The sequence below is a fragment of the Acidobacteriota bacterium genome (genome assembly GCA_016196065.1).
Classification (GTDB): Bacteria; Acidobacteriota; Terriglobia; order Terriglobales; family Acidobacteriaceae; genus Acidiflorens.
Genome location: JACPYL010000018.1, coordinates 230,685 through 288,355, shown reverse-complemented (window position 1 = coordinate 288,355; position 57,671 = coordinate 230,685). Strand labels below are relative to the sequence as shown.

40 protein-coding genes, 1 tRNA gene and 1 pseudogene (1 of these 42 only partly in view) are annotated in these 57,671 nt (G+C 56.5%); 22 read left to right on the top strand and 20 right to left on the bottom strand.

Annotated elements, in window-relative coordinates; translation table 11 throughout:
- Positions 1-97: 97 nt before the first annotated feature.
- Genes HY010_17745 through HY010_17730 form a run of 4 tightly spaced genes read right to left on the bottom strand, consistent with a single transcriptional unit; the run spans position 98 to position 4,568 of the window.
- Positions 98-796, bottom strand: a complete 699-nt coding sequence (locus tag HY010_17745; GenBank protein ID MBI3477578.1) for an ABC transporter ATP-binding protein — start codon at positions 794-796, stop codon at positions 98-100.
- Positions 793-2,160, bottom strand: coding sequence for an efflux RND transporter periplasmic adaptor subunit (locus HY010_17740; GenBank protein MBI3477577.1), 1,368 nt, complete (start codon positions 2,158-2,160; stop codon positions 793-795). Before HY010_17740 ends, HY010_17745 begins: the two co-directional genes overlap by 4 nt.
- Positions 2,161-2,213: 53 nt before the next feature.
- Positions 2,214-3,404: an ABC transporter permease gene (locus tag HY010_17735; protein MBI3477576.1), complete on the bottom strand. Its 1,191-nt coding sequence runs from the start codon at positions 3,402-3,404 to the stop codon at positions 2,214-2,216.
- Positions 3,405-3,416: 12 nt separating this feature from the next.
- A complete protein-coding gene (locus tag HY010_17730; GenBank protein ID MBI3477575.1) occupies positions 3,417-4,568 on the bottom strand; it encodes an ABC transporter permease in 1,152 nt (383 codons plus the stop codon).
- Positions 4,569-4,807: 239 nt separating this feature from the next.
- Between HY010_17730 and HY010_17725 the strand changes: the two are divergent.
- The 4 genes and pseudogenes from HY010_17725 (at position 4,808) to HY010_17710 (ending at position 9,229) form a co-directional block, all read left to right on the top strand.
- Positions 4,808-5,381: pseudogene (locus HY010_17725) on the top strand (MarR family transcriptional regulator).
- 12 nt (positions 5,382-5,393) lie between these two features.
- On the top strand, positions 5,394-5,939 hold the full coding sequence (locus tag HY010_17720) for a hypothetical protein (protein MBI3477574.1): 546 nt from the start codon (positions 5,394-5,396) through the stop codon (positions 5,937-5,939).
- 153 nt (positions 5,940-6,092) lie between these two features.
- Entirely contained in the window at positions 6,093-8,513 is a 2,421-nt protein-coding gene (locus tag HY010_17715; GenBank protein MBI3477573.1) for a serine/threonine protein kinase, read from the top strand.
- A gap of 251 nt (positions 8,514-8,764) precedes the next feature.
- Entirely contained in the window at positions 8,765-9,229 is a 465-nt protein-coding gene (locus tag HY010_17710) for a cyclic nucleotide-binding domain-containing protein (protein ID MBI3477572.1), read from the top strand.
- On the opposite strand, the gene HY010_17705 is transcribed toward HY010_17710, so the two are convergent.
- The 8 genes from HY010_17705 to nagA form a co-directional block, all read right to left on the bottom strand.
- Positions 9,226-9,591 (bottom strand): energy transducer TonB, encoded by a 366-nt coding sequence (locus HY010_17705; protein ID MBI3477571.1) that lies wholly within the window; start codon positions 9,589-9,591, stop codon positions 9,226-9,228. The genes HY010_17710 and HY010_17705 overlap by 4 nt on opposite strands.
- Before the next feature lie 1,369 nt (positions 9,592-10,960).
- The gene (locus tag HY010_17700) at positions 10,961-12,469 is read right to left on the bottom strand and encodes a TonB family protein (protein ID MBI3477570.1); all 1,509 of its coding nucleotides are present in this window, start codon (positions 12,467-12,469) and stop codon (positions 10,961-10,963) included.
- 61 nt (positions 12,470-12,530) lie between these two features.
- Positions 12,531-14,282 (bottom strand): mechanosensitive ion channel family protein, encoded by a 1,752-nt coding sequence (locus tag HY010_17695; protein MBI3477569.1) that lies wholly within the window; start codon positions 14,280-14,282, stop codon positions 12,531-12,533.
- Between the two features lie 94 nt (positions 14,283-14,376).
- Positions 14,377-15,804 carry a dihydrolipoyl dehydrogenase gene (gene lpdA / locus HY010_17690; GenBank protein ID MBI3477568.1) on the bottom strand — a complete coding sequence of 476 codons (1,428 nt, stop codon included), beginning with the start codon at positions 15,802-15,804 and terminating at the stop codon, positions 14,377-14,379.
- 160 nt (positions 15,805-15,964) lie between these two features.
- A complete protein-coding gene (gene aceF / locus HY010_17685; protein ID MBI3477567.1) occupies positions 15,965-17,722 on the bottom strand; it encodes a dihydrolipoyllysine-residue acetyltransferase in 1,758 nt (585 codons plus the stop codon).
- Positions 17,723-17,750: 28 nt separating this feature from the next.
- The gene (aceE, locus tag HY010_17680; GenBank protein MBI3477566.1) at positions 17,751-20,441 is read right to left on the bottom strand and encodes a pyruvate dehydrogenase (acetyl-transferring), homodimeric type; all 2,691 of its coding nucleotides are present in this window, start codon (positions 20,439-20,441) and stop codon (positions 17,751-17,753) included.
- Positions 20,442-20,642: 201 nt separating this feature from the next.
- Positions 20,643-21,770: an isomerizing glutamine--fructose-6-phosphate transaminase gene (locus tag HY010_17675; GenBank protein ID MBI3477565.1), complete on the bottom strand. Its 1,128-nt coding sequence runs from the start codon at positions 21,768-21,770 to the stop codon at positions 20,643-20,645.
- 8 nt (positions 21,771-21,778) lie between these two features.
- On the bottom strand, positions 21,779-22,951 hold the full coding sequence (gene nagA / locus HY010_17670; protein MBI3477564.1) for an N-acetylglucosamine-6-phosphate deacetylase: 1,173 nt from the start codon (positions 22,949-22,951) through the stop codon (positions 21,779-21,781).
- A gap of 190 nt (positions 22,952-23,141) precedes the next feature.
- On the opposite strand from nagA, the gene HY010_17665 reads away from it, so the two are divergent.
- Positions 23,142-23,218 (top strand) — tRNA-Pro (locus tag HY010_17665).
- A 15-nt stretch (positions 23,219-23,233) separates the two neighbouring features.
- Here HY010_17665 and HY010_17660 read toward each other — a convergent pair.
- From HY010_17660 to HY010_17645, 4 genes are all read right to left on the bottom strand, one after another.
- On the bottom strand, positions 23,234-24,415 hold the full coding sequence (locus HY010_17660; protein ID MBI3477563.1) for a site-specific integrase: 1,182 nt from the start codon (positions 24,413-24,415) through the stop codon (positions 23,234-23,236).
- A 78-nt stretch (positions 24,416-24,493) separates the two neighbouring features.
- Positions 24,494-24,748: a helix-turn-helix domain-containing protein gene (locus tag HY010_17655; protein MBI3477562.1), complete on the bottom strand. Its 255-nt coding sequence runs from the start codon at positions 24,746-24,748 to the stop codon at positions 24,494-24,496.
- A gap of 13 nt (positions 24,749-24,761) precedes the next feature.
- Positions 24,762-24,980 carry a hypothetical protein gene (locus HY010_17650; GenBank protein ID MBI3477561.1) on the bottom strand — a complete coding sequence of 73 codons (219 nt, stop codon included), beginning with the start codon at positions 24,978-24,980 and terminating at the stop codon, positions 24,762-24,764.
- Between the two features lie 760 nt (positions 24,981-25,740).
- Positions 25,741-27,075 (bottom strand): hypothetical protein, encoded by a 1,335-nt coding sequence (locus HY010_17645; GenBank protein MBI3477560.1) that lies wholly within the window; start codon positions 27,073-27,075, stop codon positions 25,741-25,743.
- Between the two features lie 598 nt (positions 27,076-27,673).
- On the opposite strand from HY010_17645, the gene HY010_17640 reads away from it, so the two are divergent.
- On the top strand, positions 27,674-28,369 hold the full coding sequence (locus tag HY010_17640) for a hypothetical protein (protein MBI3477559.1): 696 nt from the start codon (positions 27,674-27,676) through the stop codon (positions 28,367-28,369).
- A 27-nt stretch (positions 28,370-28,396) separates the two neighbouring features.
- Here the strand turns inward: HY010_17640 and HY010_17635 are convergent, their stop codons facing one another.
- The 4 genes from HY010_17635 to HY010_17620 are packed head-to-tail and all read right to left on the bottom strand — an operon-like array spanning position 28,397 to position 35,949.
- Positions 28,397-29,125 (bottom strand): M48 family metallopeptidase, encoded by a 729-nt coding sequence (locus HY010_17635; protein MBI3477558.1) that lies wholly within the window; start codon positions 29,123-29,125, stop codon positions 28,397-28,399.
- On the bottom strand, positions 29,115-32,189 hold the full coding sequence (locus tag HY010_17630; protein MBI3477557.1) for a type I restriction endonuclease subunit R: 3,075 nt from the start codon (positions 32,187-32,189) through the stop codon (positions 29,115-29,117). Before HY010_17630 ends, HY010_17635 begins: the two co-directional genes overlap by 11 nt.
- Complete coding sequence (locus HY010_17625) at positions 32,186-33,508, bottom strand: restriction endonuclease subunit S (GenBank protein MBI3477556.1); 1,323 nt, start codon at positions 33,506-33,508, stop codon at positions 32,186-32,188. Before HY010_17625 ends, HY010_17630 begins: the two co-directional genes overlap by 4 nt.
- A complete protein-coding gene (locus tag HY010_17620; GenBank protein MBI3477555.1) occupies positions 33,505-35,949 on the bottom strand; it encodes a type I restriction-modification system subunit M in 2,445 nt (814 codons plus the stop codon). The genes HY010_17625 and HY010_17620 overlap by 4 nt, the downstream gene beginning before the upstream one ends.
- Positions 35,950-36,535: 586 nt before the next feature.
- On the opposite strand from HY010_17620, the gene HY010_17615 reads away from it, so the two are divergent.
- The 16 genes from HY010_17615 to HY010_17540 form a co-directional block, all read left to right on the top strand.
- Complete coding sequence (locus tag HY010_17615; protein MBI3477554.1) at positions 36,536-37,201, top strand: ATP-binding protein; 666 nt, start codon at positions 36,536-36,538, stop codon at positions 37,199-37,201.
- A gap of 168 nt (positions 37,202-37,369) precedes the next feature.
- On the top strand, positions 37,370-39,607 hold the full coding sequence (locus tag HY010_17610) for a S8 family peptidase (GenBank protein ID MBI3477553.1): 2,238 nt from the start codon (positions 37,370-37,372) through the stop codon (positions 39,605-39,607).
- Positions 39,608-40,291: 684 nt separating this feature from the next.
- On the top strand, positions 40,292-41,797 hold the full coding sequence (locus HY010_17605) for a hypothetical protein (protein ID MBI3477552.1): 1,506 nt from the start codon (positions 40,292-40,294) through the stop codon (positions 41,795-41,797).
- Positions 41,798-41,853: 56 nt separating this feature from the next.
- Positions 41,854-42,441, top strand: a complete 588-nt coding sequence (locus tag HY010_17600) for a carboxypeptidase regulatory-like domain-containing protein (protein ID MBI3477551.1) — start codon at positions 41,854-41,856, stop codon at positions 42,439-42,441.
- Positions 42,442-42,523: 82 nt separating this feature from the next.
- Positions 42,524-44,509 carry an FAD-dependent oxidoreductase gene (locus tag HY010_17595; protein ID MBI3477550.1) on the top strand — a complete coding sequence of 662 codons (1,986 nt, stop codon included), beginning with the start codon at positions 42,524-42,526 and terminating at the stop codon, positions 44,507-44,509.
- Between the two features lie 46 nt (positions 44,510-44,555).
- The gene (locus tag HY010_17590) at positions 44,556-45,056 is read left to right on the top strand and encodes a ubiquinol-cytochrome c reductase iron-sulfur subunit (protein MBI3477549.1); all 501 of its coding nucleotides are present in this window, start codon (positions 44,556-44,558) and stop codon (positions 45,054-45,056) included.
- 2 nt (positions 45,057-45,058) lie between these two features.
- On the top strand, positions 45,059-45,838 hold the full coding sequence (locus HY010_17585; GenBank protein ID MBI3477548.1) for a cytochrome b N-terminal domain-containing protein: 780 nt from the start codon (positions 45,059-45,061) through the stop codon (positions 45,836-45,838).
- On the top strand, positions 45,835-46,551 hold the full coding sequence (locus tag HY010_17580) for a hypothetical protein (protein ID MBI3477547.1): 717 nt from the start codon (positions 45,835-45,837) through the stop codon (positions 46,549-46,551). Before HY010_17585 ends, HY010_17580 begins: the two co-directional genes overlap by 4 nt.
- A complete protein-coding gene (locus HY010_17575) occupies positions 46,552-48,624 on the top strand; it encodes a c-type cytochrome (protein MBI3477546.1) in 2,073 nt (690 codons plus the stop codon).
- Positions 48,621-49,391 carry a c-type cytochrome gene (locus HY010_17570; GenBank protein MBI3477545.1) on the top strand — a complete coding sequence of 257 codons (771 nt, stop codon included), beginning with the start codon at positions 48,621-48,623 and terminating at the stop codon, positions 49,389-49,391. Before HY010_17575 ends, HY010_17570 begins: the two co-directional genes overlap by 4 nt.
- Positions 49,372-50,661, top strand: coding sequence for a hypothetical protein (locus HY010_17565; protein ID MBI3477544.1), 1,290 nt, complete (start codon positions 49,372-49,374; stop codon positions 50,659-50,661). Before HY010_17570 ends, HY010_17565 begins: the two co-directional genes overlap by 20 nt.
- Positions 50,662-51,041: 380 nt before the next feature.
- Positions 51,042-52,214 (top strand): efflux RND transporter periplasmic adaptor subunit, encoded by a 1,173-nt coding sequence (locus HY010_17560; protein ID MBI3477543.1) that lies wholly within the window; start codon positions 51,042-51,044, stop codon positions 52,212-52,214.
- On the top strand, positions 52,211-53,458 hold the full coding sequence (locus tag HY010_17555) for an efflux RND transporter periplasmic adaptor subunit (GenBank protein ID MBI3477542.1): 1,248 nt from the start codon (positions 52,211-52,213) through the stop codon (positions 53,456-53,458). The genes HY010_17560 and HY010_17555 overlap by 4 nt, the downstream gene beginning before the upstream one ends.
- A gap of 7 nt (positions 53,459-53,465) precedes the next feature.
- Positions 53,466-54,773: an HlyD family efflux transporter periplasmic adaptor subunit gene (locus HY010_17550; protein MBI3477541.1), complete on the top strand. Its 1,308-nt coding sequence runs from the start codon at positions 53,466-53,468 to the stop codon at positions 54,771-54,773.
- Complete coding sequence (locus tag HY010_17545) at positions 54,774-56,075, top strand: ABC transporter permease (GenBank protein ID MBI3477540.1); 1,302 nt, start codon at positions 54,774-54,776, stop codon at positions 56,073-56,075.
- Positions 56,076-56,129: 54 nt separating this feature from the next.
- Positions 56,130-57,671 carry the 5' portion of a TolC family protein gene (locus tag HY010_17540; GenBank protein MBI3477539.1) on the top strand. Its footprint extends 54 nt past the window's final position, so only the first 1,542 of its 1,596 coding nucleotides appear in the window; its start codon is at positions 56,130-56,132; its stop codon lies off the right edge, out of view.

Genomic DNA, 57,671 nt, shown 5'->3' with positions numbered 1-57,671 from the left:
GTAGAGACTCGGCTTGTTACGTCTCTTCCACGCGGTAAACTCGCCGCTGGCAGAGGAGCCGCGGCAAGCCGCGTCTCTACACCAGAGACTCCTCGTTCTAAACGGGCAGAAGTTTGCCTTTCTCCAAATGCCGCGTCACGTGTGCGTAGCTGGCCGCGTGTGGATCGTGGGTGACCATCACGATCGTCTTCTTGAATCCTTCATTAAGCCGCTTCAAAATCTCAAGAATTTCTGTTGCCGAGTTGCTGTCCAGGTCGCCGGTCGGTTCGTCCGCAAGAATTAACGTCGGATCGCTGACGATGGCACGGGCGATAGCAACGCGCTGTTCTTGTCCACCCGAAAGCTGCTTTGGCAAGTGATTGACGCGATCTTCAAGGCCGACGAGTTTCAGCGCGGTCAGCACGTGATCGCGGCGTTGCTGCGCGCTCATCTTCGTCAGCAGTAGCGGCAACTCGACGTTCTCAAACGCCGTCAAGACTGGAATCAGGTTGAAGGTCTGAAATACGTAGCCGACATGCGTATTCCGCCAGCGCGCAGATTGGGCATCATTCAAGTTGAAGATATTTTCGCCCAGCACTCTCAATTCGCCCGACGTGGGACGATCGATGGCGGCGATCATATTCAACAAAGTTGTTTTGCCGGAACCCGATGGCCCCATGAGCGCGACAAACTCTCCGGCCGCGATCTTGATGTTCACGTTGTCGAGCGCGGTAACCTGAAATGCGTCGCGCTTGAATATCTTGTTGACGCCACTGGCTTCGACTACGTTGCCGTTCTTCGCTGTATCTGCGCTCATGACTGTCCTTTGATGCGAATTGTCTGTCCATCTTTCAAGTCGGCGGGCGCGGCGGTGACAACGCTTTCACCTCCGACCAGTGAATCCACCAGGTAGCCTCCAGAACGCGGGCCAAGCACGTGGACGTCTCGGCGGATCACCTTGCCGTTCAGCACGAGAAACACAAACTTCGCTCCGTCCTTGTCACGCAGAGCCTGCGTCGGGACGAACGAGCCGACCTGCTTTTTGGTTACCGTCTTGTTGTCGCTTGCCAGAAACTGCACGGTGGCATTCATCTCTGGACGCAGGTACGCGTCTGGATTGAGAATCTGCACTTTGACCTGGACTGTGGCCTTCTGCCGATTTGCTTCCGGCGAAATTTCGGCGATCGCGCCCTTATAGCTCCGATCCTTGAAAGCATCCAGAGTGACCGCAGCTTCCTGCTTGGGCCCGAGCTTGGCGAAGTCGTCCTGGGCGATGTCGAGTTCCACCTGGATATCGTTTAGATCGGCAAGAGCGACTACCGAACCGCGAGGTCCGCCTTCAGCGCCACTGGCAAACTGGGCGGTGACCAGTTCGCCCTTTTCGGCCGTGCGCTCGAGAATGGTTCCGGTAACAGGCGCGCGAATCGTAGTGGCGTCAAGCTGAGCCTTGGCGTAGTCCATTTGGCCTTGCGCCTGGCTGAGATCTCCGCGAGCGCGTTGAATCTGCTCCGCACGCGGACCAATCTTCGACATCTGGAACATCTGCTCCAGAGAATGGACGCGCTGTTGCGATGCGTCATTGCGAGCCGTGGCATCGTCGAGCACCTGCCGGGAGACCACTCCTTGGGCCGCCAGATCGCGCATGCGGTCGAGATTGATCTTGTCATTCGCCGCGGTAGCCCGCGCTTCGGACAGATTGTGCTCCGCCTGCTGCACTTCTTCGGGACGAGAGCCGTTTTGCAGTTCTGCCAATCGTGCCTTCGAGCTTTCGTAGCCGCCGCGTGCCTGTTCATAGAGCGCGCGGAATTCCTGCTCTTCAAGTCGAACCACGACTTGGCCCTCTTTAACTTTGTCGCCCTTCTCAACGCCGATCCAGGCAACGCGGCCTGTGACCTTGGAATTCACGTTGATCTTGTGATGAGCGACCACGTATCCAGTGGCGGAAAGCACGGTGGCGCCGGCAACGTCACTGCCTTCGGCGGCAGCGCGGACGACTTCAACCTCAGGTGCATCCGTGGAGAGAAAACGATAGGCGAGCGTGACTAGCCCGAGAAGAACGACCAGCGCAATGCCGCCGAGGATGATTCGGCGAGACCATGCGGGCGGCTCACCGCCGCCATCGCGCAGGGAGTGGTCGATGCGCAGGTTTTGTAATTCGTCGTGTTTCGTGTCCGTAGGCATTGATAGTAGTCCGATGTCCGCGATGACGGGACGCTACAAAAAATCGGTTCTGCCTAGCCGCGCAGAGCCGCTAGAATCTCTTGCCGCGAAGCGCTCCAGGCCGGGAAAAATCCACCGATTAGTCCCATCGATAACGCGAAGATGATTGCGGTGATCACGACCGACCACGTCATCTGCAGGCTGAATACGGTTTCGCTGAACGTAACTTGATTGCCGATACCGGTGCTGAAGCCATTGAACGGCAACATCAAAACGATTCCGACAATCGCGCCTAGCAAGGAGAGCAACAGTGCTTCCAGCACGAACGACGTCAAAATACTGGGCCGCGAGAATCCAATCACTCGGAGCGTCGCGATCTCGCGAGAGCGATAGGCTACGGCGGCGTACATAGTATTCATGGCCGCGAAGCTGGAGCCGATCGCCATGATGATCGCGACCAGGAAGCCGATGTACTTGATGGCACCGCCGGAACTGGTTTGTTTTTCGTAGTAGGCGGTTTCAAGCTGGCCTTCGAGTTTCAGACGCTGGTCGTCGCTGACACGATTCTTGAGCGCGTCCGCCGAAACCGCGTCCGTAGCTCGAAGGTAAGCGGATCCGAAGCCGCCCTGGCGATCGAAGTCGGCTGCAACCTGGTTAAGGTCTCCCCAGATTTCGGAGTCATAGGCGGAACCGCCGGAATCGAAAACGCCGACGACTTTCCATTGCCCCTTGGCGAAGTCAAGGTTGTCTCCGACTTTTGTCCCGGAAAATCGGTTGCGAATCGATCTTCCCACGACTACTTCGCGTTGCCCTGTTGCGAACCAGCGGCCTTCGATGAGCTTCAATTTCGGTTGACCGTCTTTGCCTTTTTCGTCCAGACGAAGGGCGACGCCGGAGGGCATGATGCCACGAACCGAAACGTTGACCTCTCCTGTGCCATTCTCTCTCGGTAAAACCGCGACCACAACCCATTCGCCGGACGCCAGAGGCTGTCCTTGTTTATCGACGGCGATGCCGGGTAAGGTCTTCAATATCGGGAACAGGGACGCATCAAAGCCGCCAGTAAGTTCCGCGGTCGAACCTTTGCGCATCACGAGCACGTTGAGGGAGTCGCCACTGGCGACAAATGCTTTTTGCAGGCCGGCCAGCAGGGCCATCAGGAACACCGCCGTAGTCACGGTGAGCGCAATCCCGAGCGCGGTCATGATGGTGAGGCCTTTGCGAAGCTTCAGGTTTCGGATGTTGTAGCTGATGGGGATCGCCATGGTTTTCGTTCGCTACCCGACGTAGCGCAAGCCCTCCACAATGCCGATCTTGGCGGCGTGATACGCGGGCACAATCGCGCTCAGTAGTCCGACCATCGCGGAAACAAGAAGCGCGAGCACGTAGGTTGAAAACGTGACGTGGATCCCGAGGAAGAAGAAACCCAGTCCCGGAGCGTGCCGTAAACCGGTGACCATGCCAACCGCCAGGAGGCATCCGAGCACGCCGCCGATCATCGCCACGGTCACGGACTCACCGATATAGAGACCGAGAATCGTTTGCCGCGTAAAGCCCAGCGTCTTGAGCACGGCTACTTCGCGGGTGCGTTCGCGAATCGACATCGCCATCGTGTTCGCGGATACCAGCAGAGTCGCGAACACCACCGCCATACAAATACTCAGGATGAAAGCCTTCACGTTGCCGATGCTGTTGATGAAGCTCAACTGAAAAGCTTTCTCGCTCTCGGTTTTAGTCGGCTGCGGCGAGTTTCGAAATAGGGCGTCCACGCCAGCTGCAACTTTCGGAACATCATCCGGCGACGCGGCCAGAATATTGAAGGTGCCAGACGCTCCCTTGAAGAACGAAACCGCCTCTTCGAGATACTTGCGATTGAAATAGAGCGTGATTGTAGGTTCCGGAGCCTTGAAGATGCCGCGGATGGTCAACTCCAGATTTCCGGGAAAGATCGTGCCCTGAAGCACTACGCGATCCCCGACCTTCCAGCCGAACTTTTTTGCCAGTTCGCTGTCCACCACGGCGCCTGCCTGGTCTTTCTGCCAAGCCGCCAGTTGGTCGCCGGGGATTGTAAAGTCCGTCATCACTTTGAAAATTTCATCGGGATCAGTAGCAAACTGAGCGAAGAAATTTTCCGGCTTGTTGTCCTTGTAAATTCCTCCGTACCATTGGGTCGGAGCTACTGCTGCGACTCCGGGAACCGCACGCATTTTCTCCCGGTAGAAGATCGGCAACGTCTGCGTCAGGGAGACGCGATGCCGGGTGATAAGCCGCTGCGCCGACTGGGTGCTTCCCTTGTCGATATACCAGCTATGCCAGATGGTCGTCATGAGCGTAAGCAGCACCAGCGAAAACGTAATGCTGATCACCGTCAACACACTACGGCGCTTGTTGCGGAAAGCACTCTTAGTGACGAAGCGGGTTAGGGTCATGCGGACAGGTCTCCGGAGGGTAAAACAGGGGAAAAGCGATTCCCTGAGAAATGCATCAAACCCAAATTGCTCTGCAGCCGACAGCATAAAGCAATGGGCACCGTCAGGACAACTGGCGCCAGGCTTAGCTGGGGCGGGCTGCTGCCCCGCGAAAGGGCGCAACATCGTAGCCGCACGTTGCTCTATCCCGCATGCTGTATGATGATTTACCATAATATCTCGATAGAGCGTTTATCTCGATGGATCGAGATAACATAAGGAGTTCGCTCCGCTTGTCAATCCCGCGTAAAGCCCGCCCCGCGCCCGCCAGCCCGCGCCGCCGGCACCTGGTAGAGACGATCTTGTTTGCCGGCCGTGAGAGCAGCGCGGCCACTGTCATGTTTCACACGGGTCGTTGCCGCGCGCGCTGGCCTGACGGCCACCGACAGCAAAACGCTCGACACCCTCATCCGGGTTGGTCCGGTCACCGCAGGCGAACTTGCCCGCCATACCGGACTGGCCACCGCTTCCGTCACCAGCCTCATCGACCGGCTGGAGAAAAAAGGTCTGGTGCGGCGTGCCCGCGACGGCAGCGATCGTCGGCGGGTCATGGTCGAGCCGATCCGTGAACGCATTGCCGAAGGTGCTGCCGTGTTCGGTTCCGTTCGCAAGGCCTATGCGGACCTGCTGCATGCCTATAGCGAATCGCAACTTGAGACCATCCTTGACTTCATGCGTCGCGCCTCGCAACGCACACGGGAAATGACGGCTGAAATGACGGCCCATCCCAAGTCAACGATCTTGGACGAGTGGCGGAAGAAAGGTGACGGCTAGACCAATCCTCCCATGACTGGAATTCGCAGCTTAAAAGCGAACGTCACCCGCGCCGAGGCACTGCGCCATTTCACTGGTGGTACGTTTCGCCTCTCCGATTGGTTCCGGGGGCCAGTTCGCTCGATCGCTGAGCTGTATATTCCGTTCCGCCTGTTCCACGTGAAGGTCGTCAATAGCGGCCGGGAGGACAGCAACATTTTCGGCTTGGACGCCGCCCAGGGCGTGATGGACCTGTATCAATTTCCCGGGCAGCCTGCTCCCGAAGATTTGCTCTTTCTGCAGACCCGTAACGTGATTCCTGCCACGCTCGCTTCGGACGTGGCGCAAGAGCGTCTGCTGGCGAAAGTACGGCGGCTCGTGTTCACCCGTGGATTCTTCCGCATGCGGGATGTGCGGTTCGAGGCCGTCGAAATTCCCGGCGAAATCTGTATCCCCTACTGGGTAGCCTTTCGTGGCCGAGATGGGCAGGTGCGTGTATCGGTGCTGGACGCGGTCCGGCGCCGTCCAGAAGGAGCGAAAGTGCGGCAACTCGTGGAAAACTGGCTGCGCTCGCAATAGCGTCTCAAGGCGCTCCGGCTCAATCGGAAACGCAAGTACTTTCGTAACTCTCGCCCCCGAGTTCATCGCGTTATCCTAAGCATGTCTCTCCCCCGGTTATTAGCCAAAACCCATTCTTAGGAGTAGTGCGGCTGTCACCGCGAGGCGACTGCAATGGCAATGATATTTGGCCGATTTGAAATCCAGAGTGAACTCTCCAAGTCCGACACCGCCTTGATTTATAAGGCGACGGACACGGAAACCAATCAGACCGTGGCGCTCAAGACTCAGAATCTGGAGCCGCTCGGCGAACGTGCGTCTGCCTTCGTGGACACACTGATCGCGGAAGGCGAGGCGACCCGCGATTTGACCACCCAAAATATTGCAGCCCTCTACGGAGCGGGCGAAATCGACGGCCAGTTCTGCGCCGCGATGGAGTACGTCCAGGGAAACAGCATTGCGACGATGCTCACGCGCAGGGAAGGGTTCTCGATCTGGGATCTTCTGGATATCACGCGTCAAGTGTGCGCGGGGCTGGACGCCGCCGGGTCGAAGGGAGTGACTCACTCTTCTTTGGAACCCTCGAAAATCATGGTGCAGTGGGATGGCCTGGTCAAGATATTGGGTTATGGCATCTCCAACATGAGCTTGATTACCGCGGAAATGGGAAATGGCCTGGGACGGCTGCTGCCCTATGCGTCGCCCGAACAGGTGCGCGGAGATGCAATCGATCTGCGCTCGAATTTGTTTACCTGGGGCGCGGTGCTGTACGAAATGGTGACCGACCGCAAGGCGTTTGACGCGACCGATCCGATCGCGCTGGCCACTCAAATTGCGGATGAAATGCCGCCAAGTCCATCTTCATTGAATCCCAAGATTCAGGCGGGTGTGAGCGCACTGGTTATGAAAGCGCTTGCCAAGGATCCAGCACAGCGCTACCAGTCGGCTCGCGAACTGGTGGACGACCTTGAGAAGTGCAAGGAAAACGGGAAAAAATCGGCAGGAGACGCGAAGAAGGCAGCCCCCGCGGCAAAAGCTCCGGTAGCTCCGGCGGCGCGCGCAGCGGCCGCCAGCAAATTCATTGCGTCCACCCCCAAAACCACTGAGTCTGACCTTTCCGATGATTGGGCTCCGCAGCAACCAGCTCCGCGGGCCACGGCTGCACCGCCTCCGCCGGCTCGTGCCGCAGCGGCCAGTGCGGGAGCAGGATCGCATTCCAGTATTTCATCCAATTCGGGTTCGCGGATGATTGAAACAACCGCACCACCGCAGGCTTCGGCGATGCCGAGCGCGGTGATGTCGGCAGCCACCGCCGAGCCGGAAACAGAAACGCAAGCCTCTCACTCTTTTGATCCGATGATGTCTGCGGCAGCTCCGGCAACGTCCACCGCCGCCAAGAGTTTCTCCGACCTGGACGAATTGCCGCCCATGAAGGAACCGATTTTTGCGCCGCCGCCGCCAACTTTGCCCGTTCCGGAAATGCCGGAACCGTCTCCGCTGGCGCAACTCCGCAACCAGCACAAGGATGACAAGCCGAAAATTCAGGTCCGCGAAGTCGCCGACCGGGCGATGACGGAGATCAAGACAGTCCCACCCCAGTTGATGATGTACTCCATCTTGGGAGCGGTGGTTCTTATTCTCATCGTGTCGATCGGCGTCTATTGGCACGTGCGCTCAGAGGACGACGATTCGACCGCTGCGCCGCGTCCGACCAAGAGCGCCGCCACGCAGGCTGCTCCAGCGCCGGCGCCACAGCCGGTTCAAGTCGCACCCGCGCCCCCGGTTGAGTCCGAACCTGAGGTGACGGTTCGTCAACTCGATAAGCGTGCTGCTACCACAAGCAAGAAGAGAGCTGCTCCGGCGCCTGCTGTCATCGTGTCCGGGTCGGTGGAGATCGATTCCACTCCGGCCGGTGCGCAGATTCAGTTCGATGGTAAAAGCGATCCAACGTGGGTGACTCCGTTCAGTCTGAGTGGGATAAACCCCGGGCAACATTCCATTTCTGTCAGCAAGTCCGGCTATTCGACCGAGGCTCGCACGGTAAACATCACGTCCGGAAGCAGGGCCGCGCTGTCGATGCACCTGGCTCCCATCAATGCGCTCATGGTCGTGAGTAGCACGCCTGCCGGCGCGGAGGTCATCCTGGATGGAAAGACCACGGGCCGTGTGACGCCGGTGCAGTTTGCGGTGGAAAAGGGTGCGCACACAGTAGTCCTTCGCAAGCAGGGCTACCTTGACGAAACCACCAGTGCGGACCTGGGACCGGGTCAGAACTTTCAATTTGGCCCTGCGCTGCGTGTACTCGGCAACGCGGATGATATTCGCAGCGTGAACAAACTGAAGAAGATCTTCGGTGGCGGCGGAAACGACAGCACTGCAGGCATGGGCACCATGAGCGTGCGGACCCAGCCCAAGGGCGCCCAGATCGCCGTGAACCAACGTCTCTTCGAAAAGACATCGCCCACGGAGTTCATGCTCGGCCCGGGAAACTACGTGGTCGACATCACGCTCACTGGCTTTAAGCCGATCCACAAAGTCGTCAGCGTAGAAAAGGGCGGCAAAGTGGCGATCGACGAGATCATGGAGCGGCAATAGGCCGCCGGTGGTCCGCACGGCGTAACGCTGCTACGCCAGCCCGCGAAATGCCCGGAAACCGCCTCTCACAGGGGCGAGGCGTGCTCAACTCGACCGTCTAGGGGGCAGAGTAAGCCCTATTTTGACACCCTGAATCTATCTTCCTAGCCCACAGCCGACAAAACTCCTCATGAATCACCGATCTTTGTGACGTAAATCACAGATTGCTGCCCCCGTGTGGAGCAGTCTAGATTTGACAAGGAGTAAGCAGTTTGTCATCCCAGTCCTTACCTGCGAAGTTGAGCCCCGACCTTTGGGAGGCTCTGCACGCGATCAAGTCGATCCGGATCTACCCAAAAGGTGACACTCTGTTTCGGCAGGGCACCGAGGTCTGCGGAGTTTTTGTGGTGGAATCGGGCGCGGTCCGCGTCCTGCTGCCCACCGCGCAGGGCCGCCCCCAGCTACTGGAGACAGCTGGTCCAGGTGCGGTGCTGGGGCTGAGCGAGAGTATGTCAGGCGAGCCTTACAGAGTTACAGCCGAAGCCGGTGACCACACGACAGTGGCTTTCGTCCCGCGAGAGAATTTCGTGGAATTCCTGCGGGAGCACTGTGACTTCTGTATGCAAGTGGTGCGCCTGTTGAGTGAGGATCTGCACGTCCTGTATCACAAGTTCCGCAGCATCAGCGCCCACCCCGGGCGTCCAAAACGCCGTCCTCACGACGTACAGCTCAACTAGTTGGGCAATTTGAAGTTGACTGTGATCTGCGTCTGAATTTCAACTGGCTCGCCATTCAGGTAGTAGGGCTTGTATCGCCACTGGCGGACTGCGTCGGTAGCCGCGCGGGCCAGCACCGGGTCTCCGTTGACAACTTTCAGATTGGAGATGTTGCCTTCCTTGTCGATAGTGGCTTCCATCAGCACGGCTCCTTGAATGCGCATGGAAAGTGCATTCTGCGGATACCGTGGCTGGATACGCTTGATCAGCAATCCCTGCGAGACTCCCTGGGAAATCTTCACCTTGGACAAGGTGGCGGTCGGCATTGCGGTCGGTACCGATGACACCAGTCCACTCAGTTTCTTATCGCTGTCCGAGGCCATGGCAAGCGGACTGGGCACTTGCGGAGCCGCTTCCTCGCTTGACGCCTGAATCTTCTTCGGGGTCGATGTCTTCACGACAATGGCCGGCGCAACCTTCTTTGTGACCACTTCAGGTTCGCTAATCGCAACGGCCGGCGTGTTAGCTGTCAACGCTGGTTTGGTGGTCGTTGTGGCCGGCTGCGCAGCGGAAGCGCTCGGATCGGATATGGCTCCGGATGGCTTCGCGCTGACCGGCGCCGGCGATGTTGCAGGCGCCGACGCTTGGGGCGCAGCGATCGATGGAGCAGCAGCGCTGGGTTTGCTGAGCTTGGTGTAACCAAAATAGCCAAGCGCGGCCGACACTAGAACGAGCGCGGCGATGACGAGCATTTTCTTGCTTCCACCGGATCCGTCAGAATCATGGGTGTCGAGGGCCCCGAAGGAAGGGCTGCTGCCGACATTGGTTGCGCCAAAGCTCGGTGCTGCCATCTCGGTTCTCTCGGCCGAGGGAACGATCGCGGGCTTCGGTTCCGCGGGAATAGCAATCTCTTTAGCGGGAGCCGGAGCCGACGCAGCTCCAAATGCGCTGGCCGAACTGGCGGCTGCATTCTTGACCGGAGCGGGAGTCGACGGTTGGGCAACTGGTTTTGCCGGTTCGAACAAGGAAGCAGCAAGCACACTGTCAGCCGAAGAATCTACTACCGGCGCAACGGTTGATTGCGATTCAGGGACGGGAATCGCGACATGCGTTTCTGCGAACTCCGCCGATGCGGCCATCGCAGGCAATGCTGACTCGAATTCGGGAACCTCAGGAATATTCTGAATTGGAGCGGCCGGAACATTCTGAATCGGCGGCTTGAAAGCAACTGGAGCGGGAGCAGGCACACGCGCAGGTGCAGCCGGAGCGGGCGTGGGTGCGGCTTTTGCGGCTGGAGTTGCAGCGTCCTGATTTTTGCGCAAGAGCCCGCGCGCGACCCGCAGGGTCCCCTTCGCCTGCTCAACATTGATTGGCTTGGTGAGTACCAGGTTGGCCCCGATGCGGTAGGCTTTCGCAACTCCGGCCTGCCCCTCGACTAATGCGAGAGCGAGCGAGCTTTGGTTGGAACTGGAATTACGCGCGCTCTTGAACAGCAGAGTGGCATTCGGCTCGTTCTCGCAGTCGACCACGACGGCGTCATAGCGCTGCGCCATCAATTTCTTGACAGCAGCAAAGGGCTCGTTGACCTGTTCCACCGTGAAGTCCAGTTCGCTGAAGACCTGCGTGACCACACGCGACAGTCTTTCGTCGAGACAGAAGAGTAACGCTTGGTAACTCATACACAGAAATCCTAGTTACACTTCGGAGTACCAGCAAGTTACGGGAGTAATAGAAGTAGCGGCCGATGGTTGGCTAGCGTTGAAATTCCACCAGAACGATGGTTTGGAAGGGCTGAGCCTTTCCGTCACGAACGTAAGGACGATAGCGCCATTGCTTGACCGATGCGATAGCCGCTGCAGCGAGTGCACGGTCTCCTTCCACTAAGCGAACGCCTTCTACCACGCCGTTTGTGTTGACCACGGTCTTCAGAACAACGGTCCCTTCAACGCCTGCCTTGCGGGCAGCCGCTGGATAGACGGGTTGGGAATGCCGGATGAGTCGCTTTTCCGCACCCTGCGAAGAGAGAATTACAGCACTCTTCTCGCCCGCCAATTCCGCGTCGGGAGCCGGGGTGCTGACCGCACTTTTCTTGCTGTCTGCAGGAACCTGTGGCTTGGCGGTATCTGATGCCGGAGTCGTAGTTGGGGCATCGGCCGCTGACGATGCCAGAGGAGCCGGAACGGCGGAATCGGTCGATGCCGGAGCCGAACTTGAACTCGGAGTTATTGCTGCCGGAACCGCGGCGTTGTCAGAAACTGGTGTCGCCGCCGCTGGCGAGGGTTGCGTCGCTGGAGCCTTTGCAGGCGCGGGCGCCGGAACAGGATGAGCCGCAGGAGTTTGCTGCGACGGTGTTGATCCTGTGATCATCTCGACTACTTTATCGATCTGCGGTTGCGCGAACTCGCGGAACCCGGGCTGATACATCCAGGCAGCGTATAGTCCACCGCCAAGGAGCATAAGAATTAGGAGAGCATAGAGCGATCCGCGTCCCTTTTTCTCGGGCTCTGCGGGATAGGAGCTAAACACGGGCGCAGTCGGTGAATCGGATTCCAGGTCCGCGAGAATAGGATCGTCCGAAGGTTTTGTGGGAATCTCTTTGGCCGGCGGCATGAACATGTCCGTCTCGGGAATCGCCGGTTTGGCAGGCTTCGCGGTCAGCGAACTCGCGCGTGGCGCAGGAACAGGAGGTTTCGCAGCGATTTCTTCGACCGCAGCACTCAGGTTTGGGGTTGCATGACTGGCCATGATCGGCGCGGGCGTTGCAACGTGAGCCATCTCGGAAGCGGAATGGGCTGAGGAAGCGCCGGCTGCAGCCGCTTGTGCCTGGGTGTCCGGGACTGCGGCGGCGGCCTGCACAGGTGTTTCTTCAAACGGATGAGCCGGTCGAGCAGCGTCCTCTTTTTTCACTCGGCTGACCGCAGTGCGGATGGTTGTTCGGGCCTGGTCTTTCGCGACCGGCTTGGTAAGAATCAGTTCAGCGCCCAGGCGAAATGCAGTGGGTAGTCCAGCGCGGCCATCAACAATCGCGATGGGCACGGGATTGGTACCCGTCTGAGAGCGGCGGCACACATCAAAAATAAGTTTGGCTGCGGGCAGATTCTCGCAATCCACGAGGACCAGATCGAAACTCTGGGACATCAGTTTCTTCGCGGCAGACGGGCCGTCCAGAGGCCGCTCGCAAGTCACCGACATTTCTTCAAGCACGGCGGTAATGGCGCTAACCGCCTGATCATCGGGCGACAGGAGAAGGGCATGGGGCATAGCTTCACTATGCTAGAAACCATGCTGCAAGGCTGCAAGTTACCCTAGTAAGCGGGATTGCTTACCGGGAGCCCTCGCCGACGGCCGAATCCCGGTCGGGATACGCGATCGAGCCTTGAAAAGACGATTTGTCCGCGGACGCGAAGTCCGGGAAGGGAAGTTGCTTCTCCTCTCGCCACTCCTTTACCTGGCGTTCAGCAGCGGCGACCTTTTTCCGGTCGAGACCAGGCTCGCGGGTTAGATAGACGGTGCTGGATGCGAAGGCAAAATCAGTGCCCGCCTCGCGGACGATTTCCATGATGCGGAGGAGGAGATCCTCTCGAATCGCATTGAATTCCGTGGCGTCTGTCGTCAGCAAATAACTCACAATATCCAGGCTAAGCGCACTCGTGCCGAAATTTGCCAGTCGGATATTCGCGCTGCGCTGTTCGACTTTGGGGTGTTCATACAACATCCGCCGCACGCCCGCGAGTAAATATCGCAGCTGGTCGGGCGTGGTCTCATACTTCACGCTGAGCGTGGGATTGAAGAGAATCTTGTCCCGGCGAGTGAGATTCTCTACATTCATCGCGGCCAGCGCGCCGTTCGGAATCGAGAGTTCGGTACGTTCCGTCGTGCGAACCCGCGTCGATCGCAAACTGATGTCTTCGATTACGCCCACCCGGTCGCCAAAGCGGCAGGTGTCGCCGACGCGGATAACTTCGTCCGCCAGCACTGAGACGCCACCGAACAAGTTCTCGAGAGTCTTTTGCGCGGCAAAGGCAATCGCGATGCCGCCGATGCCGACACCGGCGAGCACGGTGGTCAGGTCGAATCCAGCAATCGCCAGGATGACCAGGACGGCGATCCCGATGATGACGGCTTTGAGCAATCGCTCGCCGAGCACCATCAGCGAACCGGTACCCGTGCGTCCTGCGCCCACCGCAAGCGCGCGCAGGCGCTGCATGGCGATGCCGTTGGCCCGCAGCAAGAACCAGAAGAACCCGATGGCCACAACCATGCCACTCCCGCGGTAGTAGTAAACACGCGGCAGCAGAGGCAACCCAAGATAGGACGTCAGCACGCGGTGGGCGATGGTCCCGAAAAACAACAGCATGGGTCCGGAGACGCGTACGTAAGAATGCAAGTTCGGGCGATTCGTATATTTAAGCCAGAGACGCCGCGGAATCGCGAGAATCAGTATGATCGCCCATCCGATTGCTGCCGCGGCCGGAATCGCAATCAGCATCGCCAGCCACTGCCAGAGTGGCAGACCCAGAAACAGTTTGCCGACAAGCACCGGGGGAAGTTTGCTTTCGATCTGATGGGCTTGCAGGTTGTCGTAAAGTTCGGTGACTTTACTGAGCGTCTCGTAGGAAAATAACCAGACTTTTCCGGCACTCGGATCCGCGACGCGGACCAGCACTACCGGAACGTCTCCTTCGTTCCCGCTCACGAAGGACCCGATGGTTTGGGAGCCCAGGTCTCCATTTTCCGGACTGCCTTCCGGATTCTGACTGATGCGCCGGGCGCATCCCACACAGGCACGATCCATCAGGACTTTCAGCTTGCTGGCCAGTTCAGGACCCTGTGACTGCCGGCGCACGGTGCTGAGTTGCAAGTACTCGGCTGCCGACTTGTAGTTGCCGGCCTGGGCCATTTGCAGGAAGCCGAAGACCGTGCCCGACGGCGTGTCTCGTCCAAGAGGGTCAGTAGTGGCGGGCGCGGAAGTGGCGGTCTGCTGTCCGCCCCTCAGCAAAGTGCCGACGGACTGCGCCTGCAGGGTATTTGCGGAGATCGATAAGAGCAGAACCAGGAACAAAAATTTTTTCATCGGAGTAACCGCTCTGTGTTCCCTACGATCGAAAGCCTGAGGCTTCATCGCGGAGAACACAGAGGTCACAGAAGAAATCTGCTGGCTCGTGCGCCTACGCCTTTTTGGGACGGTAGATGTCGGTTGCGTGCCCGTAGAAAATTTCTGCCGCCTCCATCATCGTTTCGGACAGCGTCGGATGCGGGTGAATCGTCATGCCCACATCGGCGGCCAAGGCGCACATTTCGATCGCCAGCACACCCTCTGCGATGAGTTCGCCCGCGCCCGCTCCGACAATGCCGACCCCGAGTACCCGTTCAGTTTTTGCATCGATGATCAGCTTGGTCAAGCCCTCGGGCCGGTCCAGCGTGATCGCTCGTCCAGAGGCTGCCCATGGAAACTTGGCAACGGTGACTGCGCGTTCCTGTTCCTTGGCCTGTGTTTCGGTGAGGCCGGCCCACGCAATTTCTGGATCCGTAAATACAACCGCTGGAATAGCATTCGGTTCGAAAGCAACTTTGTGTCCAGCGATGGCTTCGACTGCGGTGCGGCCCTCATGCATCGCTTTGTGGGCGAGCATCGGTTCTCCAGCAACGTCGCCGATCGCATAAATCGTAGGATCGGCAGTCTGCCGCTGTCCGTTGATTTCGATGAAGCCCTTGGCGTTTACTTTAACTTTCGTTTTGTCGAGGCCGGGGATTTCAGAATTCGGCCGGCGCCCGACCGACATCAGGACACGATCGAAAACTTGTTCCTTCTCGGTCACGTCCGGGCCTTCGAGAGTCACGCGAATCCCGTTCTTCTCTTCTTTTAGAGATTTGACGGTCGTGTTCAGCAGGATCGCGGAGAACAGTTTCTCCAGGCGCTTGTGTAGAGGTAGTACCAGGTCGCGATCTGCGCCGGGGAGCAACCCGGGCAACATTTCAACGCAAGTAACTTTTGTCCCCAGCGTCGCATAAACGGATCCGAGTTCCAATCCGATGTATCCGCCGCCGATGACGAGCAAAGTTTTTGGAATATCGGGAAGATCGAGAGCGCCGGTCGAATCCATCATGCGCGGGCTGTCGAGCTTGAGACTCGGCACGACGCTCGGGCGGGATCCGGTCGCGATGATGATGCGGTCGAAGGTCATCGTTTCTTCGCCACCCGCAGCCGTCTTCGTGATTTTCAGCGTGGTGGAATTTACGAATGCCGCCTTGCCGGATACGAACTGTACAGAGCGCTGTTTGGAGAGTTGTCCGAGGCCGCCGGTGAGTTTCTTGACGACGCTCTCTTTCCATCCGCGCAGCTTGTTGAGGTCGACTTTCGGCTCGCCGAATTCGATGCCCCAATTCTTTGCCTGCTCAGCTTCTTCTAGCAGTTTGGCAACATGGAGAAGAGCCTTGGACGGAATACATCCGCGATAGAGGCAGACACCGCCCGGGTTCACTTCGGGATCGATCAGGGTGACTTTCATGCCCAAGTCAGCGGCGAGGAACGCGGCAGCATAGCCGCCCGGTCCACCGCCAATTACGGCAACGCGCAAGTTTGAATCGTTCGCCATGGGTGTCCTTAAGCTCACTTCCGTCAAGAATGATTCTGTCATCCCGAGCGGAGCGAGGGGTCTGCATAGGGCGTCGAAGTGCAGATCCCTCGCTTCGCTCGGGATGACAGGCAACAATATTTAACGTTCTTAGAGACTGCCGTCAGTCGCGACAACGTATTTAGCCCTGCACCGACAATAAGAACGGCTGTTCAAACGCTTCTGCAATCCAGCGCAGAAAGCGCGCGGCGTCGGCGCCATCGATCAGTCGGTGATCGTAGGAGAGCGAGAGCGGCAGAATCAAGCGCGGTTCAAATTTGTTGTTTACCCACTCCGGCTCCATGCGCGAACGCGATAGTCCGAGAATCGCGACCTCCGGATGATTCACGATCGGCGAGAATCCTGTGCCGCCGATTCCGCCCAGATTCGTAATCGTGAAGGTGCCGCCCGTCATTTCTTCGGGAGTCAGCTTCTTCTCTTTCGCTTTTTTGGAGAGCTGCGTAAGTTCCGCGGCGAGTTCGACGATGTTCTTTTTGTCGACGTCGCGAATCACGGGCACGAGCAGTCCACGGTCCGTGTCCACGGCGACGCCGATACTGATGTACTGCTTGTAGACAATTTCTTCCTTCCCCATGTCGATCGAGGCATTGAATTGGGGGAAGACTTTCAGCGCAGACGCGACTACTTTAAGCGCAATGGCGGTCACGGTCATCTTGCCGCCGGCTTCTTCCGCGCGTGGTGCAAACTTGGCACGCAGTTGCTCGAGTTCGGTAATGTCGGAGCGGTCTTGTTGTGTGACGTGAGGAATCGTGTTCCAGGCCTGCCGCAAGTGTTCGGCCGTCTTGCGCCGTACGCCACGCATGGAGACGCGTTCGATCTTGCCCCACTTCGAAAAGTCGGGAAGTTCTGGCTCGATAAATCCGAGAGCCGGAGTCTGAGCGGCTACGGCCGCTGCGGCCAGCATATTTTTCGCGTGCAGTTTGACGTCGTCGTCGCTGATTCGCCCGCCCGGTCCACTCCCTTGCACGCTGTGGATGTCGACACCGATCTCGCGTGCGAGTCGTCGCACATGCGGAGCCGCGGGGACCGGATCGCGATGTTCCGTACCTGCCACCTTGGCGAGTTGCACCGGCATCGTAAACGTCGGCACCGGCACGGATACAAATGGCTGATCCGGTGGAAGGGCCTGTTCTTCTGTCTTGCCCTCGGCTCTCATCGCCATCTGGAATGCAAGGCGAGCAGCATGCTGTCCCGAAATATGCTCAACGGGCTGGTGACGCTTCGGTGCTTCGGCTGGCGCGGGTGCACCGCCTTCCAGCGTAAAGATCACCTGACCGACTTTGATCTTCTCGCCTTCCTTAACTTTCACTTCGCGCACGATGCCGCTGACGTTGGACGGAACTTCCACGACTGCCTTGTCGGTTTCCAGTTCCATCACCGGCTGGCCTTCGGAAACACGCGAGCCAGGCGCGATCATCAGGCGCACCAGATCTCCAGAACTGATGTTCTCCCCGAGTTCCTGCAGTTTGAACTCGCTAGGTCCCGACGATGCCGGCGTCGCCGCTTGAGGAGCGGGCGCCGCGGAAGCTTCGATCTTGGGGACGGTTGCGGAAACGGCAGTGGCCGCGGGTTTTGCAGGTGCTGGAGCAGAAGCCTTGGGTTGTGCGGGCGCAGCTTCAGTCTTGGCGGCCGAAGGCTTTGCCCCATTTTCCACGGTGAAGATCACTTGCCCGACACGGAGTTTGTCGCCTTCCTTGACACGGATCTCGCCCACCGTGCCGCTGACCGACGACGGTACCTCGATGACCGCCTTGTCCGTCTCCAGTTCCATCACGGGTTGACCCTCGGCGATATTTGCGCCGGGGCTGATCATGAGGCGCACCAATTCGCCGGTCTCGATGTTCTCCCCGAGTTCGGGCAGTTTGAATTCCGTTGCCATTCTTTCTCTTTTTCTAGCGGATCGCTTGCTAGCTGATCGCCGGGTTCATTTTTTCTGGATTGATTCCAAGATCGCGAATCGCTTTTTCCAGAACGTCGGGGCCGACCTGATTTTCTCGGGCCAGCGCAGTCAGGGTGGCGAGCACGATATGTTTCGCATCCACCTCAAAGAAGTCACGGAGTGCGGCGCGGCTTTCGCTGCGTCCAAAGCCGTCGGTACCAAGCGAAAGGAGTTTGCCCGGCACCCATTGCGCAATGCTCTCCGACAGCACCTTCATGTAATCGGATGCCGCAATGAACGGTCCCGATGCGCCCTGCAACGCCTGCGTGACGTAGGGAACCTTCGGTGTCTCTTTGGGATGCAGCATGTTCCAGCGCATGCAATCGTTGGCGTCGCGATACAGTTCCTTGTAGCTGGTGACGCTCCACACGTCCGCGGCTACGCCGTAATTCTTTTCCAGAATCTGCTGCGCCTTCAATACTTCGAACATGATGGTGCCACTGCCGAAAATCTGGGCGCGCAGTTTCGCATCCTTCTTTTCTGAAGCGCGATAACGGTACAAGCCGCGCAGGATACCCTCACGAATCCCCGGCTGGTTGGGCATTTCCGGCATGGGGAGAGGTTCGTTGGTGACGGTCAAGTAATAGAAGATGGATTCGCCATCGACGTACATACGCTTGATGCCGTCCTGAATGATGATCGCGATCTCGTAGGCGAACGCGGGATCGTAGGCCATCAGATTCGGAACCGGTAAGGCGAGCACGTGGCTGTGTCCGTCCTGATGCTGCAAGCCTTCGCCGGCCAGCGTTGTTCGACCCGCAGTGCCACCGACGAGGAAACCGCGGCAGCGACTGTCGGCCGCCAACCAGATCAGATCGCCGATACGCTGGAATCCGAACATGGAGTAATAAATAAAAAACGGAATCGTATTGATACCGTGGTTCGCATACGCGGTACCCGCCGAGATGAACGAACACATTGATCCCGCTTCAGTGATGCCTTCTTCGAGAATCTGTCCGTTCTTCGCCTCTTTGTAATAAAGGAGGGTATCCATGTCGACGGGTTCGTAGAGCTGACCGACGCTGGAATAGATGCCGACCTGGCGGAACAAGGCTTCCATGCCGAAGGTGCGCGCTTCGTCGGGGACGACCGGGACGATGAACTTGCCAACCTCGGGATCGCGCAATAGTTTTGACAGCATGCGCACGAAGACCATGGTGGTCGAAACTTCGCGGCCTTCGGTGCCTTTATAGAATTCTTCGAAATGCGCTTCCGGCAAGGGTTTCAGCGGCATGGCGCGGTTTTTGCGGACCGGCATGTATCCGCCGAGCTGCTTGCGGCGTTCCTGCATGTAGGTAATTTCCGCGCTATCGTCGGCAGGACGATAGAACGGCGCCTCATGCAGTTCGTCGTCTGGGATTGGAATGCCGAAGCGCGACCGGAACATCTGCAGTTCGTCTTCGTTCAGCTTTTTCTGCTGGTGCGTGATGTTCTTGCCTTCGCCAGCTTCGCCGAGTCCGTATCCCTTGATGGTCTTGGCGAGAACGATGGTCGGCGCTCCGGTGTGGTTCACGGCCGCTCGAAATGCGGCGTGCACTTTGATCGGATCGTGACCACCCAGCCGCATGCGGGATAGTTGCTCGTCGGAAAGGTGCTCCACCATCTTCAGCAAGCGTGGATCGGTGCCGAAGAAGTTTTGCCGGAAGTACGCGCCGCTCTCCACGAAGAATTTCTGATACTGCCCGTCTTTGATTTCGCCCATGCGCTTGACGAGCAATCCGTCGCGATCGTTCTGGATCAGGGAATCCCAGTCGCCGCCCCAGATGCACTTGATGACGTTCCATCCCGCGCCGCGGAAGATCGCTTCCAGTTCCTGAATAATCTTGAAGTTGCCGCGCACCGGACCGTCGAGGCGCTGCAGGTTGCAGTTCACGACGAAAATAAGGTTGTCGAGCTTTTCGCGGGACGCGAGCGTGATGGAGCCGAGCGATTCCGGTTCATCCATTTCGCCGTCGCCGAGGAACGCCCAGACCTTGCCGCCGGTCGAAGTCTTCAGCTCTCGATTCTCGAGGTACTTGATGAAACGCGCGTGATAGATCGCCTGAATCGGACCGAGTCCCATGGAGACGGTCGGGAACTCCCAGAAATCGGGCATCAGCCACGGATGCGGGTAGGAAGAGAGGCCTCCGCCGGGATTCAGTTCGCGGCGAAAATTCTGTAGCTTCTCTTTCGGAATGCGGCCTTCCAGATACGCGCGCGCGTAGATGCCGGGCGCGGCGTGACCCTGAAAGTAAACGAGGTCGCGGTCCCCACTCTCATTGGACGCTCGAAAGAAATGGTTGAAGGCAACTTCGTAAAGCGTCGCGGCTGACGCGAACGTGGAGATGTGTCCGCCAATGCCTTCCTGAATCTTGTTGGCGCGGACGACCATGGCCAGCGCATTCCAGCGCACCAGGCTCTTGATCCGGCGTTCCATCTCCTGGCTGCCGGGAAACGGGGGTTGCTGCGATGAGGGAATCGTATTCTGATAGGGAGTGGTCGCTGTGAATGGAAGATTGATGCCGCCCGCTCGTCGCGCATGCAAGGCCAGTTGTTGCAGCAACCTGCCTGCTCGTTCCGCTCCGCCTTTGGACAGTACGTAGTCGAGTGAATCCAGCCACTCCCGCGTTTCAACAACTTCCAAACCGTTCGTCGGTTGCGTTTGCTGCGTCTCAGCCACTCTGACCTCACCCTCGTAATTGATGGAATTCTCTATGATAAGCAATCGGCGGAAATTTTGCTGGAGGAGAGACGGAGGTCTCGGGTCGCAGGTGTCAGGTCTCAGGAAAACCGAGTGCCGGTCAAAATTGACAGTGAAATCGTTTGGTGCGATGGGATGGTCTCTTACCCGAGACCCTGGACCTGAGATCGGAGACCTGGGTTATTCCAGCGTTACCGCCTTCACCAGATTCCTCGGTCGATCCACATCCAGTCCCCGCTTGGCCGCTACGTAGTATGCGAAGAGTTGGAGCGGGACAATCTCCAGAATTGGCGATAACAACTCGGGCGCTTTCGGAATAAAGAATGTGTGATTGGCCAGCTGCGGAACCTTCGTGTCGCCTTCCGTGGCGATTGCAATGACGGTGCCGCCCTGCTTCTTGAAGCCTTCCATGTTGCTGACATTTTTTTCGTAACGCAGCACCGATCCCGCATCGTCAGGATCGCAAGTCGCAATCATCACCAGAGGAAGCCGATAGTCGATGAGAGCGTTGGGACCATGTTTCGCTTCTCCCGTGGGATACCCCTCAGCGTGAATATAAGAAATTTCCTTGAGCTTCAGCGCGCCGTCCATGGCAATCGGGTAATGGATGGCGCGGCCCAGAAACATGAAGTCTTCGACGCGATGGTAGCGCTCCGCCAGCTGTTCACACTGGTCTGCAGACGCCAGAATCGTTTCGATCTTTCCCGGCAACGCGAGCAGTTCTCCGATGTAGCGCTTGGCAACTTCCGGCGCTACCTTCTCTTTCACCTGCCCCAGGTACAAAGCAAACAGGAACAGGCAGGCCATTTGTCCGGTGAAAGCCTTGGTCGACGCAATGCTGACCTCTGGTCCGGCGTGAACGTAGATGACGCCGTCGGCTTCTCGGGCAACGGTCGATCCCTCCACGTTCGTGATGGCGATGATGCGCGACCCACGCTGCTTGGCCTCACGTAAAGCTCCGGTGGTGTCAGCGGTCTCACCCGACTGCGTAATAAATATGCTCAGCTCGGATGGCCCGATCATCGGGTTGCGGTATTCGAACTCGCTGGCGTAGTCCACATCCACCGGAACGCCCGCCAGTTCCTGCATCATGAACTGACCGGTCATGCCCGCATGCCGGCTGGTTCCGGACGCGACGATATTAATGCGCCGCACCGCCCGTAACTCTTCGCGCGGGATCTTTACTTCTTCCAGGTGCACGAGTCCCTGTTCACGCGAGATACGTGGCTCGACCGTCCGACGCAGCCCATCGGGCTGTTCGAAAATCTCGCGAATCAGGTGATGCGGAAACTGGCGCTTCTCAGCCATTGCTCTCCTTATTGTGTGGAACACTCCACGCCGCCGATAAAAGTTCGCAACACTTCGCCTGCCGGATTCAGAACGACGAAGTCTGCATCCGCACCCGCGGTCAGCACTCCTTTATTCGCTAGTCGCGCCACCCGCGCCGGATTTCGGCTGGCTGCCGCCACTGCCTGCGAAAGAGTCCAACCGGTAAAGCGCGCCAGGTTGCGGACCGCGTTGTCCATCGTAAGAATGCTGCCGGCAAGCTTGCCGTTCGCCATGCACTTGCCGCCCTTGACTTCAACTTCGAACGATCCCAGATGATACCGTCCGTCGGGCATTCCGGTGGCAGAAGTGGCGTCAGTAATGAGGACCGTCTGTTCCAGACCTTTGGCTCTGGCGACCAGTTTCACGATTGCCGGATCGAGATGCACACCGTCGACAATCATGTCGGCACTGACGCGACAGTCCGTCAAGACGGCACCGAGAATTCCAGGTCCACGATGATCCAACGGCCGCATCGCATTGAAAGTGTGGGTTGCATGGCGTGCGCCCGCAGCGATCCCGCCTTCCGCCGTGTCAAAGTTAGCGTCGGAATGGCCCAGGCTAACGCAGACTCCGCGCCGCGTTGCTTCGGCGATCAACTCCGCGGCGCCATCCAGTTCCGGAGCGATTGTCATCATCTTTATATGCCCGCGCGCCGCCTGCCAAAACCTCTCAAAGGTCGCGAGCGTCGGTGGCAAAAGATTGTCAGGCGGATGGACGCCTTTGCGCGCGTGGCTGATGAATGGTCCTTCAAGGTGAATACCCAGGGGGGACGCGCCGGCCCGGGAACGCTTTCCGCCCAGTTTGGAATGTTCAACGGCATGCGCTAAACGCTGTAACGCGCTCAGGGTCGCATCCAACGGGGCCGTCACCGTCGTCGGGTAGTAAGCGGTGACGCCATGCTGAGCCAGGAGATGTTCGATTGCGGGCAGGGCAGCCGGATTGTCGTCCATCACATCGAAACCGGCGCTCCCATGAATATGCAGATCGAGGTATCCCGGAGCGACTATGCTGTCACCCAAATCAACCAAGGTCGCAGCCGGCGGAACCGTTCGCGCTGCCTGGTTAGCAATCTCAGCGATCGTGCCATCTTCGACCAGCAGCAGAGGATGGTCCACATTCTCTGTCGGCGTGAGTAGCAATTTGGCGGTGAAAGCCAGCATATAAACGTTTTAATAAAGGAAAACGATGTGCTGGTCAAAAATTGTATCAGCCTTTGGAGTTTTCTCCAGCACGGTGTGGCTGGCATAGTCCGAGCCGGCATGGCAGGAAGGCTTAACGCACAGGATGTTATACTTAAGAACGCTGGAAGTCGCCGCGCCGTCCTGGCGCTGGCTGTTATCCTGCTTTTGTCGGGGAGTGGCTCAGCCTGGTAGAGCACCTGGTTCGGGACCAGGGGGTCGGAGGTTCAAATCCTCTCTCCCCGACCAATTACCTCAATCCCATCATTGAATTAGCAAGCTTCCTTTTGCCCAGTTTTCGGGAACTTGGGTCAACTTGGGTCGATTAAGCAAATCCTCGACCTTTTGTACCGCTGCCTTTGCATCCGCAGGGATCGAATGCAAGTAAACTTCGCGGGTGATTTCAGAAGACGAATGCCCGAGGAGTGCTTGCACTGTACCCAACGGTGTACCGACCGAATCAAGCAGAGTTGCGTTCGCATGTCGCAGCCAATGCCAGCCCACATCCTTCAATCCCAGCTTCTTGCACGTAGGCTTGAGCTGTCGATTGACGAGATTGTGCCTGTCGTACGCTGTTCCCGCTTGCGTGCTGAACACCAAAGCGTCTGGTTTCACGCCAGCTGGTCTACGAGCTGACAAAATCTCAACCGCTCTTGCGCCAAGGGGAATCGACCGCTTACTACGCTGACTCTTAGGCTCATCGAAGTGACCTTCGTAAACACTTTGAGTCACACGAAGCACACCGTGCTCTAGATCGACATCCCGCCAGCGCAAGGCAAGCAGTTCTCCGATCCGGAGTCCGGTAAAGACAAGCAGCCTAGCTAGTGAGGCACAAGGCTCCGGCAGAGCCTCCAGTAGTTCCTGAATCTTCTCAGGAGCGATCGGAGCTCTCGGCCTACCTGGTCCACGACGAGGGAACCGAGTTTTCCTTACGGGATTACTCTGAACCAGCTCATCTGCTTCAGCCGCAGCCATCACTGTCCCAAATAATGTTCGGAGACCTTTGACCGTCCGCCAAGACAGACCGCTACGAAGCTTCTCAGAAAGAAAAGTCTGCACCGCGTCGCGGGTGATGAGCCGAAGCTGCAACTCGCCAAAAGCTGGGTACACGTGAACCCTCAGCATGTATTGGTAATACTTCTTAGTCGAGTACTTGAGCGTGGGAAGAACCACCGGCAACCAGAACGTCTCCGCATAATCGCGAAGACTGCGTGACGAATTGGGCCGATGTTGCCCGCTGTTGATCGAACGCAGTCGGTCCGCGAGAAGCTGCTCCGCCTGCCGTCGAGTCGGAATCTCAGTGACCGTACCCAAGACTTCAGAGCGACGTACGCTTACCGTCGCTCCATCGGACCCGATCACATCCTCAGAAAAGCGTGCGACCCACACCGTCTTACGTTTACCTCTCTTGTAGATTGAACCGCGCTGGAACCTTCTTCGAGTCATTCATTCCTCCGAAATGACCCGCCCAGCTTGGGTTCTGCGTCGGCCACCAACGTAAACGTTGTATACGGCCTGCGCAAGCTAATTCCTTCTCGCTTTTTGAAGCCAATCTAGTACTTCCTGTTTGGAGAAGCGAAGGTACTTGCCGAGCTTCAGGTGGGGCATCCGGTCAAAGCCCCTACGGCGTGTGCGGTCATATACCCAAGAGACAGGAACTTTTAGCAGGTGGGCGACTTCGCTCGCTGTGAGCAGCCCATCGGAAGGGCAGTCTAACGATTGCTGAGACGGCGTATACGGCGTTTCCGGGTTCTGAACGGTATTAAAGGTCGTTCTCATGATGCCCCCTGGGCTACGAATCAGCGATCTTCTCTAGCTGCGCAAGCAGATTGTCAATGCGAGCTCGCAGCAGCTTACGCGCGCGCTTCTCGTCTTTGTCGTTAGCGAACAAATTGAAGATACTGTCGAGACTCTTGAGCTCTTTCTTTACTCCCCTGATCTCGGCGAGCACTGCTTGAATCTCAAACAGGACCCGGGCGTGATGGCGCAATGGCAAGTCTCTCTTTTTCAAAGTTCGAACAAGCTCAGAGAGATTTTCGATTCCCCCTTGGCGTCGAATGAAGATTTGGGCCCCACAGGGATAATTACAAACGAAGTATGGCTTCCCGTGCCGGTCCAGGCGCTTCTCTAGTTTTTGACCGCAAAGAAAACAGGGAATGCTCGTCATTGCTCCTCTTTCATTTCACACGGGGCAGCAGAATGATTCTTGATCGCTGTATACGCGGATTTAAGCGCGTCTTGCATGAGGGGCGATACTGCAACGTCGCAGAGTTCACGTATACAGCTCTCACAAAAGACAACAGCGGGCGAACACTGCTGACGACGTGGGCGGACACCCCTCGTTGAGATAACCGAAGCTACGGAATACTGAGCGGACTGCCCACAGCAACTGCATTTTGTTTCGTTCGTTCGTTTCATTTGTTTAGTCCTCCTTTGAGATAACCTACGATCAAAATTACGTGTCGAAGAGGGCTCGCCCCTCGCTCCGATGTTTGCGTATCGTTCATATAGTTCTCGATCAAGTTCGATCAGCCGTTGAACGAAGCGCCCGCTCCGTCGAGACTTATTTGTAGTAAGCGTGCAAGATTCTCGTGGGCCCACCCCTAAACTCCCGGTCGTCTCGTCCCGCCCCATACAATCTGACTGGCAATCGCCCATAAACCTTGCCACCGCCCCTTCGTCCTCGCGCTCCTGAGCTGTATACAGAATTCGAGTCACACGATCGCCTCGGTCGCGACATGCGAACAAGACCGACGCAAACCGAAATCGGCTCACAAGGGCACCTCCTCGGGAATCTTTTTCGTTCCCTGTGTCCTCCGCAGTTGCTCCAGATCGACACGGCCCTCTTTTTCAAGATCCTTCACGAGTTGCAATGCGCAGTTTTTCGGATAGGCTAGGCGTCCGTCGCAGCTGGGGCACAGAGGAGTAGGCGAAGGTTCGGCTTCAGGTCTGGTCTCTTTGGCGTTGTAGAACATTCCCATCGTGTGAACGCGCCGCACGCCGCTAAACGCGAGCTCTAATTCCGCCAATCGCTCGGGAGAATACGTCGAGACGTGCTTTGAGGTGTATTTGAGAGCGTGACCTAACGCCCGCGCAAAATCGGGCATCCCGTCGCGGAATGGAACAGGTTCAATAACGAAGCGATAGTCTTCGCTTTCTCGAACCTTTTTCCAAACTGCGGACACAAGCTTGAAAGGCAAGAATGGTCCCAGCCAAATTCCATGGCAATGAAGATTCGTGTTGTAGTCCTGCAGCTCCTTATTCCAACCGCCAAATTCATCGCACCAGAGAACGCCAAATTTGGACGCCTTAATGCCGAGCTGCTCGCATACCAACCGGAGAGTAGTGCGGACATCGTGATTGAATTGCCGAATCTCTTCGGCGGTCGGCATGCGACCGAGATTCTTAGTTGTAAAAGTGAATGTCGCTAGAACGACACTAGGCCGAAATCCATCGCGGCACATTGCGTTTTCTACGATGGTCTTGAGGCGAATGTATTTTGCAAACAGGCGGATGAAGATTTGATTGCCGCAATAGCGGCAATATCGGTTCCCGCAGTAAAAGCGTATATACCCTTTAAGACCGCAGTCGATACAATCCATAGGCCTTGCGATCACAGAGCAGCTCAGAAGACGGTTTGCCTTGCGCTCCAACGCCCGAATCTTGCGATTGAGCTTTCGCGCCAACCAGAGGTCGAAATTCTCTTCCGCTTCAGCACTGCCTTGAAGAAATTCCGCCAGCTCGCCCGCATTGTCGGGATTCCGCTTCAATGATTGGGCATACAGCTTCCGCTCCCTTGAGTTGTCAACCTGCGCCGCGAGTTCTTGCGCCATGCTTAGCAAATGCAGAGTCTGATGTTCCTGCTCGCTCGATGAGACGGCCTTGACGCTTGGGTCACCGTTATCCGCACGACCTACCAGTTCGGGAAGAATATGGTCGCGCCAAGAGAGAACCGGACGGGTACCCCGCGAGCCTTTTCCTGTACTCGCTTCGGACTTCTTGCGTGCGGGCGCGCTTATCTCGATAGGTCCAAAGAGACCCGGCTCGAAATTGTGCAGTGAGGAAACGTTCGCTTCGGCCTGCATCGCATTTGAAAATGAAGTCACTTATTCGCGCCTTTACAAGTAATAATCGGGGCTTACGCCCCGAACCCCAGACGGCTGCTTCGCAGCCGTCCCAGGGGCTTTGCCCCTGGACCCCAACCCAACTCTTTTGATCCTTACCGGGTGTCCGCATGCGTATACACAGCTGGAGGGTGGGGTCCCCGCCCGTATAAGTCGCGGGACGTGAGGTTGGGTATTCGCCACGTTGCCCGCACTGGATTCAGGAACCCCGCCCATGAATGGGCCAATTACGAAGGAACTAAGCTCCGCAGCACCGACTAGCCTCTCCCGACTTTTCGAATTAACATGCACAGTGCTCGCCGCTCCATCCGTGAATAGTGTGACCAAGTCCCGCTTACTCAACCCGACAACTTCCCGTAGAAAAACTGTCGCCTCAAAAGAAGAGAGGAGCCGAAGCCTGCACGCAATGTTGCTGGCATCCCTCCGATCTCTAAAAAAAGAAGTACGACTTCCCGAGACGGTGACAGGTGATCTTTCGTCATGGATTTTTCGCATACATGGTTTTGGAACCAATCCGCCCGACCAGGAAGCGAGGCCCGGCACTCCGCTCCTACCGAGCGAGGAGTCTTTAACAAAGTGGATGGCACAGATTGCAGGTCCAAAAACGGAGGGGAGAGGAACAAGGGCTGCGATAGCAAAGTTGGAGAAAGCCAATGAGACTCCAACAAGGCAGGAGTTGGAGCTTTTATACCGCGAGAACCGGCAGCAATTTGATCATCAGTTCAAACTGCAGGTCGGTAAGGTGAAGGATGTTGCCAATATTCCAGGCGGGCTTCCGGCGCTGGCCAACCTAGAATCTTTCGAGGATTTCCTGAAACTGCTGCGCGCAACCCGCGCCTTAGCGATGTGCCTAAGCGTGCACGAGACCCACCCTCTCTCATTAATTGCACGCGCGACCAGGGGCGATGGACGCGCCGTGCTGGACCTCATAAAAATTGACAAGCTTTTCTTGCATGACAGTTGCACCCAGCAGTTGATCAAGAAAGCGGAACTTCGAAATGACCACGCTTTCATGGAACAGCTAGCTAGAGCGCAAACTTACACGACAAGGCTATCCGCGCGAGAGATGCAGCGCCTCTACTTTTATCAACTATTCTTGATGGAGCAGGGAGGCATATCGCTACCGACTCAACATGAATTGTGGCGCGTCCTCGATCCGCAGGGGCGACAGTATCGCTCTCTCTCAGCTTTCGAAAAAGATTTTCAGCGGCGCCGGAGGGCCTTCGGGCGAATGCTCAACGACATGGATGCGGAAACCAAGACCTTGAAGCTCTAAGACACTACAAACCTAGTCGAACTGGACTCAATAGCTCCAGCTTTCGTGCGAGAGCGGCGCACGATTCAACTCATCCCGATAGACCCGCCACTGCGGCATGACCGTGTCCATCAATTCTCTAAACCTGTCGTTGTGATGCCGCTCCAGCAAGTGAACCATTTCATGCACCAGGATGTATTCGAGACAAGATAGGGGCTTCTTCGCGAGCTCCAGATTTACCCAGACCCTTCGCGCCGTAGCATTTGATGATCCCCAACGAGTCTTCATCCTCCTGATCCTGCAATCGGCGACCTTCACTCTAACTACGGGCTCCCATTTTGCAATCAACTCGGGAAGTTGACTTCGCAGTCGTTGTCGATACCATTGCTGAAGCGCCTCCTCACGGTCGCGCCGATCTGTACCGGGAGGGACGCTTATCTCCAGAGTTGTATTCTTTCTGGTCGCAATAGTTGGAGCCACGCTCTCTTCGACGACGTTTAGCCGATAACGTCGGCCCTGAACATAATGGCTCTCTCCGCTGACCATCTCGCGCTCGGACTGGCGATCTTGCTGGTCGAAGCCAGCTTGCCGCCGACGAACCCACCCTAGGCGGGCAACTACGGCCAGTCTCACAGCTTCGTCCGTCAGCCTGAGCGGAGCCGCGACGCGAACTCTTCCATTTGGCGGATACACGCCAAGGTGAAGGTTCTTAATGTCCTTTCGGACGATTTCAACCGGAACACCTCCAACTTCGATCTTGTGGCCCCTAGTACTCACGTTGCTTCTCCACAATTGCGAAGGTCTGATTCACGAGCTCGTCGTTTACACCCAGAACGGATTTGATCGCGGCTCGCACTTCTCGTTCCTTAAAACGATTCCCCCGCCAACCGTCTTTCTTGACATCACGAATCGCCGTATCTACCCGTACAGCGAGTTCTTCGTCTTTGCCAAGGTTGTCATACAAGGCCCTGCGCGGGCCTGTGTTGATTGCAGAGGGATACGACGATTCGCTCTCAGGCTTCTGCACTTTGTTGGCCAACTCCGCAACTTTCGCCAGATAGGCCGTGTAGTGCAGGGCCTTCGTTTTTCTTTCCCGGATCAGCGCTTCTAGGAGTTGCGACATCCGCTCGAAGTACTTCGGATTGACCGCGCGTTCATCGATGATCAGTTTGCGCACGTTGTTCTCGATTGCTTCAGCCATTGCCTCGGGGTTTGCCTTTAACCCTTCCGGCATATGTTTAACTGCGCCTTCTCCCTGTTCGGCGACCAGCTGGACGAGGGTCATATCGTCAAACGCTGAGAGTTTCTTACTTTCATCCGCCCTGATGTACGTGTCCAACAAGTGTCGCATGGCTGGTTCGTACATCTTCATATCGATATAGTCACCGCTGGACAGCTTTATTTCCTCTCGAACCTTTTCGAAATGTTCGACCTCAGCCTTGATGGCCTTAGCCTTTTCTTCTGTATAGCCCGCCTGACCCATTTCGTTTGCCAGGTTTGCATACGCACGCAGCAGCGCTCCCACGATCTTGTACAGCGCGACCCGCTTTTGCTCGTTCTCTTCCAATTCATCGCCATCGCCGCTGTTCTTCGCGCAAAAATAGTGCTGATAAGCGAGCGAATCCTTGGGTGCCTGAACGGGCTCACACAACGCCTTTACCGACTCTCGCAATTCTTCGAGTCGCTCTCTAGCCTTGGTCAGTCGATCCGTAAGCAGGCCCTGAACGTCTTCGGCGTCGTAGCCTTCGAATGCTTCCCCGGTATAGTCGTGGATTGACCGCTCCAGAGACTTAAATAAGTCTTTGTAGTCGATGACGTACCCGTATTCTTTGTCCTCACTGTCGAGTCGATTGACACGACAGATCGCCTGGAATAGACCGTGGTTTTCCATCTTCTTGTCGATGTAAAGATAGGTCGCAGGCGGCGCGTCGAACCCGGTCAACAACTTGTCAACCACGATCAACAACTTCATCTGACCCGGTTCCTTGATGAAGCGACTCTTAACCTCTTGCTCGAACTCGGCGACCTTGTACATCGCCGTTTCTTCTGGCTCGTCGAAGTGTTCGGCCAACATTTCGCGATAAATCGCATACTGCCGAAGCTTCTCGGTCATCCCCTCGCCGGACTCTTCTCCCTTGATGTCGCCAGGGGCGGGTTTATAAGAAGTGACGATTGCACATTTTCGAGCTAAGTCCGTTTTCTGGAACATCTCGAAGAAGCGACAAGCGTTGTAGATGCTGCTTGAAACCAACATGGCATTCCCGTAGCCACTCTTCAAACGGTCTTCTCTCTCCATGTCCATCAAAATGTCGCTAACAATCATCTTGAGTCGCGGTTCTGAGCTGAGCACCTTTTGCATCGTGCCCCAGCGTTGCTTGAGCTGTGCTCTCGCAGCGTCGGTCAGGCCGGAAGTCTTCAGATCGAACCATTCGTCAATCTTTTGCTGCGATGTGATGTGCTGATCGATGTCGCGGGCCTCATAGCGCAAGTCAAGCACCACCTTGTCGCGTACCGCCTCGTCGTACTTGTAAGTGTGGATGTAGGGACCAAATACCTCGATACTCTTCTGCTTTTCCGCTTTCAGTAGCGGCGTGCCCGTGAAGCCGATTAGCATCGCCCCCGGTAAAAGCGTCGTCATAGCTTGGTGCAGCTTCCCGGATCCCTTGTGCGTCCGGTGGCATTCATCCACAAAAACGAAAATGTCGCCCTTGGCGTAGAAATCTTTTGGCACGTGTCGGTGGATGTCTGCTAGGTACGAATCCACGTCCGGGTCATCCGATGCACCGAACTTGTGCACGAGTGAACAGATCAGCAGCTCTTCGCTCTTGTTCAATACATTGACCAGATCGGCTCCGCTCTTTGTGCGATAGATGTTCTCGTTGACGCCTTTGAAAACCTTTTCGATTTGGTCATCGAGGTCAATGCGGTCTGTGATCAGCAGAACACGAGCGTCTTTGACGTTCTCCCGAATCCACTTCGCTAGCCAGACCATGGTCAAGCTTTTGCCACTGCCCTGCGTGTGCCAAATGATGCCGCCCTCGCGGCATTTCACCGATTCCTGAGCGGCACGCACCCCGAAGTACTGATTGTGGCGGCAGGTTTTTTTTGCTCCCGCATCGAACACGATGAAGTCGTGAATGATCTCCAGCAGGCGATCCTTGCGACAAAGTTGGCTGACGGCTCGGTCGAGCTGGTTTTCAATCTCCGATGGTTCTTTCCAGGTCAGATAATACTTTTCGGCGGTTTCGATCACGCCGTAACGCAGGCCTTCGGTGTCGTTACCCGCCATCACTAGCTGCACCGTCGCGAAGAATGGCCGGATGAATTCCTTTTTTTGATTGTCGAGGTTCTGGCGAATGCCCTCGGCCACGGATACGATAGAGCGCTTCAACTCCAGCACGCCTACTGCGATGCCGTTGACGTACAGCACAAGATCGGGTCGTTTGTCGTGAACACCTCCGACCGTGACCTCCTCGGCAACAGCGAAGTCGTTGTTTATTGGAGTCTTCCAATCAATCAGCCAGATTGTTTGCTTGTTCTCGCCCGCGTCGGGCGCGACTTTCACGCCATAACGCAAAAGCCCGTAGACCTCCCGGTTGGCGTCGTAGAGATTCTTACTTCCGCCCAGCGCCTTGGCCTTTTCGAGTTCATACACTACTTTGCCGATGATTCTCTCGCTCTCTCCGTGACGCTTAAGCCAACGGCGGAGTAAATCTTCTTCGACGTTGCTGTTTTCCCCGCGATCTTCCCAGTTACCAAGGTAGCTGTAGCTAAGCTGTTCCTGGAACAGCCGGACGAGGCGCTTCTGAGTCTCGCGTTCTTTCTTGCCAACGTCACTCATGTGTTCACCTTGGGGCTCAAGAGGCGAATTCGTCCTGTGAGGAGGGCTTGAGTCATTCCTTGCTTGATGGCGGTAATCTTGTCTCTTCGATGCTCCGAAGCTGCGATCTCCAAGTCAATATCGGAGAGCACCCTCGTGATCGCTGTTTGCTCCTCGGGCGATGGTATCTTGAACGCCAATTTCAGAAGACTCGTCTTCGAGAGGTTGTACCTCGTAGCACCTTGAGCGAGTGAGTACAGCAATTGCCTACCTTCGTCGCTTCGAAAAAAATACGCCAAATAGAGACCGTTTTCCCTGGAGCCTTCGTTTAGCCGAAATCCGAAGCAGAAGCTGTTGAGATACACTCTGCGGAGATCGTTAAGTAACACCGCGCACATACCCACTTCCTCGGGCGTTTCGGACGATCCGTTGAAGAACAGATCACCTTTTTTCACTTCATGCTGTCCTTCAGTCTCTGAAACTCTTACCGGTGCAAGATAAGACGCTTCGATGACCACATTGTTCATGATATTCAAGAACGGAATGTACAGAGCATCTCCTGAGCCAAAATCCGCTTCGGTCTTACCAGTAAGTCCACCGTAGGTAGTTCCGAGCTGCCCGAGCTTTGCATAACGCCATCCAGTGCTGAATCCGGGCAGGCGTGTCTTGCCTGTAAGAAGTTGCTGCATGGTGGCCAACTTGATTGCGCGGTTCTTGACGATGACCTTGTCTAGTGCGCCGATCAGCCGATCCACATCTAACAACGCCGCCGCAATCGCGCGCTGCTCATCCAATGGGGGGCACGCAACGAGCAAATTGCGCATCTGGGCGACGTTGAAATGTTTCTGGGCTAGGCCGCCTTGGTTTCGAAGCACTTGATCTTTACCGAACGAAGAGTTGATCCACGCGGCAAGGAAATCTGGGTCGAGCGAGCTCGACGGTCGCGTTATGAGAACATCTATGCAATTACAACCCGAGAATGCAGGCGGGACGACGGCGCTCGTACCAGGATAGCCAGTTCGCACTGTAAGGACATCCCCGGCTCGCACCTGACTTTTGGAGAGCAGAGCGTTTGCTTCTGGTGAGATAAACACAAAATGGGACGAGTCCAGTCCACCAGCTCGTATGTTTGCTGACCGAAATGCTGGAACTCCCTGTGCTACGTAATACTGAGTCGGTCGAATGACGATGCCGACGGTGATCAATGCGGAGACTCGGGAGCATTGCTTTACCTCCCATTCTTTTGGGAAGATTCCGAGTTCAGTCTGCCTGTAACCGATTGGAATCGCGCCGTCCAACAGTTCGGGCTTTGTCTCGAATAACGCCTGCACCATACTCATGCGACAACCTGACCCATTTCTTTCAGATGAGCTTTTACCCTATCGCTCAGCTCGCTGATCGCGTTCTCCAGTTCAGAGAGTGTCACGATATAGCGCTCCTCCAATTCTTTAACACGGTCGGTCAAAGCCTGTGTCAGGCGTTGAATTTCATCCTTCATTGCGCCCTGTAATACCGCAAGCCACTTGTCGTCAACAACTAGATCCCTGATCTCTGAGTCGGTGAGTTTCGCATATTGGGTGAGGACTGAAGCGTCGAGGTAAGCCTGCGATTCTTTTACCGCCTTGCTTGCGACAGCCTCAGTCTCCATCAACTGAAGGCATCGAGTAAGCACTTTCTTCTCTTCTTCACTTTCCGCGTCGTTCTCTATTTCCCTGAGCCGTTCGCTGAGGCTGGCCTTCGTCAATGTGCCCTTGTCGGTTTTTCCGGCCTCGAGCAGACCCTCCTCTCCATTGTTCTCTTCTACGAACTCCTCCAGCGCGAGATCGGCGGCCTCACGCTTTAGCTCCAGCTGACCCACCTCGGCTTGTTGCGGCGCAAAATAGCGAGCGACGATCAGCTTTGGTGGAATTAGATCCATCTTGTACTTCTTGCGCTCGACCGTCAGATCGGGTGTCTCTCGGATGTTCTTCTCTTTGTTGTCAATAGCAAGTCGCGGCTTGGCAGCCTCAACCCAGCCGTCCGAGCCGATCAGGTAAACATCGTCTTGCATGACTCCAGTCCAGTAGTCCATAAGCCGCTGGTAAGCGTCGTAGTTGTCGAGCAGTGGCAACGGGCTGAACCGCTGTAACAAATCTTCCGACAATTTAAGAATGACCAACTTTGGCTTGGCGCCTTCCCTGAGCTTCTTGAGCATCACCTCATGCGCATTTCGCCACTCATCAAAGATCGCAGCGACCTTCTGCGAATATGCCGCGAACTCCGGGTGCCTCAAGATGGTCGGCTTGACCTTCTGCGTTTCTACTTTGGCACGGCTATAGCCTGCTCGGTCACCAGCTTCGAAAAGCTCCGCGCGCAATGAAGGGAAGACTTGCCAGTAAATACTCAGCGCGTCAACATCGCGGTTCGGAATTCCACCGTGCAGGTGAGCGTCCAGATCGTGCAAGTCTTCCAGCTCCGATGAATCGATGTATCGCGGGATGTTCAGGTTGTAATCATTAGTAGGGCTTGCGATTTCCGAAACCGGCACCATACGAGAATAGTGAGGCCACTCAAGCTGCCGGTTGAACACATCGACGATCTTGTGAATGTCCTGCGCTCGCAAGCGGTTCTTGTTGCCGTCCTTCACAAACGCCTTGCTCGCATCGATCATGAAGATGCCGGTGCGGGCGTGAGCATTTTCCTTGTCGATGACGACGATGCAGGCGGGAATGCCCGTGCCGTAAAAAAGGTTCGGGGGCAGTCCGATGATGCCCTTGATATAGCCCTGCTTGATCAAGTTGCGGCGGATGTCGGCTTCCTTATTGCCACGAAAGAGAACGCCGTGAGGAAGGATGATTGCGCCCTTGCCGGTGCTCTTCAGCGATTTGATTAGATGAAGCAGGAATGCGAAGTCCCCATTCTTGGTTGGGGGTACTCCATACTCGAACCGTTTGAATTCGTCGTTCGAGACATTTACGCCGTTCGACCAGGATTTCGCCGAAAACGGAGGATTTGCTACTGCGAAGTCGAAGGTTTCCAGACTCCCATCCTTCTTCTTAAAATATGGGGCAGACAGGGTGTTGCCTTTCCAGAGGTCTGCCGTCGCGTGGCCGTGCAGGAACATATTCATGCGCGCTAAAGCCCAAGTAGCGAGATCGTTTTCTTGGCCGTAAATCGACATTCCACGAGGCGCTTCATCGGCAGCTTTCAACAACAAGGAACCAGAGCCGCAAGTCGGGTCGTAAATTGTGTCATGGGGCTTCGTCTGGGGGCCGATACCCACGACCTTCGCCATGATTCGCGACACCTCGGCTGGCGTGTAGAACTGACCTTTGCTCTTGCCCGATTCGGTCGCGAAGTGCCGCATGAGGTATTCGTAGGCGTCGCCAAGCAGATCATCGCCTTCGGCTCGATTCGCGCCGAAATCGAGCGTTTCGAAAATGCCAACCAGTTTGGACAGGCGGTCAACCATCTCCGAACCCTTGCCGAGCTTGTCATCATCATTGAAGCTTGCTACATCGATCACGCCTTTCAGCCCGTTAGCTTCCGCAAGCTTGCTGATGATCTTGTCGATTCCCTCCCCGATGTCCTTCTTTCCCTTCAGAGCCACCATATCGGCGAAGCCCCCGCCCGCGGGAACCTCAATGGCACCGTCGGCTTTACCGGCGTACTTGTCTGAGACGTACTTCATGAACAGCAGAGTGAGGACGTAGTCCTTATACTGCGAAGCATCCATGCCGCCGCGCAACTCGTCGCAGCTAGCCCAGAGTGAACTGTAAAGCTGTGATTTCTTAAGAGCCATTGTTTCCCTTAGCGACAGTCAAGTCGAGGACGAGACGCCTAAGCGCCCCCATGTGATCAGCGTGGAACGAAAAGCGAATTATTGCATACCAGAGCCGCAAGAGCTTCACGCTTGACGCGTGGGAGAAAAGCAGCTGCGGGGCATATTACAATTAAGCTCCTCCATGCAAAGTTTTTGAGTCGTGGAGCCTCAATTTGGTGCATATTGTGTAGGTGAATACGTTGATCGCATGAACAAAGAGCTCATATTGCGCATCGTGAGAAGCTTTCGTACTAGAGACGAGAAAACATTCCTGTCGAGTGTGAGGCAACTCATCCACTCCGAGAGGAAACAAGGCCATACCAAACTAGCGGATGAGCTACAGAGATTGCTATTGAGCTCCCTAGGGTCTCCTCTTGGCCGCGACAGTGCTGATAAAGCAATAACCGATGCGGTACCGCGAAGCAAAGCTGAAGGAGTGCCACTGATTGACGTACGGCGGCCCACCAAGTCTCTGGACGACATCGTTTTGCGAGATGAGACTAATTCGCGTATCAACAGGTTTCTCCATGAGTTCGCGAAACGCGAAGTACTAGCACGATACGGATTGGTTCCCAAGCTCAAGCTCCTTTTTTTTGGTCCCCCAGGCAATGGAAAGACCCTCTGTGCTGAAATCATCGCTGCCGAGATGCAGCTACCGCTGCTCTACGTGCGCTTCGACAGCCTTATCGGGTCTTATTTGGGGGAAACGGCCTCTAATCTGAGGCGGGTCTTTGACTACGCGAGAGCTGGCGTCGGAGTTCTTTTCTTCGATGAGTTTGACGCCATAGGCAAACATCGTGATGATCGAAACGATGTAGGCGAGCTAAAAAGAGTAGTGAACAGTTTCCTGCAGCTACTGGATAACTATGATGGACGAGGCCCCATCGTTGCGGCAACGAACTACGAGAACCTACTAGACTACGCGCTTTGGCGACGTTTCGACGACGCTGTTTATTTTCCCCAGCCCAACGAAAAAGAATTAGAGCAATACCTCACAATGCGACTTGGCGGCTTCAAACTGGAAGGATTCAATATTCGTGATGCAGCCTCTTGGTGCTTAGGGTGTTCGTTCTCCACTGTCAATCGCGTCGTTACAGATTCCGTAAAGACCATGGCCCTCGCTGGTGAAATCCTCATAACGAATGGCATGTTCCGAGATGCCCTTGAGCGCGCTAGGGCAGCTGATCTCCATCGTCTTGAGAGAGTATCGAATCCTAGCGTTTCTTCATAAATGCCGCATATAAGATTGCCTCGGTTTAGCGACGAAGAGCGCCACGCCACGGCCCGAAATAGGGCGCTGCCCGCTCGCAATCAAGCGCAACACGGAGCTTTACTAAGACGAGAACTCACTGAGGCGGTACGCGACTACGAAGCCGCGAGAGCTAATCGTCCAGCCGACTTGCCACCAATCCCCGACAAGGTACAGCTCGTTCTTAAAACCGCCACAACAGCCTCTGGTAAGCCACTACTTGAACGCGAAGAAATCCCCAAGGGTTGGAGATTAGAAGTCATAGAGCAGCGACGCGACGGCTCTTTGGTCATGCTTTCTCGCGATCCTAACGTTCAAGCACTGGACGCCGCAATTGAACATTTCAGACTCGATGATCGCACACCAACCGGACGCCGCAAGCCGGGTGTGCGTCCTGTATTCAACTTGGAGGAAGTCACACCCGCGCAAAACATCGACAAGATGGGAGATGAGCTTGCGTTGACACCCCTTGACCCCGTCGCGAGGTATTTCGTGGACGTCGAAATCGCAGCGGGACGCGAAGCGGAAGAAGGACAACAGCGCCGCGATGCGTTCAATAACTATTTGCACCAAGGCGGAGCTCAAATAGTGGGAAACGGTCCTCGAATCGGGAATGATTATGCTGTGTACCGAGTACAAGCTTCTGGCGTTTTAATTGCGGACCTGTTGAATTCGCATCCGCTTGTCACCTTCGTCGATTTGCCGCCAGTTGTGGAACGAGAGGGGATGGAACTTCACGATATTCCTGAGCCGAACCTCCCCAATTTTCAACGTCCGGCCTTAGGCGACCCAGTAGTCACCGTTATCGACTCCGGAATAATTCCGCAGCAACCCCTAATTGAGCCTGCGGTTCGAGATCAGAGACACCGATCGTTTATCGGGGGTACGACGCTCGAAGGAGGTCGAGATGGGCACGGTACCGCAATAACAAGTATTGTTGCCCTGGGCTCGCTGCGAGAAGCCTTACTTCGGCCGCGCGATCCTAGTAAGCCAGTGCGTGTCCTCTTGGCTAGACTCCTCGATGACCAAACTTCAGTGCCAGACACTGCCGTCGTCCACGAGATCATACCCTCTATTACGACCTATGCCTTGGAGGAGCACAATTCGCGTGTCCTCAACCATTCCATCGCCAGTCGCGCCCCGTACAACAAAGCGAGGATGTCAGTTTGGGCCGAAACCCTCGATGATCTGACGTTCGACAATGGCGGGAACGGGTTTCTATTCATTGTGTCCAGTGGCAACATTGACGGCCAGATCACGCCAACGCTTGCTCAGGTCGCCCAGTGGACAATAAACCCGGGACATCCCAACTACATATTGGAAGACAGATGTCGTCTTAGAAATCCATCACAAGCGATAAGCGTGATCACGGTAGGCGCATACGTTCCCACCGCCGTCGCGAATTTCCATCAGGCGCAAGCTTTCGGCTACAGACCTGTAGCACAAGACAGTTCGCCATCCCCATTCACTCGGAGTGGTTTCGGGTTCCTTAACGAAATAAAACCTGAGGTGGTGGAAGAAGGTGGCAACTGGTATGTAGACGACGGGAACCGGCTGGTAACGACAAGACCGCAGTATAGCGATGTCGCGGTTGCGAACGCCTTCTACGCGACAGAAGGCCGCCTAGTTCGTTTTGCAACCGGGACCAGTTACGCAGCCGCGAGAGTCTCTCATCTTTGCGGTCGCATCGCAGAACAGCTTCCCAATGCCTCAGTTGATCTAATTAGAGCGCTGATCGTTGGTAGTGCTATGTGGCCCCAACGACTGAACAGCGTGTCGGAGACCGCACGAGTTTTCGGTTATGGTGTTCCCAAGGAGGAACGTGCGCTCAGTCCCGGAGCAGAACGTTGCCTCATAATAATTGAGGATGAAATTCGCATCGGACACGCACAATTCTTCCGCATTCCCTTTCCGACGAATCTGTTTGAAGCAAATCCCGAAATTATGCTCCGCGTCTCTGTGAGCCTCAGTTATCGACCTCCGGTTCGCAAAACAAACGCCAAGTACCGCGGCACTATCCTGGAATGGAGTTTTTCGAAGCGAGACGAGACCTTACAACAATTTCGCCAACGATGCGCTACGAAACGCTCAGACGAGGACGACGAACCTGCTGAAGAACAACCTATAGGCGATTGGAACTGGACAATCGGCAAGCGGTTAAGAACACGCGGCACCGCCCAAAAAGACTGGTTTGAGGCAACAGCCGCAGATTTCGCGGAAGAACTATACCTGGCGGTGGTAGGGCGCCGAGGCTGGCTCTCGAAAGAAAAACAAGATGAAGGATTTCTACAGCGCTACGCAGTAGCTATTTCGATAGAAGTAATCGGAGCCGCAATCCCTATTCACGAAGAGATCGAGGCACGTGTTCGAGTTCAAATCCGCCCCTAGTGCGCTCCCAAACAGCAACAAAAACAATGGGGTCAAACTTGGGTCAATATTTGGGTCAATTACCTGCCGAAAACAGGGTAAAACCGTGGTCTGTGACGCAGAGCCAAGCTAAGCGAATCAATGAGATAGAACTTCGTTAACTTCTTCGGGACCAGGGGGTCGGAGGTTCAAATCCTCTCTCCCCGACCAATTTCCAATCAACCATTTGAGGAAGATAGAGAAGATTTCGCTGCGAGTCTTTTGTCGCGTGCATCCTCGCTGTGCTCACCCAGCCATCCTTACGGCTCGCGCACCGCAACAGCAAGATCTAGAACCTGCGCGCGCTGATGGGTGCCCTTCGGCGTAAGACCCTGGTCTTGCCATCAGGTCCGACAACGACGTCCGGTCTGGCCCCCGAAAAAATCGTAGAGACTGATGTTCCTCAACCTCGCCATAGAAAGAATTCGGCGATCCAATCGCTGTCGTCAAGAGCCCGCGCGAGCCTAACCCTTTTGAGTTTTTGCGTGACTGCATCAGGCGCAACGGTCCGGCAGTTCAAACCTTAATCGCATTGCCCATCGTGACGAGGTCACATGCAAGAGTGACCTGAGTCACCGCCCGATTGTTATTGCTGTTCGACAATCGCGGCCATCGGGTTGGGGCTGACAAAGACTTTCATTTCAGGTTTGTATCAAGGAGAACGCTATGCGGCGCAAGTATTGGACAGCCGGAGCGGCTGTTTTTGTCTGGGTATTGGCAGCGGCGTCTTACAGCCATGCTATTCCTGCCTTTTCACGTCAGTACGGTACGTCATGCAGTACCTGCCACGTGGATTTTCCGAAGCTGAACGATTTCGGGAAGGCATTCAAAGACGGCGGCTTCAAGTTTCCGAAGGACGACGAGACTTTCATGAAGATTCCGCCGGTCATGCTCGGCGCGCCCGCTCAAAAGGACAATTGGCCGCATAGCATCTGGCCGGGTACGATCCCCGGCTTGCCGCCGCTTGGTTTCCGCTACTCCACCTTCTTCCAGGTATTGAGCAAGAACCGGAACAATTTCAATCGCCAGTTTCCAGGACAGGTTGGCCAGTTTATCCCGCGAACCGACTTTCAGAACGGGACCTTGAGTATCTTCATGGCTGGAAATTTCGGGAGCGACGTCGCCTTTTGGATTGACGACGATCTTGCCGTTGGCGGCTCGGGTGCCGACGGTGGCATGGGGGATGCCTACCTGAAGTTTGTCAACGTGGGCCGCTTTCTAAAGCTACCCAAGGATTTACTGAATCTTCGTATCGGACAATTTGAGCTGGACCTGCCCTTCAGCCAGGCACGCACCTGGAATCTCAGCGGTTGGGACATCTTCGATCAACCTAACATCGGGACTGGAAGCGATTTCGTCAACAACGGCTTTGCGATGGCCAACGCCGCCCAGGGAATTGAATTCAGCGGTGGCCACACTTATGGCGGTTATCACTATTCCCTCGCGCTGGTAAACCAGAATACGAGTGGGACGGTTGCCGATGGAGCCAATGTCGGTCCCGGTGGCGACGCGTTCTCCTCCGACTCAAATTTTAAGGACCTGTACGGCCGCTTTAGCTACCGCCTCAACCTGGAGCGGGATAAAGAAAGCCGCGAAGGGATTCAGGCCGCTGGCGCAACCGGGCCTCGCGACCACACCTACATCGACGTTGGCACCTTCGCCTTCTACGGACGCTCCGTGCAACGGATCACCGCCGGCGATACCGTCTTCACGGCGCGAGAACCGTTCTACCGGGTGGGTGGTAATTTCACCTTCAACTACCGCAACTTTAATCTCCTCGGCTTGTACATGTACGGTCACGACAGAAATCAGATCATCGTGGATGCACCATCGCCCTTCGCCGCCGGGCCGTCGATCCACTTCGGCGGCGGATTTTTGGAAGCAGACTACCTTGCCACTCCCTGGATGATGACGATCCTGCGGTGGGACAACGTGAACTCAGCTTCCGACCGTCTGAATGGAGAGGATGGAGGAGGTTTCTTCTCCCCGTTCCATTCCACCCGACAACGCATCACGCCGGGCATACAGTTTCTGATTCACGCCAACATCAAGGCGGCGTTTGAGTATCAGATACGGCCAGAACAGATCGTCATCAATCCTGATACTGGCGAGCGAATTACCGGCCCCTTCCGCACCAACTCCGCTGTAGCGGGACTGGACTTTGCATTCTAGAAAACCTAGCCCAGGGGAGATTCCATCTCCCCTGGCCATTCCCTACGAGGTCAATAATGAATAAGAATCTTGCCATCATGGTAGTTCTGGTCGTGGCCTTCTCGGTTAGTGCCTTTGCCGGCACAATCAGCGGGAAAGTTTCCGGAGTGGCGGGCGAATCCGCAGTTTACGTCGACGCAATCGCAGGCAAGACGTTCCCCGTACCGGCGGAGCATCCAGTGATCGATCAAAAAGGGTTGCTCTTCCAACCGCACATCACGGTCGTTCTGGTTGGGACCACAGTCGATTTCCTGAACAGCGACAAGGTTGCCCATAATGTTTTCTGGCCTTCCGTCATGCAGGGCGGAAAGAAGTTGCCAGGCAAGAATCTGGGAACATGGCCGCAGGGTGAAAAGCGTCCGTTCAAGTTCGACCAGGCAGGCGCAGCGGCGCTGTTGTGCAACGTCCACCCGGAGATGTCGGGATATGTGGTGGTAAGCCCCACTCCTTACTACGCGATCACTGACAAGAGCGGCAATTACAAAATCGAAAACGTTCCCGACGGCCAGTACAACGTCGTCGCATGGCATGAAGGCGCCAAGAGCCAGACGAAAGCCACTGCGGTCGCTGGCGACGCCAAAGCCGATTTCACCCTAACCAAGTAAAGACTCGCGAGGAGAGCTGACCAGACGTCAGCTCTCCTTACTCTTTTTCTACACCGACTCCGACAACGCCGAGCACAAGTTCATGCTGAAGCGCTTCATCGACAAGCGGGTGGACGAAGATTGGTTGCATACCAATTTTCCCTGCATGATGGCGTGTCCCGCACACACCAATGCGGGCCGCTATGTCGGGCTGATTGCCGAAGGTCAATTCGAAGAAGCTTACAAATACGCCCGCGGACCGAACCCGCTGGCCAGCATCTGCGGACGAGTCTGCGCTCACCCGTGCGAAACGGCGTGCCGTCGCGGCCAGATCGACAAGCCAATTTCTATTCGCGCATTGAAACGATTTCTGACCGAGCGCTACGGCCCGGAATCAAAACACCATATTGACGTCAATGCCGAGCGAGTCTCGGAGAAGCTTCCCTTCAAGGTCGCAATTATCGGAGGCGGCCCGGTCGGGCTCTCGGCCGCGCATGATCTTGCCCTCATGGGTTATTCGGTCACGATCTTCGAAGCTGCGCCAGTGGCCGGTGGCATGCTCTATCTCGGCATCCCCGAATATCGACTGCCGCGCGATGTAATCGAAGCACAGGTTCGCGAAATTCTCGCCACCGGTGACATCACTCTCAAGCTGAATCAAACTGCAGGACGCGATTTCCAGATCGCCGATCTGCGCCAGCAAGGATTCCACGCCATCCTGATTGCAATTGGTGCGCATCGCAGCCGCGATCTGACGATTCCTGGCGTGGATCTCGATGGCGTGCACCGCGGCGTGGATTTCCTGCTCAATGTGAATCTCGGCTACAAATTCACCATCGGCCGCAATGTGCTGGTCATCGGCGGCGGAAATGTCGCCATGGACGTCGCCCGCTCGGCGGCCCGCGAAGTTTTGCGTCAGCATGCCTCCGGCGTCGAGGAACTTGCGCCCTCCGATGACAACGTCAACGCCGTCGCAACCAAGGAAATGGTGGACATCTCCCTCTCCGCGTTGCGCATGGGCGCTCAGGAAGTGCACGTGGTCTGCCTGGAAGGCCGCGACGAAATGCCGGCTGCGCTCGAAGAAATTGAAGAAGCAGAGATGGAAGGCGTAATCCTCCACGCCGGATTTGGTCCCAAGCGGTTTATCGGCAAAGAGGGTAAGGTGGTCGCGCTCGAGTGTCTGAAAACGAAATCGGTATTCGATGAAAATCATCGATTCAGCCCGGCCTTTTACGAAAACAGCGAAACCGAAATCGAATGCGACACAGTCATCATGGCGATCGGCCAGACCACCAAACTCGATTTCCTGCATCCGGAAGACGGTGTCGAAGTTTCACCGCGGGGTCTGATCGCGGTGAATCCGCATTCGTTGATGACCTCCTCTGCCGGAGTATTCGCAGGCGGCGATTGCGTATTCGGCCCTCGCCTGATTATCGACAGTGTCGGTGACGGCAAGCGCGCCGCCATGGGTATCGACGAATTCCTGCGCGGCGCGAAACATCCTGAGCCCGTCATCGAAGTGACCGATCTGAAACGCCACACCATGCCGCAAGAATTCATGGACCTGATCCGGCAGCCGATCCCGATGTTGCCGCTCGACCGCCGGACGGGGATGACGGAAGTAGAAGAAAGTTACGACGAGCAATCGGCGATGGTCGAGGCGCAACGGTGCCTGCACTGCTGGGTCAACACGATTTTCGAGGGTAATGCCGACGATAGGTCGATTTGCATTCTCTGCGGCGGGTGTGTCGACGTCTGTCCGGAAAACTGCCTGGAACTCGTCACGCTCGATCGCTTCGAGTTCAGCGCAGAGACACTGGAACACCTGTCGGTTAACAGCGCGCTCTATGAAGCCGAACTGCCCGATATCGCGGTCGAGGAGCTCGCCCAAGGCGTTGGGTCGGTAATGATCAAAGATGAAACGCGTTGCATCCGGTGCGGCCTGTGCGCAGCGCGTTGTCCCGTGCAAACGATCAGCATGGAGTCCTATAACCTGCTCCCGGCTGAGTCGACAGGCCTGATTTCGATCGAAGCGATTGACGCGCCACTGCGCGCGCAACCCGCCATACCTGCGGGCGTTCGGAAGTAGTCACGGCACGACCACGCTGTTCGGGGAAGACGTTGCAGAGGGAAACATGGCAGAGGAAAAGAAAAACCAGGATCGAATTCAGGGAGCGGCGGACTCCAGCATCGACCGTCGCGAGTTCTTCGTGAAGATGGGACTCGGTTCGCTCGGCATTGCGGCCGCCGGTACGGCCGCTTTCGGCTACCAGTTTCTGTCGCCAAATGTGCTCTATGAGCCGTCTCCGATCGTGAATATGGGCCAGCCGGCAAGTTATGCACTCGATTCCGTCACGCTCGATGTCGACGCACGAATATTTGTTGTGCACGGAGCGGAGGGTTTCTTTGCACTGAACGCCGTGTGCACGCATCTCGGCTGCCTGACCGCATGGAAACCGGAGATTGACACCATCGCGTGCCCATGTCACGGCAGCAAGTTCACTCGTGAAGGCGTCAAGAAAGAAGGGCCGGCGCCCAAGCCTCTGCCCTGGCTGCGGATGTGGCTGAGTGAGGACGGCGAATTGATGGTCGACCGTTCTACCGAAGTCCGCGCGCTGCAGTTCGTGAGGGTTTAGTGATGAATGCAACTTTCAATCGATATTTCGACGAATTACGTGAGACGCGGGTGTGGCGCTCCGTGTTTCGTGGTGGCACGGGATCGAGCACGCTGCATAACTCGATGGCCATCCAGCAAAACGTCTTCCTGCACTTGCTGTCCACCAAAGTGCGCAAGCGCATGCTGGAATTCAACGCGACCTGGTATCTGGGCACGCTGACGCTCGGCACCTTCGTGATTCTCGTGATCACAGGGATTCTGCTCATGCTCTACTACCATCCCTCGGCACCGCAGGCTTACGCCGACACCAAGGATCTGCAGTTCGTCGTTTCTTCCGGGCAGTTTCTGAGGAACCTGCATCGCTGGTCCGCGCACGCAATGGTCTTCCTGGTCTTCGCGCACATGTTTCGCGTGTTTTACCGAGGCGCGTATCGTCCGCCACGCGAATTCAACTGGGTAGTCGGAGTCGTGCTGCTTCTGATCACGCTCCTCCTCAGTTACACCGGATACCTGTTGCCTTGGGATCAACTGGCCTTCTGGGCGATCACGGTTGGATCTAATATCGCGTCGGCCGTTCCAATCGTGGGCGGGAAGGTCCGTTTCCTGATGCTCGGCGGACATTTCGTGAATGCCAATGCCCTGCTCCGTTTTTACGTACTGCACTGCATGATTCTTCCGCTGGTTGCGTTGTTGTTCGTGATGATCCATTTCTGGCGAATCCGCAAGGATGGCGGTCTGTATGCGCGACACAGTGAGCCGGACGTTGTGATGACGACCGCTCCAGTGAGGCCTCCGGTATGAGCGACGTAAAAGATAAGAACAAAGACTTCGTTGCCGCAGTCGGGTCTGATGTCCGCAAGTCGCCGGTGCGGGTAGCGTTTGTGACGCGCCGCACCTCGGCGCAGGTCAAGGCCCATGACGAAGAGGTTGTGCAATCGTTTCCGGAAGTAATCTTCCGGGCCGCGATTGTGATGCAGGTACTCACTATTATCCTGGTGCTGATTTCGCTGTTTTTCAATGCACCTCTGGAAGGACTGGCGGACCCATCGCACACTCCGAATCCCGCCAAGGCACCGTGGTACTTCCTGGGATTGCAGGAATTGCTGCACTACTTTCCGCCGATGGTGGCCGGCGTACTTGTGCCGACGCTGGTCGTTCTCGCACTGATCGTGATTCCATATTTCAACATCAACATCGAAGCAGAAGGTCTATTTACCAAGGACCGCCAAAAACGCCTGCGTATCTTCTGGGTGGTGGCGAGCGTGTTCTCACTATTCCTGCTCGCCTTCGATGTGATAGTGGCACTCGTTCCCACGCTGATCACGGTGGCCCTGATGGCGATGGCCGCCGGCGCAACTGTCGATTCTCCCTCTCGCTTCCGCCGCTCACTGGCGGCAAAACCGCTCTCCTTTTGGATTATGAGCTGGTTCCTCTTTGAACTGGTTGTGCTGACTGCGGTCGGCACCCTTTTCCGCGGCCCGGGATGGTCCTGGGTTCTGCCCTGGAGGAGTTAAGTGCGGCTCCCCGACTCTCTCGAAAAACTTCGTCAGAAATTCTTCGGCAATACGGTGCGTGCCTTCGGTTGGACGAGTCTTTTCCTGCTGATCCTGCTGGCGATCGCTCCCGCCAAGAATCATTTTGCCGAATGGCGGCGCTACCAGCGCGGCTACGAAAAACTGATCAGCAAGCGCAGCGACGCCGTTACACTGAGCCGCCACTTCGAACCCGGCATTCAGCAGATCTGGCTGCCGGAAATGAACGTCGTCGATCGTTGCGAGTCCTGCCATTCGGCGCTCAAAGAACCGACCCTGATGGACGTCACCGCGCAGCCCTACCGTCCGCATCCTCCTATCCCGCATAAGCTCGAACAGTTTGGCTGCTCGGTGTGCCATCGCGGACAAGGCGCTGCAACATCTGTCGAAGAAGCTCACATGAGCACGCTCGCATGGGAAGAGCCTCTGCTGCCCGCAAAGTACCTGGAGTCATCCTGCGGACAGTGTCACCAGCAGGATCTGAAAGGCACTCCGCAACTCAATCTCGGCCGCAAGATGCTGGCGCAATATGGCTGTGTTCACTGCCATACGATCAAGCGTCCTGACGGCAGCGTGATCACCGGCGTGGACGATCCGCCGTCGCTCGCGCACGTCGCCGACAAGACGACACGCGAATGGGTCTACGCCTGGCTGAAAGATCCGCAGGCGTATTCGACTTCCGCGACCATGCCGAATTTCAAATTGAAGGATGAAGACGCCCGCGACATTTCAGCGTTTCTTATTTCTTCGAGCACATCGGCTGGCGTCAAAGTCGTACAAGCTTCGCTCGATCAGGCAAAGAAAGTGAAAGACGACGCCGCTCTTCAGACGAAGGCGGCCAGCCTGTACGGAGAATCGTTCTGTGCTTCATGCCACGCCGTGCAGAATGCCGCCGGCAATCTGGTGGGCGGCAATGTGGGACCGGAACTGACGAAAGTAGGCACCAAGGTAAGGCCGGAGTGGCTGCAGGCCTGGGTGCGCAATCCACACGATTACGATCCGCCCACGGGCATGCCGCACTATCGCTTCACGGATCAGGAAGTCGGCCTGCTCACTGGCTTCCTAATGGGCAAGTCAGACTCTGATTTGCTCGCGAACGTTCACCTCGATACTGCCACGCAAGAACAGATTGATCACGGCAAGCGCCTCGTGAATGACTATGGATGCGCGTCCTGCCATGAGATTAACGGCATCAAGCATCCCGACAATTTTGCGCCGGAGCTGACACGGATCGGAAGCAAGCCGGTGAGTCAATTGGCATTCGCGGCCGGTGTTCCGCACACGCTCTACGACTACATCAACGCAAAGATTCGTCAGCCGCGCGCCTTCGGGTCGGGATTGAAAATGCCGCAGTATACGTTCTCGACCGCGCAGGTGGATGCTCTCGAGAACGCTTTGCTCTCCCATAACGAACGGTCTCTCACGATGCCCGCCGCAAAAACGGTGGCTGCTCTTCCCGCTTCGCATTATGAGCCTGCCGGCGCAGCAGGCAAGCTGATCAAAGATCTGAACTGCTTCTCTTGCCACGCCATCAACGGCCGTGGCGGCGACATGGCTCCCGACCTTACATGGGAGGGCAGTTCGGTGCAGCGGGAATGGCTGGTGCAATTCTTTCGCAATCCGAACACGCTGCGGCCAGCGTTGATTCGCCGCATGCCCAAGTTCAACCTGACGGACGCGGAAATCAATACGCTGACCGACTACATCATGGCGGTCTACCAGTCTCCGAAGATCGACCGCGATGCGATGCCGATGTCCGGCTATTCCGCCGGAGAAGTTGAATTGGGCAAACAACTCTACTATTCCAAATTCGCATGCCAGGGTTGCCACATCATCGACACCAAACAGGACAAGGGCTACGTCGGTCCGACATTGACGCATGTCGGCTCCCGCCTGAGTGCGGCGTGGGTCTATAACTGGATGAAAGACCCGCAAGCGCTCCGTCCCGGCACACAGGAGCCGAAGCGCAATATGAGCGACGATGACGCCCGCGCCCTGACCGCATTCCTGATGAGCCAAAAAGGGCGCGAAGCGCAGGAGGCGAAAAAGCGATGACGTATCAGTCCAAGAAATCCGGTAAGCGGACTGCCGCTGGGAGCGCGCTTGTTTTGTCTCTTGCGCTCCTCCTTTGCAATTTGGCCTGTTCGCGCTCTTCGACTTCTTCCGCGCCGTTGCCGAAGCCAACCGCATACGGGACCGCGATTGTGGAATCGAGCGGCGGCAAGCAGGCTGCCGCAGTAGGAACACCCCTCGCTCAGCCCGTAGTTCTGCAAGTCAATGACGAGCAAGGCAACGCCTTACCGGGCGCTCTGGTCACGCTCCGCGGACCAAACGGCGTCTATCTCGATCCGGCAACTGGACTCACCGACTCCAGCGGACAGTTCACCAGCAACGTTTCCCTCGGCGTGGTTCCCGGACGCTATCAAATTACTGCGAGCACAGCGACCAAGGCCGGTAAAGTTGTTGATCTCAAAGTCGAAGAGGTCGCGCTCGGCTACCAGGAAATGTTGGGCAGCCAACTCAATGACCAGTACTGCGCACGATGCCACAATCAGGAATCAAGCGCCGAGCGTGTATCGAACTACGACAACCTCGAAACCAAGCCACATCCCTTTACAGAAGGCGATACGCTCAACAAAATGACGGATGCCGACCTGACTGCGATCATCTCCCACGGAGGGCCGGCACTCAATAAATCTCCGCTGATGCCACCGTACGGATATACTTTGTCGAAATCCGAGATGCAGGCGGTGATCGCTTACATCCGAATGATTTCCGATCCCCCTTACGGAGCTCCCGGAATTGTTTACGCGCAGCAGTAAAAGGTTGTGGCTGGTGGTCGTGTTGGGCCTGGCATCGCTGGCGACAGCACAAACGCTCACTCCTGCTGAAATCAAGGAACCGCAAATGCGGGCGCTGCAGGAGAAATACTTCCAGCAGCTGCAAACCGCAGGGGCCGAAATTCAGGGACACATCTTCCCTTACGCCTTCTATTTCAGCCGCGTCCTCGATCTTGAGTTGGCCCAGCAGGAGCACGCCGACCAACGTTCCCTTCGCTTCGACAACTACAGTGGCTTGACCGTCGTCGAGTTGACCGGCAATTACTTCGCGTCCTATTCCGGAGATATGGTGGACAAAAGCCATCGCGCTCTCCGCACGTTTCAGGACGTCATGATGCCCATTGTGGACATCGCCGTGCACGAACTCAAAGACATCCCGGAAATCGAAGGCTTCGCGATGGAGATTTCTCATCACGTCCGCGGCAAGGCGATGGGTATGAAGATGGAGCGCCCAGAGAACTTGGTGTTTGTATTACCCAAAGACGCTGCCCTGCGACTGGTCAACGGTAAGACTGAAAACGATCGTCAGGCGGCCGTCCTCGATGGACAATTCTTTATCAACGGTGAGCCCTTTGTCCTCTATCTGAGCGATCGCGCCGCGCAGGAAGCAGCGCGCATCGATGCGCAGAACCAGGATCCGGCCGCCAGCAGGGATTCCAGCCGAAAATCCAAATCGTCAAAAGCAGCAGAGAGCACCGCCGCCCCGCGTGCCTTTCCGCGCATGACGCCACCCGAACCTCCTCCAGCCCCGCCTCGCGACACTTCGGCTGAGGCGCTTGCGAAGACTCAGGCGTCTTATCAAAAAGTGACGGATCTGGTGGTGAAAGAAATCGATGCGCAGGCGCACTTTGTAGCCTACGCGCCACCTGCGATGGTCGCGTTCCGCAAAGGAGCGTATCTCGAATTTTCGGTGACGACCACTTTGCCGGCGGCCGCGGCGGGCAGCCGCTACAAGATGGCAGCTCTTGCATTTGACGATCACATCGGACATCTTCTCCGTCCCGTGATGGCCTACTACAAGGGTGAACTTGATTTCGACGGCATCGCTTTCAGCACCACCATCCATCTGCAGGACAAAGTGCCCGCCAGTCAAGGCAATGAAGCAGTCGAGTTCTTTTTCCCCACGACTGCATTGCGTTGCTACGAGGCGTACGATTGCACGGGACAACAGCTCATTGACCAGGCGTCTGTCCTTATTAACGGGGAACGCGTGAGTCTGGACCTACAGGGCGCCGAGGCGGGGAACCGCTGAGCACCGCAAAGGGCGTGTAAATACTAAGTGATCCCAATTCCTGCAAAGAACGCTAGGTCGTTGACTTTTCGTACCGCCAATCTTAGGACCTCGGAGTTCAACCAGCCTTAGTGTTCAGCTACGCTCACCCTCCACTCCTATCACGTTATTAAATTGTGGCTTGGTCGATCCCCTTCAGTTTCCCCTCACATCAACGCCGCAGTAATCGGTCATGCCATCACGAATATTTCGACTTTGGAACGAGATATATAGGGATCAAAGCTGTCTCCCTATGCTTATATTTAAGATCGCAAAGCTAATACCTGTTAAAGGGGACTTTGGCAGATAATAGGGAAAGCCCTGAAGAGTTTGCGCGCAACCTTGGACGAAGTCAGCGTTCTATGGCTATGCAGTCGCCGGACGGAAGATTGATGGATGACTCCGCTCCCACCGTCTCACCGGCGGAGGGAGAGCTTCAGTCAGTTGCCGACGAAAAGGCAACGGGCTGGAAACCTTCTCGCAAGTTGCTGGCATTCGCGACGATCTTCCTTGTATTTCTTGCCGGTCTGTCCTTCCTGGTGATTCGTAAGTCAGGGACACAGCGAAGCGGGCCGGGGACCTCCGCTCAAACTCCTGGAACGTCCCACCTCCTTCGTCTCAAGGGAACTACGGAAGCGGTCCAGGCGCGCGCGATTCTGGCTCCCGCTCTCTCGGGACAAACGGTGAGTACGCTGACGATCACGCGGCTGCTGACTGGTGGAAGCAAGGTTAAGGCAGGTGACTTGTTGGTGGAATTCGACCGCCAGGCACAGATGAGAGATTTTCTCGACAAGCAAACGGAGTACAACAAACTGGTGGGCCAAGTCGCCGAAAAGCAAGCGAAGGAAGATGCGATCCGCGCCAAGGACGAGACCGATCTCCATCAAGCGGAGAGCGCCCTCAAGAATGCCGACCTGGATATGAAGAAGGTCGAATTGATGTCGCGCATTGATGTGGAAAAGACCCAGCAGAATCAGGAGCAGGCCAAGGCGACGCTGCAGCAATTAAAAGAAACCTTTGAGCTGAAACGCAGCGCAGCGCGCGCTGCGATCCGCATTCTTGAGATCCAACGCGACCGGACGCAACGGATCATGCGAAATGCGCAAAGCAACGCCGATCTCATGCAGATTCATTCTCCGTTGGACGGAGTCGTCGTGTTGAACACGATCTGGAAGAACGGCAGAATGGGCGAGGTGCAGGAGGGAGATCAGGTACAGCCTGGTGTTCCCTTTATGCGGGTCGTCAATCCTTCGGCTATGCAGGTGCAGGTATTGGTCAATCAGGAAGACATACTCGGTCTTCGAATCGGCCAGGATGCAAACGTGCGACTGGATGCCTATCCAGAGTTCGTGCTTCCCGGCAAGTTGGAGCAGATTGCACCAATCGCCAGGAGCGGGGATTTTTCCTCCAAGGTGCGAACTTTCTCGACAATTTTTTCGATACAAGGCACTGACGCCCGGCTTATGCCCGACCTTTCGGCTGCGGTCGACCTAACAGTGGATCCCGCCGGTGGCGAGATGAAGGCGGAGCGATGATCGCCAGGCTGCAAGCACTCTGGAAATACCGGCCTGCGCTGTTGCTAGGGGTGTTTGTTTTCGTGGTTCTCACAGTATTGGTTGGCGCAGTCGGATTAACGAACCGGCCGCCATCTGTTCCGACCGCTGAGGTCACGCGCGGCGAATTTGTCGATTCGCTGTCGTTGCGTGGTGAGGTGAAAGCGCTTCGATCGCTCACCCTCTCCGCCCCGGCCGAAGCTGGCGATCTCCAGATCGTAAAGATTGCGACGGATGGATCCCAGGTCAAGAAGGGCGATTCGGTAGTCGAATTTGACAAGACGCGCACCGAGCAAGACCTGGCCCAATACAAGTCAGCTTTGAAATCGGCGCAGGCGGAAATCGACCAGGCGCGTGCGGAAGCGCGCCTCTCCGAAGAAGGGAATGTTACTGCCGTTGCCAAGGCGAAATACGACGTCGAGACTGCAAAGCTCGAAGCCGGCAAGCAGGAGATTATTTCAGCGATCGAAGGCGACAAAAATCGGTTGAAAGTTGGCGATGCCGAACAGCGCCTGCGGGAAGCGGAACAGAAACAGAAGTCCGATCGCGAGGCCAGTAAGGCAGCGATCGCAAACAAAATCCAGGGGAGCAAGAAGGCGACTTTCGATGCGCAGCGTGCCGAGCGGGCCTTGAGCGAAATGACGCTGCGCGCCCCTTCGGATGGCATGATTTCGTTGCTGCAACTGTGGCGCGGTGAAGGACAGGCTGCGTTCAAGGCCGGCGATCGGGCATGGCCGGGAGCGCCCATTGCCGAATTTCCCGACGTTTCCACGCTACGGGTATCGGCCCGGGTGGACGAAACCGAACGCGGCCGGCTAAAGAGCGGTCAGGAAGTGAACGTGCAATTCGACGCGATTCCGGACCGCCAGTTTACGGGCCGCATCGACCTGATCAGTGGCGCGGCAACGACTGATTTTTCCAGCGGCTGGCCGTTTCCGAGAAATTTCACTTTCCTGGTTCTGCTCGATCAGAGTGACGCCCGGCTCAAGCCGGGGATGAGCGCGCAATTGAGTGTCGTAGTCGATAAGGTCAGAGAGGCGCTCACGATCCCAATCGCGGCATCGTTCCAGAAATCCGGACGTTCAGTTGTGTATGTACTTCGCGGTTCGAAATTTGAAGAGCGAGAAGTGAAAGAAGATCGTCGGAGCGGTGATCGCATTCTCGTTGCCAATGGGCTGCGCTCCGGGGAGCGCGTGGCTTTGAAGGATCCTTCGAACAAGGAGTGACATCGTTGTGAGCGGCGTGCGCAAGATTTGGCTGCTAGTTGGCATCCTGCTGGCCCTTGGCCTCGGGGTGGCCGCCGCATTCCACTGGGCTTCACCGGTCAGCGAGAGTGACGACATCCCATCGGTGCAGGTGAAGCGCGGGGATCTCGATTCCAAAATCCATGCCACCGGGGAAGTGCGAGCCACTCTCTCCGCGATGCTTGCCGCTCCTCAAATCGGAGGTGGATCGCTCCAGATTACTCACCTTCTCCATACCGGAGTGCCCGTCAAGAAAAACGATGTGGTGATCGAATTTGATCCCGCCGAGCAACAGTTCAAGATGGAACAGAGCCGCTCCGAGCTGGAAGAGGCGGATGAGGAGATCGCACAAGCCAAGGCGGATGCTTCAGTGCAAGCCGCGCGGGATAAGGTCGCACTCTTAACAGCTCGCTTCGATGTCCGCCGCGCGGAACTCGAAGTTGGCAAGAACGAACTAGCGAGCGCGATCGATGCCAGGAAGAACGACCTGGCGCTCGATCAGGCGCGGCGGGTGCTGGCGCAACTCGAACAGGACGTCAAGTCCCATACTGTCTCGGGACAAGCCATGATCGGACTTGCCCAAGAGAGGCGCCATAAAGCAAAGTTAGCCATGGAGCAGGCGCAACAGAACATCGAGAAGATGAGAGTGCGCGCTCCCTTGGATGGCGTAGTGGCCGTCGAAAAGAATGAGGGCTCCAATGGTGAGTTTTTCGGGGGAGGAATGGCCCTACCCGATTACCATGAAGGGGATCAGACGGGTCCAGGCACGACGATCGCGCGCGTTATCGATCCCGCGACCATGGAGGTGTCTGCCAAGCTCGACGAGCGAGAGCGCAGCAATGTGAAAGTGGGACAGGCGGCAAGAATCCAACTGGATGCTTTGCCGAATCAGACTTTTCAAGGTTCGGTGAAGACCATTTCCGGGATAGCCTCAAGAAACTTCTTCGATGAAGTGACAGGGGGACAATTTGAAGTTACGGTGCAGTTGCCAGGTTCCGATCCGCGGCTGCGAGCCGGCTTTACCGTGCAGATGGTGATCGAGGGCAACGCCCGCAAGAATATTCTTTACGTGCCGCGCCAGGCAGTGTTCATGAAAGACGGGAAACGCGTGGTATACGTCAAGCGGGGCAAGACGTATGAAGCTCGCGAAGTGAAGGTCGAAGCAGAGACCGAGAGTCGCACTGCTGTGGATGGGCTCGCGGCCGACACGCAGATCGCATTTGTTGATCCCACGATCCCTCGGAAATCGTCCAGTCATTCCTCGACAGAACCGAGTTTGAGTGGAGGGACGCGCTGAATGACGGAGACAAGCGCCAAATTCGAAACACTCCGGGCGCGCGCGATCCGGTGGATTGGCCGTTGGACGCCTGACTTCAGCCTGGGATTGCAGAACCTGCTGGCTCACCGACTGCGTACGCTGCTCACCATGCTAGGCATGATCTTTGGCGTGGCAGCAGTGGTCTCCATGCTTTCCATAGGGGCCGGTGCTCGCCAAAGAGTGATGGCGTTCATCGAACAGATGGGTGTGCACAACCTGATTGTGGAGGCTAAAGAGACCACCGATTGGCAGGCTCATCAGAAAATCCGCCAAGTCTCACCTGGCCTGACCTTGCAGGATTACCGCGTGATTCGCGATAACCTCAGCGATGTTGCCGCCTCCACCGCCCGGAAACGCTACGTGCCGACGAAGACAATTCCCAAGGCGCGGATGGACACCCCCACCGTGTATGGCGTCAGCCCTGAATACACGATCATTGGAGGGCTTCGCGTAACTGAGGGCAGCTTTTTCGATGACGACCAGGAAAAACACGGCGCCCCGGTATGCGTGTTGGGCGCGGGCGCAAAGGCCAGCCTGTACGGCGCGGCGAACTCTGTCGGTCAGTATGTGAAGCTCGATGAACAGTGGTTCCGTGTGATCGGCACGGTGGCTCCTCAGGTTGCCGCTCAAACCGACCTGCCTGACGTGCCGTCGGAAGACTTGAACAACATTATCTACGTTCCCTTGAATGCAGCAATGTTTCGACTTGAGAACACATACAGCAGAAGACGCGACGAGATCGACGGAATTTATCTGAACGTGAAGGACAGCGATCAACTAGTACCAAGTTCGCAGGTCGTGCGGGCAATCCTCGAATCGTCGCACCACGGTGCCGCCGACTTCAGCGTAATTGTGCCCGCAGAATTGCTGGCGGAACAGAAACGGACGGAGCGCCTCTTCAGCGCTGTCATGGTGGCGATCGCGTCAATCTCCCTGCTCGTAGGCGGCATCGGGATCATGAACATCATGTTGGCCAGCATTCTCGAGCGCACACGCGAAATCGGTGTACGACGCGCCGTGGGTGCGCGCCAGTCTGATATCGTGCGCCAGTTTGTGGTTGAGGCAATCATGATTTCCTTTGTGGGTGGAACTTTCGGCATCGCCTTCGGCTTTGGGATGTCACGCCTGATTGCGGTGCTCGCGGGATGGTCAACCATCGTGACTGCGCCTTCGATCCTGCTTGCGTTTCTCGTTTCGATTTCGGTGGGGTTGGTATTTGGCATCTACCCGGCGATGAAGGCAGCACGGCTCGACCCGGTGGAGGCCATCCGGTACGAATAGCCCGCGCTTGCGCCGCGAATTCTTGCAGGGAAACTAAACAATGTGGAGGCTGAGATGAAACTCCGTTTACTTTGGGCCCTTCTTCTGCTGGGTACTCTGTCGTTTGCGCAGAACATCTATGAGCGGGAGACTTTTCATGCGCTCAGCAGTCCGCAAGTCATCTCCGACCAACTTCCCGCACCGAAATACCTTCAGGAGCACGTCGTGGACGGCAAGTTGCGCCTCAGCCTAGAGGAAGCGATCATCGCGACGCTGATGAGTAACAGCAATGTCCGCCTGCAGGAACTAAACGTTGAAGATTCGAAGTTCTCGCTGCTACGGGCGCACTCGACATTTGATCCTGCCCTGTCAGTCAGCTTCAACGCCCAGCGTGCGACGTTTCCAGCCAATTCCGACCTCCAAGGGGCTCCAATCCCCACTTCACTCCTTCAGGCCTCGAAAGTAGATTACGGCCAGACGCTCGAGACCGGGACGAATCTGCAAGTCGGCTTCACCGCCAATCGGTTTGCCACCAACGACTCGAACATTTTCCTCAATCCCTCCATCACGTCAGGTTTGAATTTCCAGATTACGCAGCCCTTGCTTCGAAATCGATGGTTGTTCGCAAACCGCGCGCCCCTGGTCATCGCACGCCGAAACGTCCGCATCTCCCTGGCGAGCTTCGAGGCTCAGGTGAACGATGCCGTTCTGAATACTGTTACGCAGTACTGGAACGTCGTACTGGCCCGCGGGAGTGTGGAAATCGCAAAGAAATCTCAAGACGCTGCCGACGCCAGCTACAAGCGCGCTAAGCGCGAGCTCGAATTAGGGGCATTGGCTCCGCTCGACATTTATCGTTCCGAGTCGCAGGTTGCAACCCGGCGTGTACAAGTGATCCAGGCCGAGTACGATCTGAAGCGGACCGAGGACGCTCTCCGTTTTACGCTCGGAGCGTCCGTCGACCCGCTTCTTCGAGCCCTTGACCTTGACCTTACAGAAATGCCGGTGCGTGACGAGGCCGCTTTCGATATCGACGCGACGACCGCACTCCAGCAGGCGATGGAAGTCCGTCCCGAACTCGAGGCCCTGAGGCAGGCGCTCGCCAATGACGACGTGAGCATCCGACTCGCTCACAATAACCTGTTGCCAGATCTGCGGCTGGCGGGAAACTATGCTGGCAATGGAGTGGCAGGTAGTCCAAGCGGCGGTCTGGGCGATTCACTGAACCAGGCTTTCACGTTTGGCTATCCGACATATGGCTTCTCGCTCAGCCTGAATCTCCCGATCAAGAACCGGTCTGCGCAAGCCGAGCTTGGTACAGCAATGGTTTCGCGGCGCCGCGACCTGTACTCCGAACGGCGACTGAAGGAGCAGATCACGCTGGATGTTACGAATGCAGTTCACCAACTGGAAGAAGCGAAACTCAGCTTAGCTGCCAGCCGGCAAGCGCTCGACCTTTCGCGCAAGAACCTCGCTGCCGAACAGAGGAAAATCGAACTAGGTACCGAGCAGGTTTTTTTTGTGCTGGACGCGCAAAAGGAAGTCGCGCAAGCAGAGACGATTGTCCTGCAAGCTGAAGTCAATTATCAACTCGCAGTTACATTGGTACAGCACGCA

Bases quoted from the DNA above. Each gene is read 5' to 3' on its own strand.
- HY010_17745 (MBI3477578.1), bottom strand. From the start codon at position 796: ATGAGCGCAGATACAGCGAAGAACGGCAACGTAGTCGAAGCCAGTGGC.
- HY010_17740 (MBI3477577.1), bottom strand. From the start codon at position 2,160: ATGCCTACGGACACGAAACACGACGAATTACAAAACCTGCGCATCGAC.
- HY010_17735 (MBI3477576.1), bottom strand. From the start codon at position 3,404: ATGGCGATCCCCATCAGCTACAACATCCGAAACCTGAAGCTTCGCAAA.
- HY010_17730 (MBI3477575.1), bottom strand. From the start codon at position 4,568: ATGACCCTAACCCGCTTCGTCACTAAGAGTGCTTTCCGCAACAAGCGC.
- HY010_17720 (MBI3477574.1), top strand. From the start codon at position 5,394: ATGACTGGAATTCGCAGCTTAAAAGCGAACGTCACCCGCGCCGAGGCA.
- HY010_17715 (MBI3477573.1), top strand. From the start codon at position 6,093: ATGGCAATGATATTTGGCCGATTTGAAATCCAGAGTGAACTCTCCAAG.
- HY010_17705 (MBI3477571.1), bottom strand. From the start codon at position 9,591: ATGGCCTCGGACAGCGATAAGAAACTGAGTGGACTGGTGTCATCGGTA.
- HY010_17700 (MBI3477570.1), bottom strand. From the start codon at position 12,469: ATGCCCCATGCCCTTCTCCTGTCGCCCGATGATCAGGCGGTTAGCGCC.
- HY010_17695 (MBI3477569.1), bottom strand. From the start codon at position 14,282: ATGAAAAAATTTTTGTTCCTGGTTCTGCTCTTATCGATCTCCGCAAAT.
- lpdA (MBI3477568.1), bottom strand. From the start codon at position 15,804: ATGGCGAACGATTCAAACTTGCGCGTTGCCGTAATTGGCGGTGGACCG.
- aceF (MBI3477567.1), bottom strand. From the start codon at position 17,722: ATGGCAACGGAATTCAAACTGCCCGAACTCGGGGAGAACATCGAGACC.
- HY010_17675 (MBI3477565.1), bottom strand. From the start codon at position 21,770: ATGGCTGAGAAGCGCCAGTTTCCGCATCACCTGATTCGCGAGATTTTC.
- nagA (MBI3477564.1), bottom strand. From the start codon at position 22,951: ATGCTGGCTTTCACCGCCAAATTGCTACTCACGCCGACAGAGAATGTG.
- HY010_17660 (MBI3477563.1), bottom strand. From the start codon at position 24,415: ATGACTCGAAGAAGGTTCCAGCGCGGTTCAATCTACAAGAGAGGTAAA.
- HY010_17655 (MBI3477562.1), bottom strand. From the start codon at position 24,748: ATGAGAACGACCTTTAATACCGTTCAGAACCCGGAAACGCCGTATACG.
- HY010_17640 (MBI3477559.1), top strand. From the start codon at position 27,674: ATGGCACAGATTGCAGGTCCAAAAACGGAGGGGAGAGGAACAAGGGCT.
- HY010_17630 (MBI3477557.1), bottom strand. From the start codon at position 32,189: ATGAGTGACGTTGGCAAGAAAGAACGCGAGACTCAGAAGCGCCTCGTC.
- HY010_17625 (MBI3477556.1), bottom strand. From the start codon at position 33,508: ATGAGTATGGTGCAGGCGTTATTCGAGACAAAGCCCGAACTGTTGGAC.
- HY010_17620 (MBI3477555.1), bottom strand. From the start codon at position 35,949: ATGGCTCTTAAGAAATCACAGCTTTACAGTTCACTCTGGGCTAGCTGC.
- HY010_17605 (MBI3477552.1), top strand. From the start codon at position 40,292: ATGCGGCGCAAGTATTGGACAGCCGGAGCGGCTGTTTTTGTCTGGGTA.
- HY010_17600 (MBI3477551.1), top strand. From the start codon at position 41,854: ATGAATAAGAATCTTGCCATCATGGTAGTTCTGGTCGTGGCCTTCTCG.
- HY010_17595 (MBI3477550.1), top strand. From the start codon at position 42,524: ATGCTGAAGCGCTTCATCGACAAGCGGGTGGACGAAGATTGGTTGCAT.
- HY010_17590 (MBI3477549.1), top strand. From the start codon at position 44,556: ATGGCAGAGGAAAAGAAAAACCAGGATCGAATTCAGGGAGCGGCGGAC.
- HY010_17585 (MBI3477548.1), top strand. From the start codon at position 45,059: ATGAATGCAACTTTCAATCGATATTTCGACGAATTACGTGAGACGCGG.
- HY010_17580 (MBI3477547.1), top strand. From the start codon at position 45,835: ATGAGCGACGTAAAAGATAAGAACAAAGACTTCGTTGCCGCAGTCGGG.
- HY010_17570 (MBI3477545.1), top strand. From the start codon at position 48,621: ATGACGTATCAGTCCAAGAAATCCGGTAAGCGGACTGCCGCTGGGAGC.
- HY010_17560 (MBI3477543.1), top strand. From the start codon at position 51,042: ATGGCTATGCAGTCGCCGGACGGAAGATTGATGGATGACTCCGCTCCC.
- HY010_17555 (MBI3477542.1), top strand. From the start codon at position 52,211: ATGATCGCCAGGCTGCAAGCACTCTGGAAATACCGGCCTGCGCTGTTG.
- HY010_17545 (MBI3477540.1), top strand. From the start codon at position 54,774: ATGACGGAGACAAGCGCCAAATTCGAAACACTCCGGGCGCGCGCGATC.